General features: G+C 74.0%; 49 protein-coding genes and 1 pseudogene (2 of these 50 cut by a window edge). 33 read left to right on the forward strand and 17 right to left on the reverse strand.

All coding sequences use genetic code 11. From position 1 onward, the window contains the following. The 10 genes from ACQPZ4_RS20350 to ACQPZ4_RS20395 all read left to right on the forward strand — a co-directional run. On the forward strand, positions 1-344 hold the 3' portion of the coding sequence (locus tag ACQPZ4_RS20350; protein WP_433063347.1) for a hypothetical protein. 409 nt of this gene lie to the left of the window's left edge; the window shows 344 of its 753 coding nt (coding positions 410-753); its start codon lies beyond the left edge, outside the window; its stop codon occupies positions 342-344. 87 nt (positions 345-431) lie between these two features. Continuing rightward, positions 432-812, forward strand: coding sequence for a DUF2089 domain-containing protein (locus ACQPZ4_RS20355; protein WP_433063350.1), 381 nt, complete (start codon positions 432-434; stop codon positions 810-812). After that, complete coding sequence (locus tag ACQPZ4_RS20360; protein ID WP_433063352.1) at positions 809-1,069, forward strand: hypothetical protein; 261 nt, start codon at positions 809-811, stop codon at positions 1,067-1,069. Before ACQPZ4_RS20355 ends, ACQPZ4_RS20360 begins: the two co-directional genes overlap by 4 nt. A gap of 21 nt (positions 1,070-1,090) precedes the next feature. Continuing rightward, on the forward strand, positions 1,091-1,498 hold the full coding sequence (locus tag ACQPZ4_RS20365; protein WP_433063355.1) for an SHOCT-like domain-containing protein: 408 nt from the start codon (positions 1,091-1,093) through the stop codon (positions 1,496-1,498). 154 nt (positions 1,499-1,652) lie between these two features. Next, complete coding sequence (locus tag ACQPZ4_RS20370; RefSeq protein WP_433063358.1) at positions 1,653-1,988, forward strand: hypothetical protein; 336 nt, start codon at positions 1,653-1,655, stop codon at positions 1,986-1,988. Then, positions 1,967-2,599 carry an ABC transporter ATP-binding protein gene (locus ACQPZ4_RS20375; RefSeq protein ID WP_433063361.1) on the forward strand — a complete coding sequence of 211 codons (633 nt, stop codon included), beginning with the start codon at positions 1,967-1,969 and terminating at the stop codon, positions 2,597-2,599. Before ACQPZ4_RS20370 ends, ACQPZ4_RS20375 begins: the two co-directional genes overlap by 22 nt. Continuing rightward, positions 2,596-4,086 (forward strand): DUF6297 family protein, encoded by a 1,491-nt coding sequence (locus tag ACQPZ4_RS20380; RefSeq protein ID WP_433063363.1) that lies wholly within the window; start codon positions 2,596-2,598, stop codon positions 4,084-4,086. Before ACQPZ4_RS20375 ends, ACQPZ4_RS20380 begins: the two co-directional genes overlap by 4 nt. 89 nt (positions 4,087-4,175) lie before the next feature. Further along, positions 4,176-13,265, forward strand: coding sequence for a neuraminidase-like domain-containing protein (locus ACQPZ4_RS20385; RefSeq protein WP_433063366.1), 9,090 nt, complete (start codon positions 4,176-4,178; stop codon positions 13,263-13,265). After that, a complete protein-coding gene (locus ACQPZ4_RS20390) occupies positions 13,262-13,603 on the forward strand; it encodes a nucleotidyltransferase domain-containing protein (RefSeq protein WP_433063369.1) in 342 nt (113 codons plus the stop codon). Before ACQPZ4_RS20385 ends, ACQPZ4_RS20390 begins: the two co-directional genes overlap by 4 nt. Then, on the forward strand, positions 13,600-20,976 hold the full coding sequence (locus ACQPZ4_RS20395; protein WP_433063372.1) for a SpvB/TcaC N-terminal domain-containing protein: 7,377 nt from the start codon (positions 13,600-13,602) through the stop codon (positions 20,974-20,976). The genes ACQPZ4_RS20390 and ACQPZ4_RS20395 overlap by 4 nt, the downstream gene beginning before the upstream one ends. Before the next feature lie 6 nt (positions 20,977-20,982). Here ACQPZ4_RS20395 and ACQPZ4_RS20400 read toward each other — a convergent pair whose 3' ends face one another. Genes ACQPZ4_RS20400 through ACQPZ4_RS20410 form a run of 3 tightly spaced genes read right to left on the reverse strand, consistent with a single transcriptional unit; the run spans position 20,983 to position 24,465 of the window. Further along, the gene (locus ACQPZ4_RS20400) at positions 20,983-23,610 is read right to left on the reverse strand and encodes an ATP-binding protein (RefSeq protein WP_433063375.1); all 2,628 of its coding nucleotides are present in this window, start codon (positions 23,608-23,610) and stop codon (positions 20,983-20,985) included. A gap of 52 nt (positions 23,611-23,662) precedes the next feature. After that, positions 23,663-24,172 carry a tetratricopeptide repeat protein gene (locus ACQPZ4_RS20405; protein WP_433063377.1) on the reverse strand — a complete coding sequence of 170 codons (510 nt, stop codon included), beginning with the start codon at positions 24,170-24,172 and terminating at the stop codon, positions 23,663-23,665. A gap of 23 nt (positions 24,173-24,195) precedes the next feature. Beyond that, entirely contained in the window at positions 24,196-24,465 is a 270-nt protein-coding gene (locus ACQPZ4_RS20410; protein ID WP_433063380.1) for a hypothetical protein, read from the reverse strand. 243 nt (positions 24,466-24,708) lie between these two features. Here ACQPZ4_RS20410 and ACQPZ4_RS20415 point away from each other — a divergent pair, with 243 nt between their 5' ends. The 4 genes from ACQPZ4_RS20415 to ACQPZ4_RS20430 are packed head-to-tail and all read left to right on the forward strand — an operon-like array spanning position 24,709 to position 28,275. Then, entirely contained in the window at positions 24,709-25,272 is a 564-nt protein-coding gene (locus ACQPZ4_RS20415; protein WP_433063383.1) for a cupin domain-containing protein, read from the forward strand. An 11-nt stretch (positions 25,273-25,283) separates the two neighbouring features. Continuing rightward, positions 25,284-25,868 (forward strand): carboxymuconolactone decarboxylase family protein, encoded by a 585-nt coding sequence (locus tag ACQPZ4_RS20420; protein WP_433063386.1) that lies wholly within the window; start codon positions 25,284-25,286, stop codon positions 25,866-25,868. Positions 25,869-25,879: 11 nt separating this feature from the next. Then, entirely contained in the window at positions 25,880-27,070 is a 1,191-nt protein-coding gene (locus ACQPZ4_RS20425) for an MFS transporter (protein ID WP_433063389.1), read from the forward strand. Next, a complete protein-coding gene (locus ACQPZ4_RS20430; protein WP_433063392.1) occupies positions 27,070-28,275 on the forward strand; it encodes an ABC transporter permease in 1,206 nt (401 codons plus the stop codon). Before ACQPZ4_RS20425 ends, ACQPZ4_RS20430 begins: the two co-directional genes overlap by 1 nt. Here the strand turns inward: ACQPZ4_RS20430 and ACQPZ4_RS20435 are convergent. Further along, positions 28,272-29,549, reverse strand: a complete 1,278-nt coding sequence (locus ACQPZ4_RS20435; RefSeq protein WP_433063395.1) for a DUF1479 domain-containing protein — start codon at positions 29,547-29,549, stop codon at positions 28,272-28,274. The two genes, ACQPZ4_RS20430 and ACQPZ4_RS20435, sit on opposite strands and share 4 nt — an antisense overlap. Before the next feature lie 91 nt (positions 29,550-29,640). Here ACQPZ4_RS20435 and ACQPZ4_RS20440 point away from each other — a divergent pair, with 91 nt between their 5' ends. Then, complete coding sequence (locus tag ACQPZ4_RS20440; RefSeq protein ID WP_433063398.1) at positions 29,641-30,765, forward strand: ROK family transcriptional regulator; 1,125 nt, start codon at positions 29,641-29,643, stop codon at positions 30,763-30,765. On the opposite strand, the gene ACQPZ4_RS20445 is transcribed toward ACQPZ4_RS20440, so the two are convergent. Then, entirely contained in the window at positions 30,752-31,363 is a 612-nt protein-coding gene (locus ACQPZ4_RS20445) for a TetR/AcrR family transcriptional regulator (protein ID WP_433063400.1), read from the reverse strand. The genes ACQPZ4_RS20440 and ACQPZ4_RS20445 overlap by 14 nt on opposite strands. A 49-nt stretch (positions 31,364-31,412) precedes the next feature. On the opposite strand from ACQPZ4_RS20445, the pseudogene ACQPZ4_RS20450 reads away from it, so the two are divergent. Continuing rightward, positions 31,413-32,313: pseudogene (locus ACQPZ4_RS20450) on the forward strand (NADP-dependent oxidoreductase). Between the two features lie 40 nt (positions 32,314-32,353). Here the strand turns inward: ACQPZ4_RS20450 and ACQPZ4_RS20455 are convergent. Further along, positions 32,354-32,680 (reverse strand): hypothetical protein, encoded by a 327-nt coding sequence (locus tag ACQPZ4_RS20455; protein WP_433063403.1) that lies wholly within the window; start codon positions 32,678-32,680, stop codon positions 32,354-32,356. A gap of 372 nt (positions 32,681-33,052) precedes the next feature. Here ACQPZ4_RS20455 and ACQPZ4_RS20460 point away from each other — a divergent pair, with 372 nt between their 5' ends. Beyond that, on the forward strand, positions 33,053-33,742 hold the full coding sequence (locus ACQPZ4_RS20460; RefSeq protein ID WP_433063406.1) for an MIP/aquaporin family protein: 690 nt from the start codon (positions 33,053-33,055) through the stop codon (positions 33,740-33,742). A 35-nt stretch (positions 33,743-33,777) separates the two neighbouring features. Then, a complete protein-coding gene (locus tag ACQPZ4_RS20465) occupies positions 33,778-34,077 on the forward strand; it encodes a GlsB/YeaQ/YmgE family stress response membrane protein (RefSeq protein ID WP_433063408.1) in 300 nt (99 codons plus the stop codon). Here ACQPZ4_RS20465 and ACQPZ4_RS20470 read toward each other — a convergent pair. Beyond that, on the reverse strand, positions 34,042-36,351 hold the full coding sequence (locus ACQPZ4_RS20470) for an MMPL family transporter (RefSeq protein ID WP_433063411.1): 2,310 nt from the start codon (positions 36,349-36,351) through the stop codon (positions 34,042-34,044). The genes ACQPZ4_RS20465 and ACQPZ4_RS20470 overlap by 36 nt on opposite strands. A 44-nt stretch (positions 36,352-36,395) precedes the next feature. Here ACQPZ4_RS20470 and ACQPZ4_RS20475 point away from each other — a divergent pair, with 44 nt between their 5' ends. After that, positions 36,396-37,574 (forward strand): hypothetical protein, encoded by a 1,179-nt coding sequence (locus ACQPZ4_RS20475; RefSeq protein WP_433063413.1) that lies wholly within the window; start codon positions 36,396-36,398, stop codon positions 37,572-37,574. Positions 37,575-37,589: 15 nt separating this feature from the next. On the opposite strand, the gene yidD is transcribed toward ACQPZ4_RS20475, so the two are convergent. The 3 genes from yidD to ACQPZ4_RS20490 form a co-directional block, all read right to left on the reverse strand. Beyond that, positions 37,590-38,003: a membrane protein insertion efficiency factor YidD gene (gene yidD, locus ACQPZ4_RS20480; RefSeq protein WP_433063416.1), complete on the reverse strand. Its 414-nt coding sequence runs from the start codon at positions 38,001-38,003 to the stop codon at positions 37,590-37,592. 56 nt (positions 38,004-38,059) lie between these two features. Continuing rightward, on the reverse strand, positions 38,060-38,713 hold the full coding sequence (locus ACQPZ4_RS20485; RefSeq protein WP_433063419.1) for a hypothetical protein: 654 nt from the start codon (positions 38,711-38,713) through the stop codon (positions 38,060-38,062). A gap of 103 nt (positions 38,714-38,816) precedes the next feature. Further along, positions 38,817-39,530, reverse strand: coding sequence for a hypothetical protein (locus ACQPZ4_RS20490; RefSeq protein WP_433063421.1), 714 nt, complete (start codon positions 39,528-39,530; stop codon positions 38,817-38,819). 182 nt (positions 39,531-39,712) lie between these two features. Here ACQPZ4_RS20490 and ACQPZ4_RS20495 point away from each other — a divergent pair, with 182 nt between their 5' ends. Then, positions 39,713-40,453, forward strand: coding sequence for a VIT1/CCC1 transporter family protein (locus ACQPZ4_RS20495; protein ID WP_433063424.1), 741 nt, complete (start codon positions 39,713-39,715; stop codon positions 40,451-40,453). 182 nt (positions 40,454-40,635) lie between these two features. After that, positions 40,636-41,418 carry a hypothetical protein gene (locus ACQPZ4_RS20500; protein WP_433063426.1) on the forward strand — a complete coding sequence of 261 codons (783 nt, stop codon included), beginning with the start codon at positions 40,636-40,638 and terminating at the stop codon, positions 41,416-41,418. Here ACQPZ4_RS20500 and ACQPZ4_RS20505 read toward each other — a convergent pair. The 3 genes from ACQPZ4_RS20505 to ACQPZ4_RS20515 are packed head-to-tail and all read right to left on the reverse strand — an operon-like array spanning position 41,405 to position 44,576. Further along, a complete protein-coding gene (locus ACQPZ4_RS20505; RefSeq protein ID WP_433063429.1) occupies positions 41,405-41,815 on the reverse strand; it encodes a 2'-5' RNA ligase family protein in 411 nt (136 codons plus the stop codon). The genes ACQPZ4_RS20500 and ACQPZ4_RS20505 overlap by 14 nt on opposite strands. Before the next feature lie 20 nt (positions 41,816-41,835). After that, entirely contained in the window at positions 41,836-42,897 is a 1,062-nt protein-coding gene (locus ACQPZ4_RS20510; RefSeq protein ID WP_433063432.1) for a spore photoproduct lyase family protein, read from the reverse strand. A 14-nt stretch (positions 42,898-42,911) separates the two neighbouring features. After that, positions 42,912-44,576: an MOSC domain-containing protein gene (locus ACQPZ4_RS20515; protein ID WP_433063435.1), complete on the reverse strand. Its 1,665-nt coding sequence runs from the start codon at positions 44,574-44,576 to the stop codon at positions 42,912-42,914. A 172-nt stretch (positions 44,577-44,748) separates the two neighbouring features. Between ACQPZ4_RS20515 and ACQPZ4_RS20520 the strand changes: the two genes are divergently transcribed. After that, a complete protein-coding gene (locus ACQPZ4_RS20520) occupies positions 44,749-45,504 on the forward strand; it encodes a septum formation family protein (protein WP_433063438.1) in 756 nt (251 codons plus the stop codon). A gap of 299 nt (positions 45,505-45,803) precedes the next feature. On the opposite strand, the gene ACQPZ4_RS20525 is transcribed toward ACQPZ4_RS20520, so the two are convergent. After that, the gene (locus ACQPZ4_RS20525; protein WP_433063440.1) at positions 45,804-46,673 is read right to left on the reverse strand and encodes an alpha/beta fold hydrolase; all 870 of its coding nucleotides are present in this window, start codon (positions 46,671-46,673) and stop codon (positions 45,804-45,806) included. Positions 46,674-46,779: 106 nt separating this feature from the next. On the opposite strand from ACQPZ4_RS20525, the gene ACQPZ4_RS20530 reads away from it, so the two are divergent. Together ACQPZ4_RS20530 and ACQPZ4_RS20535 are read left to right on the forward strand one after the other, a co-directional pair. Continuing rightward, positions 46,780-47,664, forward strand: a complete 885-nt coding sequence (locus tag ACQPZ4_RS20530; protein ID WP_433063443.1) for an SDR family oxidoreductase — start codon at positions 46,780-46,782, stop codon at positions 47,662-47,664. Between the two features lie 143 nt (positions 47,665-47,807). Then, positions 47,808-48,452 (forward strand): TetR family transcriptional regulator, encoded by a 645-nt coding sequence (locus ACQPZ4_RS20535; protein WP_433063446.1) that lies wholly within the window; start codon positions 47,808-47,810, stop codon positions 48,450-48,452. Here the strand turns inward: ACQPZ4_RS20535 and ACQPZ4_RS20540 are convergent. Continuing rightward, a complete protein-coding gene (locus ACQPZ4_RS20540) occupies positions 48,442-48,993 on the reverse strand; it encodes a TetR family transcriptional regulator (RefSeq protein WP_433063449.1) in 552 nt (183 codons plus the stop codon). The two genes, ACQPZ4_RS20535 and ACQPZ4_RS20540, sit on opposite strands and share 11 nt — an antisense overlap. Positions 48,994-49,067: 74 nt before the next feature. Between ACQPZ4_RS20540 and ACQPZ4_RS20545 the strand changes: the two genes are divergently transcribed. The 9 genes from ACQPZ4_RS20545 (at position 49,068) to ACQPZ4_RS20585 (ending at position 55,460) form a co-directional block, all read left to right on the forward strand. Continuing rightward, positions 49,068-49,529: a cupin domain-containing protein gene (locus ACQPZ4_RS20545; RefSeq protein ID WP_433063452.1), complete on the forward strand. Its 462-nt coding sequence runs from the start codon at positions 49,068-49,070 to the stop codon at positions 49,527-49,529. After that, positions 49,526-49,870: a hypothetical protein gene (locus tag ACQPZ4_RS20550; RefSeq protein ID WP_433063455.1), complete on the forward strand. Its 345-nt coding sequence runs from the start codon at positions 49,526-49,528 to the stop codon at positions 49,868-49,870. The genes ACQPZ4_RS20545 and ACQPZ4_RS20550 overlap by 4 nt, the downstream gene beginning before the upstream one ends. Before the next feature lie 78 nt (positions 49,871-49,948). Then, positions 49,949-50,866 (forward strand): nuclear transport factor 2 family protein, encoded by a 918-nt coding sequence (locus ACQPZ4_RS20555; RefSeq protein WP_433063458.1) that lies wholly within the window; start codon positions 49,949-49,951, stop codon positions 50,864-50,866. After that, complete coding sequence (locus ACQPZ4_RS20560) at positions 50,863-51,585, forward strand: nitroreductase family protein (RefSeq protein WP_433063461.1); 723 nt, start codon at positions 50,863-50,865, stop codon at positions 51,583-51,585. The genes ACQPZ4_RS20555 and ACQPZ4_RS20560 overlap by 4 nt, the downstream gene beginning before the upstream one ends. Continuing rightward, positions 51,582-52,268: a nitroreductase family protein gene (locus ACQPZ4_RS20565; protein WP_433063463.1), complete on the forward strand. Its 687-nt coding sequence runs from the start codon at positions 51,582-51,584 to the stop codon at positions 52,266-52,268. The genes ACQPZ4_RS20560 and ACQPZ4_RS20565 overlap by 4 nt, the downstream gene beginning before the upstream one ends. Further along, a complete protein-coding gene (locus ACQPZ4_RS20570; RefSeq protein ID WP_433063466.1) occupies positions 52,250-53,221 on the forward strand; it encodes a zinc-binding dehydrogenase in 972 nt (323 codons plus the stop codon). Before ACQPZ4_RS20565 ends, ACQPZ4_RS20570 begins: the two co-directional genes overlap by 19 nt. Then, positions 53,218-53,937 carry an enoyl-CoA hydratase/isomerase family protein gene (locus ACQPZ4_RS20575; RefSeq protein WP_433063469.1) on the forward strand — a complete coding sequence of 240 codons (720 nt, stop codon included), beginning with the start codon at positions 53,218-53,220 and terminating at the stop codon, positions 53,935-53,937. Before ACQPZ4_RS20570 ends, ACQPZ4_RS20575 begins: the two co-directional genes overlap by 4 nt. After that, on the forward strand, positions 53,937-54,404 hold the full coding sequence (locus ACQPZ4_RS20580) for a MaoC family dehydratase (protein ID WP_433063472.1): 468 nt from the start codon (positions 53,937-53,939) through the stop codon (positions 54,402-54,404). The genes ACQPZ4_RS20575 and ACQPZ4_RS20580 overlap by 1 nt, the downstream gene beginning before the upstream one ends. Positions 54,405-54,422: 18 nt before the next feature. Then, positions 54,423-55,460, forward strand: coding sequence for a hypothetical protein (locus tag ACQPZ4_RS20585; protein ID WP_433063475.1), 1,038 nt, complete (start codon positions 54,423-54,425; stop codon positions 55,458-55,460). On the opposite strand, the gene ACQPZ4_RS20590 is transcribed toward ACQPZ4_RS20585, so the two are convergent. Continuing rightward, positions 55,442-57,079 carry an FAD-dependent oxidoreductase gene (locus ACQPZ4_RS20590; RefSeq protein ID WP_433063477.1) on the reverse strand — a complete coding sequence of 546 codons (1,638 nt, stop codon included), beginning with the start codon at positions 57,077-57,079 and terminating at the stop codon, positions 55,442-55,444. The genes ACQPZ4_RS20585 and ACQPZ4_RS20590 overlap by 19 nt on opposite strands. Before the next feature lie 2 nt (positions 57,080-57,081). After that, a protein-coding gene (locus ACQPZ4_RS20595; RefSeq protein ID WP_433063480.1) for an alpha/beta fold hydrolase crosses the window boundary here: on the reverse strand, positions 57,082-57,301 show its final stretch. It continues 563 nt past the right edge of the window; 220 of the gene's 783 nt are visible here — the last part of the coding sequence; the start codon falls outside the window, past its right edge; its stop codon occupies positions 57,082-57,084.

A 57,301-nucleotide genomic window follows, 5' to 3' on the forward strand; every position in this document is an offset into this window, starting at 1 on the left:
GGTACGCGGTGTCGATCGACGTGCCGGCCGCCGTGGCCATCGCGGCCGGGCTCGCCGTCGTCACCTCGGTGTCCGTGTTCCTGGCCACCGGCACGACGGTCCGCTGGCGGATGTCGGTCCCGATCATGGTGCTGGCGGCGTGCATGACGGCGGCGCAGTACCTCCTCGCGGGCCAGATCCGCACCGACCTGTCCGCGATCGTCGACAGCGAGATCGGCGTCGGGGCGATCGAGGTCATCTTCATCTCGGCGGCCACGTTCTTCGTGCGCACGCTCGGCCTGACCGTCGTGAGCATGACCGACGAGGGCCGGGTCGACCAGCCCGTCTCGCCCGACCTCTTCTGACCCCTGTCGCCACGATGTTCAGGTCGCCATCAAGAAAATCAAGGTTCTGGCATTGAATCCTTGAGATTCTGAAGGTACAAATGAATCGTGGAATGGCAGGAGCTGACGGATCTGACCCAGGGCAAGCCGTTCACGGTCGAACGGGTCCGCCTCGCCGGCAGCGGCGTGGCGATCGAGGGGCAGTTCGAGCCGCCGCAGCTGGCCCAGCTCGGGCTGGACGACCAGGTCTTCGTGGCCGCGTTCGTCCGCGCCCACGGCTCGATCAAGGAGATGGAGCGGATCTTCGGGGTCAGCTACCCGACGATCAAGGCGAGGCTGAACCGGATCGCCGAGCGCCTCGACTTCGCGGAGCACCTCGAGGTCGCGGAGCCCGCCGCGGCCCCGGCCGAGGCCGACGTCGTCGACCGGCTGCAGCGCGGCGAGATCAGCGTCGAGCAGGCGCTGGCCGAGCTGGAGCAGTCCCGGTGATCCCGCAGCTGGTCACGCTCCGGTACCGCCGGTCCGACCGCCGCTGGCGCCGGTTCTTCATCCCGGTGCTCCCGCTCGCCCTGCTGCTCTCGCCACTGCTGATCCTGGCCGTGGCCGGCGGCGTGATCGCCTGCCTGATCTTCAAGATCGACGCGCCGGCCGCCCTGCGCGGCGCCGGGCGGGTGCTCTGGGCCCTGCCCGGCAGCCGGTTCGACCTCGACGACGGTCGGATCGGCTTCGAGGTACACGTCAGATGAGCCAGATATGGGGGACCAACCGTGAACGAACAGCGCCGCCGCATCCTGGACATGCTCTCCGAAGGCAAGATCACCGCCGATGAGGCCGAGCGCCTCATGGACGCGCTGGAGAAGGAACAGCCCACCGCGCCGAAGGGCCGCCCGAAGTACCTCCGCGTCCTGGTCCACGCGGACGACGGCATCAGCGAAAGCCCCAGCCGCATCAACGTCCGGGTCCCGCTGCAGCTCCTGCGGGCCGGCGTGCGGCTCACCAGCCTCATCCCCCCGGTCGCGCTGCAGCGGGCCAACGCCGAGCTGGAGAAAAAGGGCGTCCCGATCGACCTCACCCAGCTCAAGCCGCAGCAGCTCGAGGAGCTCATCGACCAGCTCGACGAGGTCAGCATCGACGTCGACGACCCCACCTCCAAGGTGCAGGTCTTCTGTGAGTGAGCAGCCGCGATGCTGATCGCCAGACTCCGCCGGACCGCGATGACCTGGCGCACGGGCATCCTGATCGCGGCGCACGCCTGCACCGCCGCCGTCTACCGCCGCACGACAGTTTGAGCTTGCATCCGGTACCGCGGTACAGCCCTACCGTCGAGGCATGGACGCACCTGATGCCTGCACCCTGCCGACCGCTGAACAGCCCCTCCGGCTCGCCGAGTTCGACGCGTTGTTCGTGAACGCGCTGCGTGAAGTCGAAGTGTTCGGGGCGACCAGGGCCCGGATGGTGCTCGCCGGACCAGAAGGCCTGGAAGACACCGTCCGGGACCTGGCCGCCCGGGAGGCCGGATGCTGCTCGTTCTTCACGTTCACGGTGACGCCCCAGGAGGACGGCGTCGCGCTCGACATCGAGGTTACGCCGCGGTACGGCGACGTGCTCGAAGCGCTCGTCCAGCGGGGATCTACACTCGGCGGGTGCTCGAGCTTGACCGGTTGAAGATCGGCTACGGGGACCGGGTCGTGATCGAGGAGCTCAGTCTCGCCATCGGGGCCGGGGAGGGCGTCGCGCTGCGCGGGCCCAACGGGATCGGGAAGTCGACGGTACTGCGCTGCGTGGCCGGGCTCCTCGCGCCCGCCGAGGGGACCGTCACGATCGACGGGGAGCCGGCTGATGAGCGGAGTGCGAGCTTTCGCCGTACCGTTGCCGCGCTCTTGGAAGCCCCGGCCTGGTATCCCGGATTGTCCGCCCAGGAACATCTGACCCTGGTCCGGCTGGCCAACGCGCCGGTGAGGGCCGAGTGGTTCGCGGAGGGGGAGCTCGCCGCGCGGCTGGGGGTGGACGAGTTCGCCGACGCCACGCCGAGCAGTCTCTCGTCGGGGCAGCGGCAGCGGCTCGCGCTCGCGCTGGTGCTCGACCGGCCGAGCCGGCTGCTGCTGCTCGACGAGCCGGAGCGGCACCTCGACCAGGCGGGGCGGGCGACGGTGGCCACGCTCATCGACGAGTATCTCGCCAAGGGCGGCGCCGCGCTGCTCGCCTCCCACGATCCTACCGTCACCGGCGGGTGCGAGGTCATCGAGCTGGGGCACGACTGGGTCGAGGACGAGTGAGGGCCGGGCAGGTCCGCCGGTACATCCGCCGCCGCCAGCGGGCCGCCGGCGGGGGATCGGACCGCTTCGAGACCATCTACACGCTGGCGCTGCTGGTGGCGATGGTCGGGTACATGATCTGGGCGCAGCTGCAGTCCATCCTCAGTGGACAGACGACGGCGCCGCCGGGGGTGCGGGAGGGCGTCGTGCTCGCGGCCGGGCTCGCGTGGACCGCCGCGCTGCTCGCGATGGCGTCCGCGCTCGGGCCGATCTCGACCTCCGCGCCGGCGCTGCAGTGGCTGTTCACCGCGCCGCTGGACCGGCGGGCGCTGCTCACCCCGGGCGCCGCGCAGGTGCTCGGGATCGGGCTGCTCGCCGGGCTCGCCCAGGGCCTGCTCACGCTCACACTGTCCACAGTGGGCGCCGGCGCGGTCCTCGCCACCGCGGTCGCCGGCGGCGTGCTGGTGCTCGGGGCCGCCGCGCTCGTGCAGTCCGCGTCCAGGCGCCCCGCCCGCCGGCTCTCCGCCAGCGCGACGGTCGTGGCCGTCGCGGCCGCCGTCGTCGGCGTGCTGTCCGCGACGGGCACCCCGGTCGGCGCGATCGCCGCGACCGGCCCGTGGGGCTGGCCGTTGCTCGCGGGCCGGCACGAGTGGATCGCCATGCTCGTCGCGGTGGCCGCCCTTGGGATTCCCATCCCGCTCTGGTACCGCCTGCGCTCCCTCACCCTCGCCAACCTCACCGACGCCGCGCAGAGCAGCGGGGCCGCCACCGCCGTGTTCGTCACGCTGGACCCGGGCCTGGCCTCGCGGGCCGCCGAGGACCGCCGGTGGCGCGGCCGCCGGGTCGGCCCCGACAAGCTCCTCCGGCTGCCGGGCCGCTGGGCCGCGACGGGTCAGGACCTGCTGCTCGTGGCCCGCTCGCCGGTCCGGCTGCTGCTGGCCGCCGCCCTCACCACGGTGCCGGTCCTCGCCACCGGGCTGCCGGTGTCGCGCTGGGTGATCGCCGCGGCCTGGTTGCTGTGCGGGGTTTTCGGAGCCTCCGCCGGTACTGCCAATGCCCGCCGCGACCGCGATGACCCCTCCCTCGCGCGGTTGCTCGGCCTCACCGACGGCCAGCTGTTCACCGGCCGCGTCGCGGTGCCGGCGCTGCTGTGCACCGTATGGTCCACGATCGCCATGACCGCCGTCGGCGCCCAGAGCGGCGGCCCCCTCGGCACCTGGGCCCTGCTCGGCGTGTGCGCGGGCCCGGGCCTGGCCGCGGGCGCCCTGCGCTCGGCCCGCCGCCGCCAGGTCCGCCACGACACCGCCCCGGTCGTCTCGCCGATGGGCGGCATCATGCCCACGGGCATCTTCGTCTGGCTCGGCGCGGGCGTCGACGTGGCGCTCATCGCCCTGTGGCCGGCCCTGTTCGCGATCGTCACCAAGCACCCGGAAGCCGCGCTGACGACCCAGATCCTGCTCTCCGCCGGCACCCTGGGCGGCATGATCGTGGCCGGCCGCCGCAGCTAGGCAGTCCCGCGCAACATAGGCAGCCGCGGGGCTAAAGTGCGTGACCGTTACCGATGCCGCCGGCCGCGGGCGCCGCGTAGACAGGCACCATGACGACAGCCGACGGCCCGGTCACCGCCCACGACATCGCGCTGCTGCACGACGCCCTCGACGCCATCGGCATCGACGTCGACGAGGCGGAACGGGCCGGCGGGCAGGCCGGGCCGACCACCCGCGCGGCGGTGGCCCGGCTGCACGCCCTGCTGGGCCTGCCGGCCGGCGGCGACATCGACCCCACCACGATCGAGCTGGCCCGCGGCGCCCTCGCCCGGCTCGGCAACGGCGGCAACGGCCGCGCCGCGGACCCGGGGGAGAACCAGTCCGTGGTGGAGGGCTCGGTGCACGACGGCGACGGGGCGCCGATGGCCGGCGTCACCGTCGTGGCGTTGCGGCGCGGGCTGCGCGACACGGCCGAGCTCGGCCGGGCGGTCACGGACGGGCAGGGCCGGTACGCGATCGCCTACCAGACTCAGGCCGCCGTCGACCTGCAGCTCGACGTGCTCGACGCGGGCGGCACGCGGCTGTTCCGCTCGGAGGTCCGGCACCGGGCCGGCACCCGGGCCGAGATCACGCTGGCCCTCGGCGCGGACGGGCGCACCGAGCCGGCCGAGGCGGTGCGGGTCGCCGACGCCGTCCGGGGCCTGCTCGGCCCGCTGCGGCCCGAGGAGCTCGCCGAGAACGAGCAGCACCGCGACCTGAGCTTCCTGGCCGAGGCCACCGGGTTCGCCCGCGAGCACCTGGCCTTCTACACCGTCGCCGTCCGCCTCGCCGGGCTCACCGCGCTGCCGTACGAGCTGTTCTACGCCCTGCTGCGCCAGGACGTCCCGGCCGACGCCGAGGTGATCGTGCTCGCCGCGACGAGCGGCGGCGCGGACCTCGACCGCAACGCCGCCGCCCTGCTGCGGGCGGTCTACGCGGCCCGGCCGGAGGTGCGCGCGAGCGCCGTCGGGCACGCCGTGCGCAACGGCATCCTGGCCGCGGGCTACGCCAAGCGGGCCGAGGCCGACCTGGCCAAGCTCACCGCGCTCGCCGGGAAGGCGGCGCTGAGCGTGCCGCTGCGGACCAACAAGACGCCGATCGGCACGGTCCTGGACGCGGCCGGCATCCCGGTCGCGAAGCAGGAGCAGTTCCTCACCCTGTTCCGCGGCTCGAACGACCCGAGCGAGGAGTTCTGGGCCGACCTCGCCACCCGCCCCGAGTTCGGCGCGGCCGACGTCGCGACGCTGCGGTTCGTCACCACCGTCGGCGAGGCGACCAGGGGCCACCTGCCGCTCATCACCTACCTGCTCGGGCGCCGGCAGGCCGGGCAGTTCCCGCACACCCGGGACCTGGCCCGCCTCGACGCCGCCGGCTGGAAGGCGATCGTGCTGGGCACCGGCGGCGGCCCGGTGATCGGGGTGCCGCCGAACCTGACCGCGCAGGACCCGGGCCAGGCCGTGGAGGCCTACACCCGGGTGCTGGAGCGAACCTTCGAGCGGCTGCACCCGACCACCGCGTTCTCCGCCCGGCTGGCCGCCGACCCGGCCGCGCCGCTGCCGGCCAAGGCCCTCGTCACCGGGTTCCTCGACGCCCAGCCCGGCTTCAACCTGCTGCGCTCCGACGTGGACCGGTTCATCAAGGACAACCCCGCCGCGGTACGCCCGGCCGACCGCCCCGCCGTGCGCGAGGCCCTCCTGACCGGGCAGCGGGTCCTGAAGCTGACCGGCCGGTACGCCGCCGCCCGCGCCCTGCTCGCCGACGGGCTGCACTCGGCGCAGCGGGTCTACGCGATGGGCCCCGCGGCGTTCCGGCAGACCTACGGCGCCCGGCCGGAGATCGGCCCGGCCGAGGCCGACCGGATCTTCCGCGCCGCCGAGCAGACGTACGGGCTGGCCCTGACCGTCGCCATGAACTTCAACGGCCAGCTCGCCGGGGTCGGCCCGGCCGCCGCCCAGCAGCCCGCACCGGCGGTCGGCGAGGACTTCCCCAACGTGCAGACGCTGTTCGGCTCGCTCGACCTGTGCGCCTGCGAGCACTGCCGCTCGGTGCTCGGCCCGGCCGCCTACCTCGTCGACCTGCTGCACTTCCTCGGCCAGCGCAAGATCGCCGGTGGGTCGGTCAAGTCCGCGCTGCTGGCCCGCCGGCCCGACCTCGCCCAGATCGAGCTGAGCTGCGCCAACTCCGGGACCGTCCTGCCGTACCTGGACCTGGTCAACGAGCTGCTCGAGGATGCCGTCGCGCCGCCCGCGAACCCGGCCGCGGCCGCCCGGGCCCGGCAGACCACGCTGAGCACCGACGAGCTCAACGCCCACCCGGAACACGTCAACGACGCCGCCTACACCAAGCTGGCCGGGGCGGTCTTCCCCTGGGGGCTGCCGTTCGACCTGCCGCTGGCCGAGGCCCGCACGTACCTCGGCCTGCTCGACACCGACCGCCCGGCGCTGCGCCGGGTGCTCACCGCGCCGGCCGCGCCCGGGTCGCCGGCGTCGGTCACAACCGCCGCCGAGATGCTCGGGATGTCCGCGGTCGAGGCCGACATCATCGTCGCCGGCCCGCTCGTGGCCGGGCGCAAGCCGTGGGACCACTGGGGCCTGGCCGAGACCGGCAACGCCGTGCGCGACCCCGTGCAGACCGCGACCGTGGTGACCGGCGGCTGGCTCGAGGTGCTGGCCCGCGTCCGGATCCTGCTGCACCGGGCCGGGCTGACCTACCGCGAGCTGACCCGGCTGCTCAACACGACCTTCGTCAACCCGGGCAAGGCGGTGACGATCACCGTCAACCCGCCGGACTCCTACGATCTCGGCGACATGCGGCTCGCCGGCCTGACCCCGGACTTCCTGGCCCGGCTCAACCGGTTCGTGCGCCTGCAGCGGCGGCTCGGCTGGGACGCCTACGACACCGACGCCGCGATCGCCGCGCTGCAGCCCGCGGCCCCGGCCGGCCTGCCGCGGCTCAACCCGCTCCTGCTGCGCCAGCTCGCCGCGGTGACCACCGCCGCCCGCCGGTTCGGCATCCGGCCGCTCGCCGCGGTTGCGCTGTTCGGCCGGATCGACACCCGGGACGTGCCCGCGATCCCCGGCGAACCCGCGGCGCGCCCCAGCCTGTACCGGCGGCTGTTCGCCAACCCGGCCGTCACCAACCCGGTCGACCCGGTGTTCACGCTCGACGCCAACGGCACCGAGATCGCCGGTATCGCGTCGAACCCGCAGCTGGCCGACCACCGCCCGCCGCTGCTGGCCGCGCTGGAGCTCGCCGACGACGAGCTGATGACCGCGGTCGGGGCGTTCACCGACGGCCGGCTCACCGTCGCCGGGCTGTCCGCGCTGCACCGCCACGCCGTCCTGGCCCGCGGCCTCGGCCTGTCCATGGCCGAGCTCGCCACGATGCGGGCGCTGGCCGAGCGGACGGCCGGCAGCACCCCGCAGCCGATCGACCCGTTCGACCCGGCCCGGCCCGAGGCCCTGGAGGAGTTCGCGGCCGAGGTCGACCGGGTCCGCCGCAGCGGCTTCGGCATCGGCGGGCTCGACCGGCTGCTGCGCGGTACCGCGGGACCCGGCGCCCCCGGCACACCGGACGACGTCACGATCGGCACGCTGCTGCGCTCGGTGCGGGCCAAGCTGGCCAAGCTGCGCACCGAGGCCGCACCGGGCGACGACCCGCGCGGCGAGCACGTCCGCCGGGTCCTCGGCGGGCTGGTGGCCGAGGCATCGGTGACCGAGCTGCTGCGCCTGCTGGCCGGCGAGTCGCCACTGCCGGAGGACGCCCAGCGGCAGCTCATCGCGAGCGCCCTCGGGCCGTTCGTCGACGTCCCGGTCGTGCAGGCCGCCCTCGTCGGCAGCGGGGCGCTGCGGCCCGGCACGGAGCGGTACGAGTACGTGCTGGCCCGCCTGGAGCAGCACACCGTGCGCGAGCAGGGCACCAGCGTGGTGACCCAGGAGCTCGCCGACGCCCTCGGCCTGCCCACCGCCGTCGTCGCGACCCTGGTCGGCGACTGGTTCCGGGCGTTCGGCGACAAGGCCGGGACGCTGCTCAGCGAGCTGCTGGCGCTGCCGGACCTCGCCCGGGAGCCGGCGGCCGAGGAGCAACCGGTGACGCGGGCCGAGCCCGGCTTCGCCCCGTACTTCGACGCCTACCGCCGCCTCGCCAAGGTGGCCCTGGTCGTGGCCGGATTCAGGCTCACCGCGGCGGAGGTGACCTGGCTGCACCCCAACGGGGTGGGCCTCGGCTGGCTCGACCCGGCGGCGCTGCCCATCACGCCGGTGGCGGCGCCCGAGGGCCGGTACGCGGGCTGGCGCCGGCTCGCCGAGGCCACCGAGCTGCGCCCGCTGCTCGGGCCCGGCGGCGCCGTGACGGACCTGCTCGACCTCGCCCGCGACGGCGCCCCGAAGGCGCAGTACCTCGCCGTGCTCGCCGAGCGGACCGGCTGGCCGGCCGAGAGCCTGCGGGTGCTGACCGGCGACCCGGCCAAGCCCGACGACACCGGGCTGCTGAACCTGGCGTACCCGGCGCAGTACCGCAGCGAGGTCGCGTTGGCCCGGCTCGCCCCGGCGCTGGCCGCGCTCGACCGGCTCGGGGTCGCGGCCGGCCAGGTCGGCGGCTGGCTCGGCGCGACGGTGACGGCGGCCCAGGCCACCTCGATCCGGCAGGCGGCCAAGGCCCGCTACCCCGCACAGCAGTGGCCGGAGGTCGCCAAGCCGCCCCGCGACGTGCTCCGCGAGCGCCAGCGCGACGCGCTGCTGGGCTGGCTGCTGGCCAACCCGCCGGCCGGGGTGTCGCGGTGGTACGACGAGAACGACGTCTACGCCCGCTTCCTGATCGACGTCGCCATGAGCGCCAAGCCGGCCACCTCCCGCATCGTGCAGGCCTCGGCGTCGGTCCAGCTGTTCGTGCAGCGCTGCGTGCTCAACCTGGAGCCCGGCGTGCCGGTCGACGCCGGGGCCGACGGCGACTGGCTGCAGTGGCAGTGGATGAGCCGCTACCGGGTCTGGGAGTCCAACCGGAAGGTCTTCCTGTACCCCGAGAACTGGATCGAGCCTGCACTGCGCCGCGACAAGTCCCCGTTCTTCGCCGACCTGGAGAGCGACCTGCTGCAGGGCGAGGTCACCAGCGGCACGGCCGAGGACGCGTTCCGCGGCTACCTGGAGCAGCTGCGCGCGGTGGCCCGGCTGAACGTCGTCGGCTACTACCACGAGCCCGGCAGCCCGCCGCGGATGCACGTCGTGGCCCGCAAGCCCGGGGCGCCGGCCACCTACTACCACCGGATGTGGCTCGACTCGGCCCGCTGGACCGCCTGGACCAAGATCGACCTCGACGTCACCGGCGACCACGTCCTGCCGCAGGTCTGGCGCGGCCGGCTGCACCTGTTCTGGGCGGTGATCAACCGCAAGCCCGACCACGTCCAGCCCACGGCGCCGATGTCCCTGTCCGGCCAGGAGCCGCCGAGCACCCGGGAGCACTACGAGATCAAGCTGTCCTACAGCGAGCTCAAGGACGGCCGCTGGTCGCCGACCGAGACCGTGCCCCAGGCCTACGTGCGCCAGTCGACCGCGATCAGCTCGACGCACGTGGCGCTGCGCACCGCCGAGTACTTCGACCAGCTGCACCTCAACGTGTTCATCAACGGCATGCACCGGGCCCAGTTCGTGTTCCAGGGCGTCGGCAACCCCGTCGAGGTGTACAGCACCGACTCGCCGGACACGCTGGCCGAGATCGACCCCGACACCGACGACATCGGGCCGCTGCCCGCCGAGCGGGTGCTCAGCACGATCAAGCGCCCGACCAACAGCCTGCGCCACGGCATGGGATTCGTCCCGAGCCTGCTCGCCCCGGCCGCCGCCAACCGCCCCCGCGTCGCGCCGATGACCGCGCTGAGCCGCAACGAGGGCGTGCTCGACAGCATCCAGGTGATGGCCAAGGCGGACAAGTACCGGCTGGTCGTGCCGCACCAGTTCCACCAGTTCGACTCCGCGCTGCCGTTCTTCTACCGCGACCCGAACCGGCAGTACTTCCTCGTGCCGATCTACTACTACCCGCTCGGCCACGGCTCCTACACCACGTCGCCGCCGCCCTCCGGGTACAGCTACTACTCCTTCATCCGGTACCACGCGTTCCCGTTCTACCACGCGTTCGTGCCGCTGTTCCTGCGCGAGCTCAACGCCGGCGGCGTCGACCGGCTCTTCGACCGCCGCCTGCAGCTCGACCCGGCCGGCGTCGCGAAGACCACGCCGTTCAACTTCCTGTCGTACTACGTGCCGAACATGATCATCGGGTACATGCCGGCCGAGGGCGTCGACTTCGACAGCAACGCCGGCTACGCGATCTACAACTGGGAGCTGTTCTTCCACGCGCCGTTCCAGATCGGCCGGGCCCTGTCGCGCAACCAGCGGTTCGCGGAGGCGAAGCGGTGGTACGAGTACATCTTCAACCCGGCCGGCACCTCCGGCGGCCCGGCGCCCCAGCGGTACTGGGTGACCAAACCGTTCCACCTCGCGCACGCCGCCGACTACCAGAACCAGCAGATCGCGCACCTGCTCCAGCTCATCCACGACCGCGACCCGCAGGTCGAGCAGCAGGTGGCGGTCTGGCGGGCCAACCCGTTCGACCCGCACGCGATCGCCGCCCTGCGACCGGTCGCCTACCAGCGGGCCATCGTCATGCGGTACATCGACAACCTCATCGACTGGGGCGACCAGCTGTTCCGGCAGGACACCCTGGAGGCCGTCAACGAGGCGACGCAGCTGTACGTCCTCGCCGCCGACCTGCTCGGCCCGCGCCCTGAGCTGCTGCCGCCCCGCGAGGACGCGCCGGCCAAGACGTACGCCGAGATCGAGTCCACCCTCGACGACTTCAGCAACGCCGTCACCGCGGCCGAGAACCTGGTGGCGCCGAGCCAGGCCCTCACGCCGGTCCCCGCCGGCACGCCGAACCTGCCGATCTTCCGCGGCGGGTACTTCGCGATCCCGCCGAACGAGGACCTCCTGCGCTACTGGGACGTCGTCGCCGACCGGCTGTTCAAGGTCCGCAACGGGCTGAACCTCGACGGGGTCAGCCGGCCGCTCGCCCTGCTGGCCCCGCCGATCGACCCGGCGCTGCTGGTCCAGGCCCAGGCGGCCGGGCTGGACCTGAGCAGCGTGGCCGGCGAGACCGGCGGATCGCTGCCGCCGTACCGGTTCCGGGTCATCCTGCGCGAGGCGATCGAGCTGGCCGAGTACGTGCGCACGCTCGGCCAGGAACTGCTCGGCGCGCTGGAGAAGCGCGACGCCGACGGCCTCGACCGGCTGCGCGCCGGCGCCGAGGCCGACCTGCAGCGGCGGATGACCGTGCTGCAGGACTACGCGGTCGACGAGGCCCAGCACCAGATCGACGCGCTGGTGCGCACCCGCGCCGTGCTGGACACCCGGCAGGCGTTCTACCGCGACCGGATGGACACCACGACCAACGACGCCGAGGCGGCCGCGCAGACGCTCAACACCGCGGGCCTGGTGTCGCAGGCGCTGGCGGGCGCGCTCGACATCACCGCCGGCGTGGCCCACACCCTGCCGATGTTCCAGTTCGGCGCGTCCGGCGTGGGCGGCACCCCGCACGCCACCGCGAAGTTCGGCGGCGAGAACGTCGGCCGGGCCGCGAACTCGTGGTCCGCGGTGGCCAAGACCGCCGCCGCCGTGCTGCAGGCCAAGGCCGGCATGACCGCCACCGGCGCGCAGTACGCCCGGCGCCAGGACGACTGGCGGCTGCAGTACGACCTGGCCACCGCCGAGCTCGCCCAGCTCGACAGCCAGGACCTGGCCGCGAAGGTCCGCCACGACATCGCGCGGCGCACCCGGGAGAACCACGACACCGTCATCGGCAACGCCAAGGCCGTCGACGAGTACCTGCACACCCGCTACAGCAACGGCGAGCTGTACGAGTGGATGATCGGCCAGACCAGCACCACGTACTTCCAGGCCTACCAGCTGGCCTACACCGTGGCCCGGCGGGCGGAGCGGGCGATGCGCCACGAGCTCGGGCTCGCGCAGTCCTCGTTCGTGCAGTTCGGCTACTGGGACAGCCTCAAGAAGGGGCTGCTCGCCGGCGACCGGCTGCTGCACGACCTGCGCCGGATGGAGGCCGCCTTCCACACCGACCACGTCCGCGAGCTGGAGCTGACCAAGCACGTGTCGCTCGTGCGGCTCGACCCGCACGCCCTGGTCCGGCTGCGCGCCACCGGCGAGTGCCTGGTCGACCTGCCGGAGCTGCTGTTCGACCTGGACAACCCCGGCCACTACCAGCGGCGGCTCAAGAGCGTCGCGGTGAGCGTGCCGTGCGTGGCCGGGCCGTACGCCGCGGTCCCGCTCACCCTGACCCTGCTCGGCAACCACGTGCGGGTCAGCACCGGCACCTCGCCGCAGTACGCCCGGACGTCGGCCGAGGACCCGCGCTTCGCCGACGACCTGGGCGGCGTGGACACCGTCGTCACCAGCGGCGGGCAGAGCGACAGCGGCATGTTCGAGACCCGGCTCGACGACGAGCGCTACCTGCCGTTCGAACGCGCCGGCGCGATCAGCACCTGGCGGGTGCGGCTCAATCCGGTCTTCCCGCAGTTCGACCCGGCCACGATCAGCGATGTGGTACTGCACGTGCGCTACACGGCCCGCGACGCCGGCGAGACCCTGGCCGGCCCGGCCCGGCAGACGGTGCGGACCCAGCTCAACGAGATCGCGCTGGCCGCCGGCCACGCCGGGCTCTACCAGCTGATCAGCGTGCGGCAGCAGCACGGCGGCGCCTGGCACCGGTTCCTGTACCCGGGCGAGCGCACCGACCAGGTCCTCGAACTGCCGGTCCGCGCCGACGACTTCCCGATCTTCACCCGCGGGCTGGACCTCACCGCCACCGGCCTCGACGTGTTCGGCTCGCTCACCGGCGGCAGCTACGACCTCGTGCTGACCCGGCCCGGCGGCCCCGAGCTCACCCTGACCCTGCGGGCCGACCCGGCGCTCGGCGGCCTGCACCACGCCGGCACCGCGCTCGCCCCGGCCGTGCCGATCGGGCGCGCCCCCACCCCCGAACCGTATCCACTGTGGACGGTGAAGGTGCGCCGGACCGGCGCCCCGGACTTCCGCTCGCTGGACCCGGCCGAGGTCGACGACCTGGTGCTCGTGGTCAGGTACGAGGTGGCGCCGTGATCGACGACCGCGACCTCGCCTACGTGGTCGGCCGGGTGACGGCCCTCTACGACCCCGACCGCATCTACCTGTTCGGCTCCTACGCCAAGGGCACCGCCACGGACGCGAGCGACCTCGACCTCATCGTGGTCCGCGCCGACGACCTGCCCCGGCGGCTGCGCGGCCGGGACGTCGTCGACGGGCTGTCCGGCCTCGCCATCGGCATCGACCTGCTGTTCCTCACCCCGGCCGAGGTAGCGGCGGAACTCGCCGACCCGTACTCGATCTGCTCCACCATCATGCCGACCGCCCGCACCGTCTACGAGCGACCGGCCGCCGGCGGCCGGGGCGTACGGTGAGCGCCGCACCGGCCCTGTCGCTGCCCAAGGGCGGCGGCGCGGTCCGCGGGATCGGCGAGACGTTCGCCACCAACCCGGTCACCGGCACCGGGAAGGTGACCCTGCCGCTGCCCGTCACCCCCGGCCGGGGCGGCTTCGGCCCCGGGCACTCCCTCGGGTACGACTCCGGGGCCGGGACGGGACCGTTCGGGCTCGGCTGGTCCCTCGGGCTGCCGGCCGTGACCCGGCGCACCGACCGCGGGGTGCCGGTCTACGCCGACGCCACCGGCAGCGACGTCTTCCTGCTGGCCGGGGCCGAGGACCTGGTGCCCGAGCTGGTGTGGGACGAGGCGAGCGGCGAGTGGCGGCCGGTGCGCCTGACCGGGCCGGAGTTTCTCATCGAGCGGTTCCGGCCGCGCACCGAGGGCGCGTTCGCCCGGATCGAGCGCTGGACCCGGGTCAGCGACGGCGACACCCACTGGCGGGCGACGAGCCGCGAGAACATCACGACCGTGTACGGCGCCGGCCCCGGCTCGCGGATCGCCGACCCGAACGACCCGGCCCGGGTGTACTCCTGGCTGCTGTGCTCCAGCCACGACGACCGCGGCAACGCCATCGCGTACGAGTACAAGGCCGAGGACCTGGCCGGCGTGGACCGCAGCCACCCGGCCGAGGCGCACCGCACCGCCGCCGGCGTGGCCGCGAACCGGTACCTCAAGCGCATCCGCTACGGCAACCGGGTGTCGCGCCTGCTCGACCCGGACCTCACCGCGCCCGACTGGGCCTTCGAGGTGGTCCTCGACTACGGCGAGCACGACACCGGCGCCCCCACCCCGGCCGAGGACCGGCCGTGGACCTGCCGGGCCGACCCGTCGTCGGCCCACCGGTCCGGCTTCGAGATCCGCACGTACCGGCTGTGCCGGCGGGTGCTGATGTTCCATCACTTCCCGGACGAGCCCGGGGTCGGCGCCGGCTGCCTGGTCGGCTCGCTGGAGCTCGGCTACGCCGAGTCGCCGGTGCTGACCCTGCTGACCTCGGCCACCCGGCGCGGGCACCGGCGCTCCGGCGACGGCTACCTGTCCCGCGCGATGCCACCGGTCGAGTTCGGTTACCAGGCCTTGGAGCCGGCCGCCACCGTCGTGGAGCTGGACCCCGCCTCCCTGGCCGCCCTGCCCGGCCCCGGCCAGCCCGGCGCCCAATGGGTCGACCTCGACGGCGACGGCGTGCCCGGGCTGCTCGTCGAGCAGGCCGCGTCCTGGCACTTCCATCCCAACCTCGGCGGCGGGCGGTTCGCGCCCGCCCAGCCGGTGCCGGCGCTGCCCTCCGCGCTGGGCCTGGCCGACGGCCGGGCCCGCCTCGTCGACCTGGCCGGGGACGGCCGCCTCGACCTGGTCTCGTTCGCCGCCGGTGCGGCCGGGTTCGCCGAGCGCGACGGGGCCGGCGGCTGGGGCCCGTTCACGCCGTTCGCCGCCCTGCCCGCCGTCGACTTCGGCGACCCGAACGTGCGCCTGGCCGACCTCGACGGCGACGGCCGGGCCGACGTCCTGGTCACCGAGCAGGACGCGGTCACCTGGTACCCGTCGCTGGGCGAGGACGGCTTCGGCCCGCCCAACCGGCTGCCGGCCCACCCGGCGCACCTCCTCGACGACCGCGAGCAGTCTGTCCACCTCGCCGACATGACCGGCGACGGGCTGGCCGACCTGGTCCTGGTCCGCTCCGGCGAGGTCTGCTACTGGCCGGGCCTGGGCCACGGGCGGTTCGGGGCCCGGGTCGCGATGGCCGCCCCGCCGGTGCTCGCGGCGCCGGCCGAGTTCGACCCGGGCCGCGTGCGCCTCGCCGACGTCGACGGCTCGGGCCCGGCCGACCTGCTGTACCTCGACGGCGACGGGGTCCGGATATGGCGCAACGAGGCCGGCAACGGCTTCGACGGCGGGCGGCGGCTGGCCGGGTTCCCGCGCCTCGACGCCGGCAGCTCCGCCACCGTCACCGACCTGCTCGGCATCGGTACGGCGCAGCTGGTCTGGTCGACGCCGCTGCCGGGCGACGCCGGGCACCACGTCCGCTACGCCGACCTGACCGGCGGCGTCAAGCCGCACCTGCTCACCTCGGTCCGCAACAACTTCGGCGGCGAGACCCGCATCGGCTACGCCCCCTCGACGGCCTTCCTGCTCGCCGACCGGGCCGCCGGCCGGCCGTGGGCGACCAGCCTGCCGTTCCCGGTGCACGTGGTCGAGCGGTTCGAGATCGTCGACCACGTCGCCCGCAGCCGGTTCGTGACCCGCTACGCGTACCACCACGGGCACTTCGACGGCGCCGAGCGCGAGTTCCGCGGTTTCGGGATGGTCGAGCAGTGGGACATCGAGCATCTCGACGCGGTCGCGCCCCCGGCCGGACCCGAGGCGGCGGTGGTGCCGACGGCGCCGCCCGTGCTGACCCGCACCTGGTTCCACACCGGGGCCGAGGACCCGGACGGGCGGCTCTCCCGCCGGTACGCCGCCGAGTACTGGACGCCGCCGGGCACCGATCCGGCCGGGCCGGCCGGGCTGCTCGACGACGCCGTCCTGCCGCCCGGCCTCGGCGCCGACGAGCGCCGGGAGGCCTGCCGGGCGCTGCGGGGCACGCCGCTGCGCCGGGAGGTGTACGCGCTGGACGGCACCGATCGCGCGGGGCTGCCGTACACCGTCTCCGAGACGACCGCGACGGTCCGGCTGATCCAGCCCCGGGCGGCGGGCAACCGCCACGCCGTCGTGCTCGTCCACGGCCGGGAGACGCTCGACCTGCACCACGAGCGCGTCGCCGCCGATCCCCGGGTCGCGCACACGCTGACCCTCGCCGTCGACGAGTACGGCAACGTCCTGCGCTCGGCCAGCGTCGCCTACGGGCGCGCCGCCGCCGACCCGGAGCTCACCGCGGCCGACCGGTTCGAGCAGACCCGCATCCGCATCACCGTGTCCGAGCAGCGGTTCACCGGCCCGATCCTGGCCCCGGCGGCCTACCGCACCCCGCTGCCGGCCGAGTCGAGCGCCTACGAGCTGCTGGGCGTGCCGGGGCCGGGCGCTTCCGGGCGGTACACCTTCGACGAGCTGCGCCGCCACGCCGACACCGCCGCCGAGCACGACCTGCCGTTCGAGCACCCGCACGACGCGGACCCGCCGGCACCCGGACCGCACCGGCGCATCCTCAGCCGGAGCATCATCCGGTACCGTCGCGACGATCTTGAAGGCCCGCTGCCCGAGGGCACCGCCGGATCGCTCGCCCTGCCCTACGACACCCGGCAGCTCGCGTTCACGCCCGGACTGCTCGCCCGGGCCTACGGCGACGTCGACGGGCCGCCGGTCGACGAGGCCATGCTCACCGCCGCCGGCTACGTGCCCGGCGGCGGGGCCTGGTGGGTGCCGTCCGGCCGGACCGGCTACGGCCCGCCGGGCATCGCGCCGGCCGACGAGCTGGCGCTGGCCCGCCGGCACTTCTTCACCCAGCGCAGCTTCACCGACCCGTTCGGCAACACCACCACTGTCGAGCCCGACCGCTACGACCTGACCACGCTGGAGGTCCGCGACCCGCTCGGCAACACCACCACAGCCGGGGTCGACTACCGGCTGATCCGCCCGGCGGTGCTGACCCACCCGAACGGCAACCGGACCGCGGTCGCCTACGACGCGCTCGGCCTGGTCGTCGCCACCGCGCTGCTGGGCCGGCCCGGCGAGCCGGTCGGCGACACCCTCGACGGGATCGCCGCCGACCTGCCCGAGGCGGCGATCGCGGCCGACCTCGCCGACCCGCTCGCCGACCCCGAGCCGCTGCTGGGCGCGGCCACCACCCGCGTGGTCTACGACCTCGGCGCGTACCTGCGCTCCCGGGAGAGCCCGGAGCCGCAGGGCGCGGCCGTGCACACCCTGGCCCGCCGCACGCACGCCGCCGACCTCGGGCCGGGGGAGCGCACGGAGATCGAGCACGCCCTGACGTACACCGACGGGCTCGGCCGCGACCTGCAGCGCAAGGCCCTCGTGGCGCCCGGCCCGCTCGCCCCCGGCGGCCCGCTCGCCCCGGTGCGCTGGGTGGGCACCGGCTGGACGGTCCGCGACGGCAAGGACCGGCCGGTCCGCTCGTACGAGCCGTTCTTCACCGCCACCCACCGGCTGGAGTTCGCCCGCACGGTGGGCGTCAGCCCGATCGCCTGCCTCGACCCGCTCGGCCGGTCGGTCGCCGTCCTGCGCCCCGACCACACCTACGACCGGGCGGTCTTCGACCCGTGGCGGCAGGAGCGGTGGGACGGCAACGACACGGTGCTGCTCGACCCGGCCACGGACCCGGTCGTCCGCGGCTTCACCGCACAGCTCCCGCCGGCCGACTACCTGCCGACCTGGCACGCCCAGCGGGCCGGGGGAGCGCTCGGCCCGGCCGAGGCGGCGGCCGCGGCGAAGGCGGCCGCGCACGCCGGCACCCCGTCGGTGGCCCACCTGGACAGCCTCGGCCGCACCTTCCGCACCGACGGGCGCCTCGCGAACGGCGAGCTGCTGACCTCCCGGGCGCTCCTCGACGTCACCGGCCGCCGCATCGCGCTCGTCGACGCCCGCGGCCGGACCCTGGAGCGCGAGACCTTCAGCGTGCACGGCCAGAGCCTGCGCAAGGCGACGATGGACGCCGGCGTGCGCTGGGTCCTGCCCGACGTCGGCGGGGCGCCCTGCCACTCGTGGGACAGCCTTGGCCGGCACACCGCCATCGGCTACGACGCCCTGCGCCGCCCCACCGACGTGCGGCTCGCCGAGCACGGCGGGCCCGAGACCGTCGTCGGCCGCACCGTCTACGGCGAGGATCTGCCCGACGCGGCCGAGCGCAACCTGCGCGGCGCCGTGTACCGCACGTACGACGGGGCCGGGGCGACCACCACCGTCCGGCGCGACTTCAAGGGCAACGCGATCGAGACCCGCCGGGCGTTCACCGCCGGTTACCGCGACACCCCGGACTGGTCGGCGGCCGTGACGATGGAGCCGGCCGAGTACACGACGCTCACCCGCCACGACGCGCTGAACCGGGTGACCCAGCTGGTCGCACCGCACGCCGGCGACGTGGCCGACGTCGTGCAGCCCGGCTACGACGAGGGCGGGCAGCTCGACCGGGTCGACGTGTGGTCCCGGCGGCCCGTGCCGGCCGGGCCGCTGCCGGCCGCGTCGGCCGACCTGCCGGCGGTGACCCGCATCGAGTACGACGCGCGGGGCCGCCGGGCCCTGACCGAGTGCGGCAACGGCGCGGTCACCCGGTTCGAGTTCGACCCGCTCACGTTCCGGCCGCGCGGCCTCACCACCCACCGCAACGCCGAGGCCCTGCAGGACCTGCGCTACACCTACGACCCGGCCGGCAACGTGACCCGGATCGCCGACCTCGCCCAGCAGACCCTCTTCTTCCGCAACCAGGCCGTCGAGGCGACCGCCGACTACACCTACGACGCGCTGTACCGCCTGGTCGAGGCGACCGGCCGCGAGCAGGTCGGCGCCGGCGGGCCGCAACCGGCCGGGCCCGACGACCCGGCCGGGGCGGGGATCGGGCGGTACACCGAGCGCTACACCCACGACCCGGCCGGCAACCTGCTGGAACTGGTGCACGCGGCCGCGAACGGGGCGGACGGCTGGACCCGGCGGTACGAGTACGACGATCCCAGCGGCCTCGAACCGGGGGTCGCCGGCAACCGGTTGACCCGCACGGTGACCGGCGGCGGCCCCGGCGCGACGTACACCCACGACGCCCACGGGAACATCACCGCGATGCCGCACCTGTCGCTGCTCGCCTACGACCACGCCGGCCGGATGCGGGCCACGGCCCGGCAGGTCGTGACGGCCGGCACCCCGGAGACGACGTACTACACCTACGACAACGCCGGGCAGCGGGCCCGCAAGGTCACCGACCGCTCGGCGGCGCCGGCCGGCCCGCCGCCCACCCGGGCGTCGGAGCGGCTGTACCTCGGCGGCTTTGAGATCTACCGCGAGTACGCGGGCGACGGGGTGACCGTCGTGCTGGAGCGCGAGACGCTGCACGTGCCCGGCGGCTCGGCCAGGCTGGCGCTGGTCGAGACCCGCACGGCCGGCAGCGATGCGGGGGCGACGCGGCTGGTGCGGTACCAGTACGGCAACCACCTCGGCTCGGCGGTGCTGGAGCTCGACGAGGCCGCCCAGGTCATCTCCTACGAGGAGTACCACCCGTACGGCAGCACCGCGTACCGGGCCGCCCGCAGCGCGCTGGAGGCGCCGAAGCGGTACCGGTTCACCGGCCGCGAGCGCGACGCGGAGACCGGGCTGTCGTACCACGGCGCCCGCTACTACGCGCCCTGGCTCGGCCGGTGGACCACGCCCGACCCGATCGGCACCGGCGACGGGCCCAACCTGTACTGCTACGTCGGCGGCGCCCCGACCACCCGGACCGACACCACCGGCACCACCGCGGACACGCCAGATACGGATCCTCCGCCTTCGTTCCTGTCCAAGCTCCGCGACGTCGTCGAGACGCTGCTCAGCGAGGAGGTCATGGGCAAGATGGTCGAGGAGTACAAGGCCCGGCTGCGGTGGGAGAAGGCGGACCGCATGATCGCCGCCGCCGAGGTGCTCCAGGCCCGCGACGACGGGCTGGTCGCGCTCGGCGGTGACGTCGTCAAGAACGGGAAGGTGGTGAAGGAGGGCATCGTCAGCCAGCAGTTGCGGGAGATCGCCACCGCGCCCGACGACAAGGACATCGGCGAGCTGCTCCAGCTCGGCACGGCGCACATCCTGCTGCGGATGGTGGAGCGGGCCCGGGAACGGCGGGCCCAGACCGTTGCCGACCGGCCGGACGCGCCGATGGCGGTCGACATCACCATCTACAGCCTCAACCGCAAGCCCGAGAAGCCGGACTCGACGTCACCGCACCGCAACGGTTCCGCGCTCGACATCGGCCGGTACGCAGGGTACGGCGTGCATTTCAGCGCGCCCCAGTCGTCGATGGCGGCGACGTCGCAGTTCTACGCCGACATGCTCGGCGACGGCAGCGACTCCGGGCCGGTCGCCGCGAAGCTGGGGCTGGGCCTGGTCCGGCTGCCCAAGATGGACCCGGCCGGCGCGGCGAAGGAACAGGGCGACGCGTTCAAGCGCCCGTACTACACCTGGGAACAGCGGATCACGCCGAAGCTCGAGTCGACCGTGCACTACATCCTCAAGCCGGAGTGGGCCAAGTTCGGGCCGTTCTTCCTGCCCCGCGAGGCGAAGATCGGCGGCGACACCCCGGACGTGGGCAACGTGATCGGCCGGTTCGTCGACCCGGGCGTGCGGTCCACGTTCGAGCGGCTGCGGGCGAGCGATCCCACGGACATGCTCAAGTACGTGTTCGCCGACGGCTGGGACCACTTCCACGTCGACGTGCAGCGCTGAGCGTGCTCACCCACAGGGGGCGAGGTCGGCGATCGCGGCCGGCACGTCGCGGCGGGAGCGGACACCGAGCTTGTCCAGCACCGCCGCGACGTGGTGGTCGACGGTCCGCACCGACAGCACCAGCCGGTCGGCGATCTCGGCGTTGGTCAGCCCGTCGCCGAGCAGGCACAGCACGGACAGCTGCCGGTCGGTCAGCCCGGCCGGGTTGGCCCGGGTCCGCGGGCGGGGGCCGCGCGGCACCCGGTCGCCGGCTTCGCGCAGGCGGGCCCGCATCCGGTCGGCCGCCGCGGTCGCGCCCAGGTCGTCCAGGAGCCGCAGCCCCTCGGCCACCGCGTCCGGGTCGCCGGTGCGGGCCAGGTCCAGCGCGCGCTCGTACGGGTCGCCGTAGGTCTGCCAGGCCTCGGCTCCGGCCGCGAAGTCGCCGCGCAGCCCGGCCGCGTAGGGCTCGGGGCCGCCGGGGAACGCCTCGGCGTCGGCCCCGGCCAGGGCCAGGTACCGCAGCACCTCGGCCCGGAACGGCGCGCTGCCCGGCCGGCGCAGGTGCGGCAGCAGCTCCGCGGCGACCCGTGCGGCCAGCGCCGGGTCGTCGTCCAGCCACGCCTGCTCCACGTACGCGGTGCCGACGTAGGCCAGGCCGATCAGCAGCCGCTGCCGCCGCGCCCGCTCCCAGGCCCTGGCCAGCGCCGGTCCCGCCGCGCCGTCGCCGCGCCGGGCCCGCAGCCGCAGCAGCCACGGCTCGCTGTACGCGAACAGCATGCCCGGATCGGCCACCCCCTCGACGAGGGCGTGCAGCTCCCGTTCGGCCCCGTCCCAGTCTCCCTGCCGCAGCAGCCGCAGGCACCGGTGGACCTCCAGGTTGTACGCGTGCGACCAGAATCCCCGCTCCCGGGCGAACGACAGTCCATCGTGGACACAGGCGTCGAGCTCGGCCAGCCGCCCCTCCCGGTACAACAGCTCGGCGAGGTTGGTCCAGCCCCGCGCGGCATACTCGTAGTGCGCGCCGGCCACCGCGTCGACGATGCTGGCCCGCACCTGGTCCGCGCCGTCCGGGTCGCCGCGCTCGGCCCGGACGCCGCCCAGGTAATTGCGGCACAGCGCGGCCAGCCCGCCGGCGCCGTGCGTGTCGGCGAGCCGGTGGGCCTGCTCCAACAGCGGCGCCGCGTCCTCGGCCCGGCCGGTCAGGGCGAGCACGACCCCGGAATACAGGCAGGCGTGGGCCAGGGCGGTCTCCCGGCGGCCGGCGTCGACGTCCCGCGCCGCCGGCCCGTCGAGGGTCGCGATCGCCTGGCGGGCGGTGCGCTCGGCCTCGTCGACATCGCCGGCCATGAACCGGTGCCGGGAGAGCCGGACCAGGCACAGGGCGTGCGCGACCGGGTCGCCGAGCCCCGCATAGAGCCGGGCGGCCTGGCTTCCGGCCCGCACCGCCTCGGCGAAGCGGTGGGCGTTGTAGAGCTCCCAGCCGTACTCGTCGAGCAGCCGGGCCTGCTCCGCCGGCGCGAACCGGCCGGCGTGCGGCAGGACCGCCGCGAAGCAGATGAGCGCCTGGCGGTGCGCCCCGGCCGCGGCGGCCTCCCGGGCGGCGGCCGGACCGGCGAGGATCAGGGTGCCGACGTCGCCCGCCTGCACGGCGTGGTGGATCAGCCGCGACCGCTCCGGCCGGTCCTCGGCCCGCAGCACCGCGACGACGGCCTGGTTCAGCCGCCGCCGGCGCAGCGCCGGCAGGTGCTGCTCGACGACCCGGCGGGTCAGCTCGTGCCGGAACGCCAGCCCCTCCGGGCGCACCTCGATCAGCCCGGCCAGCTCGGCCTCGGCGAGCACGTCGAGATCCGGCCCCAGCAGCGCGGCGGCCCGGTCGTGCCGCAGCAGCGACGGCACCACCGACACCTGGTCCAGCGCCGAGCGGCAGGCCGTACCGAGCCGCCGGTACCGCCCCAGCACCGCCTCGATGATGCTGGCCGGCAGGCCGTCGGGTCCGGTGCCGGCCGCGAGCGACTCGGTGACGAAGAACGGGTTCCCGCCGGTGGTGGCATGGATCGCCGCGCCGTCCCGGCCCGTGCCGGCGGCCAGCGTGGCCACGGCCGCCGGGGAGAGCGGTGCGAGCGGCAGGCGATGGACCGGGCAGCCGGTGAGCGCGCCGAGCAGCCGGTGCAGCGGCCCACTGGCCTCGTCCGCGGTGTCGCGGTACGTCAGCACCAGCACCACGGCGAGCCGCTCGACCCGGCGGGCGGCGTACAGGAGCAGGTCGAGGGTGGCGTCGTCGGCCCAGTGCACGTCCTCGACGACCAGGACCGCCGGCGCGCACCGGGTCAGCTCGTCGATGAGCGCCGGGAAGACCTGATCGGGCGGGGCGTCGTCGGCCAGCGCGGCGCTCAGCGGCCCGTCGCCGCCCTGGGCCAGGTCCCGCAGCGGCCCGAGGGTGCGCGGCGCCATCAGGTCGTCGCAGCCGGCCACCAGCACCCGGGCCGCCGGGGCGTCCCCGTGCACCCGGCGGACGAACGCGCGGGCCAGGCTGGTCTTGCCGATGCCGGCCTCACCGGTGAGCAGCACGACCGAGCCCCGCCCCGCAGCGGCGTCCCCGACCGCACCGAGCAGGACGCGCAGCTCGCGCTCCCGTTCGAGCAGGCCGTCCCCCATAGGAGTTCATGTCAGTCGATCCGGTCGCCGAGCGCAGTCGCCAATGGGACAGTCACGGCTGGATGAGCAGGCGGGCGTAGTTGGCCATGGACCGCTGGTACCGCGGCAGATGCGGCGCCAGCGCGGCCACGGCGACCGACACCGCCTCCCGCTCGCGCCCGCTGTCGGCCAGGCACAGCGCGAGGGTGGCGCTGATCGCGTCCCCGAGCCCGCGGGTGGCCTCGTCGAGCGTCGCCGGGTCGACCGCCCGCTCGGCCTCCAGCAGCCCGACGGCCCGCTCGACCTGCCCGATGTTGCGCAGCGAGCTGGACATCTGCACCACGGCCCGCCGCCGGCGGTACCCGGCAAGCCCGTGCTCGAGGGCCTGCTCGTACAGCGGCACCGCCCGGTCGGAATGCCCGGTCGAGTCCCAGGCGCAGGCCCGCTCGAACGCCGCGACCGGATCGCCCTCGGGCCGCTCCGCCGCCAGCCCGTCGATCAGCGCGCGGAACTCGTCCTCGCGGCCGTCGTACTCGTCGATCGCCGCCCACGCCGCCCCGACCCGCTGCTCCCAGTCACTCATGTGATCAAGACTGCCGGATACGCTCACGCGACCGACGACGGGGGCGGGCACCGGTGTTCAGGCCGGCGCCGGCGCAGCAGACCGGCCAGCATCGCCCCGGCCGCGGCCGCCGCGAGCAGGTTCACCGTCTCCGCCTCCCGATCGCGGTACGGCATCGGTACGACCACCGTGCGGGTGGGCGCGACCGAACCCTCCGGCTGCGGCAGCGCGGCGGCCGCCGGGCCGGTCGAGATCAGCAGGGCGGCGGCCGCGGTGGCGGTGCCGCACAGGGTGCGGTGGACAAGGCTGGCCATCGGGGGCGCTCCTCAACGACGGTTGGCGATACCGTCCAAGCGTCGCGGCGGAGGCCGTCCCCCGGCATCGGGAACGGCCTCCCCTGTTTCCGCGCGGAGCCCCCAGGTTTCGCCGACGCAACTTGACGGACAGTGAATCGCCCGCCCCCGCCGATCCAGTGCGCGTCAAGTGCGGCGCGACAGTCTCTCGATGTCGGCATCACCTCTCGATGCCGGCACCAGCCGAGAGACGCAGGAGTCGCAGTGAGCGAGACGCAACCGTTCCGCAGGATCGTGACCGGCCATGACCCCGCCGGCCGGGCGGTGATCACCCAGGACGCGCCGCCGACCCGCGCGGTCGAGATCGGCGGCCCGGGTGGCGCCATGTTCTACGAGGTGTGGCACACCGGCGAGACGCCGGCCCGCATCGACCGGGACTCGGGCGAGCCGGCGGAGGACGGCCTGGTGCTCGCGCCGCCCGCGCGGGGCACCCGCCTCCGCGTGATCGACTTCCCTCCGGAGGACGACCGGATCCGCAACCTGTCGGGGGCCGAGGCGGCGGGGACCTTCGCGCAGATGGGCGGGGCCGGCGCCGCTCGCGCCGGGGCCGGTGCGCCGCACCCGCTGATGCACCGCACGCAGACCGTCGACTACGGGATCGTCATCGACGGCGAGCTGACGCTCGTGCTCGAGGCCGGCGAGACCGTCCTGCACGCCGGGGACATCGTGATCCAGCGCGGCACCAGCCACGCGTGGGCGAACCGGTCGGCGAAGCCCTGCCGGGTCGCGTTCGTGCTCATCGACGGCCAGTACACCGACGGACTGTGAGGCGGACCGCCATGCGTATCCGACCCATCCCGCCGGACGAGCTCGGCCCGCAGCTGCGCGAGGTGCACGACGGCATCGCGAGCCTGGTCAAGGCGGAGCAGGACCGCGTCGTCATCCTTGACGACGACGGCGCGCTCGTCGGGCCGTTCGCCGCGATGCTGCACTTCCCGACGTTCGGGGTGCCCGCGCTGATGCTGCAGCGAGCGGTCGCGGCCGAGGCGCGCCTCGACCCGGTCGTCCGCGAGGTCGCCATCCTCACCGTCGGCGCCGCCTACGGCGCCCGCTACGTGCTGTACGCCCACGAGCAGACGGCCGACCAGGTCGGCCTCGCACCGGAGCACGTCGCGACCCTGGCGGCCGGCGGCCGTCCGCCGGGCCTGACCGCCGAGCAGGCCGTCGCCCACGACGTGGCGGCGGCGCTGACCGGCGGGCGGATTCTGCCCGGCTCGACGTACGAGCGCGCCGTCCGGCTGCTGGGCCACGACGGCGTCGGCGAGCTGGCGTTCCTGATCGGCAGCTACTGCCTCATCGCGGTGGCGGTCAACTGCTTCGACGTGCCGGTGCCCGACCGCGCGCCGAGCCACCCCTCCGGCTGAGAAGGACGACCGTGCATCAGCGTGCCCTCGAACGACCGCGCGTCACCGCGCCCATCCGCAGACCGTCGCTCGCGCTGCTCGCCCTCGCGCTGGGCACGTTCGCGATCGGGTCCGGCGAGTTCGGCAGCAACGGCATCATCCAGCTGTTCGCCGCGGATCTCGGCGTGCCGGTACCGGTCGCCACCTACGCCATCACCGCGTACGCGCTCGGGGTGGTCGTCGGTTCGCCGGCGATCACCCTGCTCGCCGCCCGGGTCAACCGGCGCACCCTGCTGCTCGGCCTGGTCGCGCTGTTCCTGACCGGCAACGGGCTGTCCGCGGTGGCACCCGGCATCGCCCAGCTGGTCGTGTTCCGGTTCCTCGCCGGCAGCGTCCAGGGCGCGTTCTTCGGCGCCGGGGCGGTCGTCGCCGCGTACGTGTACGGCCCCGGCCGGGGCGGCAAGGCGTTCGCCACCGTGATGAGCGGCCTGACCGTCGCCACCATCGTCGGGTCGCCGCTGGGGACGTTCGTCGGCCAGCACGCCGGCTGGCGCGCCATGTACTGGACCGTGGTCACGCTGGGCCTGCTGGCCGGCCTCGCCCTCGTCGCCTGGCTGCCGCGGACCGAGGACCTGCACGGCAGCTCCATCGCCGACGAGCTCGGGGCGCTGCGCCGGGGCAGCGTCTGGCTGATGTTCGCCGTCGCCGCGCTCGGCATCTCCAGCATCTTCGCCGTGTACACGTTCATCGGCCCGTTCGTCACCGACGCCGCGCGCCGGGACGCCGCCCTCATCCCGGTCGCCCTGGCCGTCTTCGGCATCGGGATGGCGGCCGGCAACCAGCTCGGCGGCCGGCTGGCCGACCGGTACGCGCACCGGGGCCTCGCCGGCGGCTATGCCGGGGTGCTGGTGCTCCTGGTCCTGATCGGCGTCGCCGGCGACGACCTGCTGGTCCTGCTGCCCTGCCTCTTCGGCGTCGGGGCGACCATGATGGCCGCGATCCCCACCATCCAGGTCCGGCTGACCGCGCTGGCGCCGGACGCCCCGACGCTGATGGGCGCCCTCAACCTCGCCGCCCTCAACCTCGCCAACGCCCTCGGCGCGATCGGCGGCGCGCTCACCATCGACGCGGGCTGGGGGCCCCTGTCCACCGTCTGGGCGGGCTTCGCCCTGACCGCCGGCGGCCTGCTGCTGTACACCGCAACCTTCTCGAGGAGACCGTGATGGGCACCGAGGACGCACCCAGGCCGGCGCGCGCGTTCCGGAGCCCGGCCGTGTGGCGGCTGCCGGTCATCATGATCGTGCTGCTCAGCGGGGCCCTGCCGGCGTGCTACCTCAGCGGCATCGCCGATCCGCAGGCGAACCTGCGCCGGCTGCCCGTCGCGCTGGTCGTCGAGCCGCAGCAGGCCTGCGCCGCCGGCACCGCCGCGCTCGACGGGGCCGCGGACTCGGTGGCCGCCACCGTGCGGGCCGGAACCGACGCCGAGCGGATCCGGATCATCGACATGGCTCCCGCCGAGATGTCCGAGGCGTTCCGCAACAACAGGATCTATGGCGCCGTCGTCATCCCCGCCGACTTCGACCGCACCCTGGGCACGTCCTGGCCGGCGGTGACGATCGTGAGCAACGCCGCCGCCGGGAACCTCGCGGCGAGCCTGGTCACCAGCGCCATGGCCCCGGTGCTCGCCACCGCGCAACGCAGCCTGGCGCAACGCACGCCCGCGATGCGGGAGCTCTTCAAGGTGCGCACCGCCCCGGACCGCGCCCTGCCGCCCAACTCGGGTGGCGGCCTGACCCCGTTCTATCTCGCCCTGCTGGCGATCCTGATCGGCTTCATCGGCGCGTCCACCATCCACCCCTCGCTCGACGCCGCGATCGGCTTCGCCCCCAGCGAGCTCGGGCCGCTGACCAGCCGCCGCCCGTACCGCCGGGCCGCCCGTACCACCACCCTGCTGGCCAAGGCGGCGGTCCTGCTGGCGGTCGCTCCCGTCGCGGCCGGGGTCCTGCAGCTGACCGCGGCCGTCGCGGTCGGCGTGCCGATCACCCACCCGCTCGGCATGTGGCTGCTGCTGACCGCCGCGATCGCCGCCGTCGGCGTCAGCGCGCTGTCGGTGTTCGCGGCCCTCGGCGGCCCGGGCGCACTGGTCAACACGTTCTTCTTCGTCGCGCTGTCGCTGGCCGCCGGACCGGCGATCCCGCCCGAGGCGCTGCCGGCCTGGCTGCGCACCGTCACCTCGATCACCGCGATGCCGCCGCTCCTCGACGGCGTGCGGGCCCTGATGTTCTTCGACGGCCGGGGCGCCGCCGGTCTCACCCGCGCCTGGCTGCACCTCGGCGCCGGCGCGGCGATCGGCCTCGGGCTGGGCGTGGCGGCCACCTGGTACTACGACCGCACGCCCCGCTTCTCCCGCCACCCCGAGGAGGGTTAGTCGGTGATCCCGAGCCCCCGCCGCCCGATCTCGTTCAGCTCCGACGGCTGGAACCGGTTCGCCCAGTCGCGCTCGTAGTGCTCGGCCGGGAAGTCGCTCGGGCTCTCGCCCTGCTCGAACGCCGAGCGCACCGACGCCGCGTAGACCTCGTTGCGGGGGCACCAGGGGGCGGCCGGGATGTACATGACGTTGCCCCAGCCCTTCTGGGCCTCGACCGGCGCCACGCTGTGGATCATGTCGCAGTGCCACCAGACGGAGTCGCCCGCCCTGACGTCGGGAATGCCGGACAGCGCCTCCATGAGCGGGGCGTGCCACTTGTGGCCGGCGGGGAAGACCTGGTTGACGGTCACGCCGCACATGTCGTCGTCGGGGACGTCGGTGAGCAGGGGGCGCAGCATGAGGTACGCCATCGCCTCGGGAATCGGCACGGTGTGCAGGACGCCCTGGTCGTGGTCCATGTCCGACAGCGCCGTCCAGCCCTGGAACGTGCGGAACGCCGAGCACATCGTCGAGCCCGGGTACTGCGGCCCGGACGTGCGGAAACTCGCGTCCCACGGGTCGTACTGCTCGACGCTGCCGTCGAACAGGTGCCGGAACGCCTGCTGGTAGGCCTGGGTCATCCACAGGTCGAGGGTGCCGGGGTCGAGGTGGGTGCCGAGGCCGGCCGAGTCGGCGCCCTCGGGCCGGCGGCGGATCCGGTCCGGGTACAGCGAGTCGCGATTCGGGTCGAACCACTGCGTGCCGTCCGACTCGTGCTTCCACCGGCCGTTGAGGAACGCCTGCACCCGGGCCATCCGCTCGCTCTGGCGGGCCTGCATCTGGGCCGGCGACCAGTAGATCGGGTAGATCTCGGGCTTGGAGCCGACGCTGCCGAAGAAGTCGTCGCCCGGGCCGCGGTACTGCTCGAAGAACTGGTTGCTCTCCACGTAGTCGACGATGTCGCGGTCCCACTGCAGGGCCTGATCGCGCTCGAAGTGCCCGCGCACGACGAGGCAGCCGCGGCGCTTGAGCAGGTCGAGCTGCTCCGCGGTCACCGTCCCGTTGGCGATGTCGGCGTAGTCGATCACCGGCCAGACCGGCTCGCCCCGGCGCCGCGCGGCCACGATGTCGTCGACGGCGGCCTGCACGCGCGCCTCGACAACCGCGAAAACCTCGTCGACGGTACGGCCTGAAGCCGCGATCCGTCCCCGCAGCGCCGCCTTGATCTCGCGGGTCGCGGCCTTGAGATCGGTGGGGGTCTGCTCCCAGTGTGGCAGCACCGTCGACACGGACACGGTGGAGGTCCTTTCTAGTCAGCTACCTTTACTTGTACTCAGACTAGGGTGGCCCCGCTTTCAAGGCAACCCCCTTGACTAGAATTGGCACATGGACCCCGACAAGCCGTTCCTGTCCCCGCTCGACCTGGTCCGCGCGGCGACCGACGAGCACGTCCTGCGCGCCCTGATGCGCCACCGCCGGCTCACCCGCGCCGAGCTGGCCACCGAGGCCGGCATCTCCAAGCCGACCGCGGGGGAGAGCGTCCGCCGCCTGACCGAGCGCGGCCTGGTCGCGGACACCGGCGAACGCACCCCGGGCGGCCGCGGCCGGGGCCGGGTCGGCTCGTACTACGCCCTGTCACCCACCGTCGGCACCGCCCTCGCGGTGGTGATCGCCCCGGAGGGCATCGTCGCCGAACGCGTGGACATCTACGGCGACACCGTGGCCCGTGCCGCCCGCCCGATCGATCGCCCGGCGAACCCGGCCCAGGTGGCGGCCGCGGTGAGCGAGGCGGCCAAGGAGTCCGCGGATCCCGGCCTGCCCCCCGTACGCCTGGCCATCGTCAGCGCCGCCGACCCCGTCGACCGCCGCACCGGCCGCCTGATCCAGCTTCCGGACTCCCCGTTCCTGGTCGGCGAGCTGGACCCGGTCGCCGTCCTGGCCCCCTTCACCGACGGCCAGGTGATCGTCGACAACGACGTGAACTGGGCCGCGCGAGCCGAACGCGCCCACACCGACCACCTGGACAACTTCGCCTACCTGTACCTCGGCGAGGGCCTGGGCTGCGCCATCGTCAGCGACGGCGAGGTCCGCCGCGGCGGCACCGGCCTCACCGGCGAGATCGCCCACCTGCTCACCGAGGGCCCCGACGGCCGCGCCACCCACCTCATCGACGTGTTCGGGAGCCTGGGCCTGCGCCGCCCCGGCTCGACCGCGATCGACGTCGACCGCCTCCTGGCCCGCCCGGAGGACCACGAGACCCTCGCCACGGCGGTGTGCGGCGCGATCGCGGCCGTGGTGGCACTCGCCGACCCGCAGGAGATCGTCATCGGCGGCTCCTGGGGCCCGGCCCTGACCGCCCCGATCCGCACCGCCGCCGCCCGCCTGCCCCGCACCGTGCCGATCCGCCCGGCGGCCCTCACCGACCAGCCGATCCACACCGGCGTACGCCACGAGGCCCTCACCCGCCTCCGCGCCCTCGTGACGACCCCGGCCTCCGTCAGCGGGCGGTGAGCGGCAGGCGCGCCGGCGGCGGCAGCTTCGCCGGTGCCGGCGTGGCCCGGAACGACTGCAGCATCAACGCCGCCAGCCGCCGCGACGCCGCCGCCCGGGCCGCCTCCGAATCGGCGCGGATCCCGTCGTTGGCCATGAGCGCCAGCACCACATCCTCGAACACGAAGTCCCGCCGCAGATCCCCGGAGCGCTTGGCGCGCCGGATGAGGTGGAGCAGCAGCCGTACCGTGCGATCCCGATCCGCCGCGAAATAGTCCTGCCCGCGCGAGGTGAACGCCCGCGCAAAGCCCCGATCCCGCGCGTGCAGCGCCATCAGCTTCTCGATCACCAGCCGGAAACCGTCCCACGGATCGGCGGCCGCCAGCCCCTCCTCGACGATCGACGAGCACAGCGCCATCGGCTCGGCGAACGCGGTGGCGAGCAGCGCCTCCTTGGTCGGGAAGTGCCGGTACACCGTCGCCGGCCCCACCCCCGCCCGCCGCGCCAGCTCGCGCATCGGCACCTCGAGCCCCTCGGCGGCGAACGCGGCCCGCGCCACGGCCAGGATGCGCGCCCGGTTGTCGCGCGCGTCGGAGCGCTGCCTCGGTTCGCCCGTCACCGCTCTCACTTTAGCCAACCGGACGGGGTGTTCCGTTACGTTGCGAACCATGCGAGCACTGCAGTTCACCGAGTTCGACACGGCCGGCCGGCGTCATGCACGTCGCTGACGTCCCCGAGCCGCACGCCGGCCCCGGCGAGATCCGCATCGCCGTGCGAGCCTCGGGCCTCTCGGCCGGCGAAACGCTGATCCGGTCCGGCGCTCTCAAGAACCAGATCCAGATCCCGCTGCCGTACCGCACGGGCTTCGACGCCGCCGGCACCGTCGACGAGCTGGGTCCCGGCGTCAGCGGCGTTGACATCGGCGATGACGTCTTCGGCTGGGTGGCGATGAGCCGCCGCGGCGCCAACGCGGACTTCGCGGTGCTCGTGGCCTGGGCCCCCAAGCCGGCCGCGTGGAGCTGGCCCGAGGCGGGCGGCGCCGCCGGTACCGTCGAAACGGGCACCCGCGTGCTCGACCGCCTCGCGCTCGAAGCGGGCCGGACCGTCCTCGTCAACGGCGCGTCCGGCGGCGTCGGCACGGTCGCCGTCCAGCTCGCCGTCGCCCGCGGCCTCAACGTCATCGCCACGGCGAGCGAGCGCAACCACGACCTGCTGCGCTCGCTGGGCGCCACCCCGACCACGTACGGCCCGGGCCTGCCCGACCGCGTGAGCGGCGTCGACGCCGTGTTCGACTGCGCCGGCGGGACGCTGCCCGACCTGATCGCCATCGCCGGCGACCCGTCCCGCGTGGTCACCATCGCCGACCTCACCGCGGCCCGGCACGGCGTCCACCTTTCGAGCGGCCTCGGCGACGCACTGGCGGTACGAGCGCTGGGTCTGGCGGTTGAGCTGGCGGACCAGGGCCGGCTGCGGGTGCCGGTTGAGGCCGTTTTCCCGCTTTCGGAGGCGCCCGCCGCCCACGCCTTGAGCGAGTCGCGCCGGGCCCGCGGAAAGATCGTGTTCGTCTAGGCCCTGTTCGGCCGCCCGGTCGCCGGCTCCTGCGCCCGGCCTAGGACTGCGCGAGGGCGCAGACGACGGCGCCGGCGACGAGCCAGGTCGAAAGCGCCGCGACGGTACCGGCAACGAGTCCATTGTGGACACGCCGTGCGACGAGCGCGGTGACCGGGACGGCAATGAAGAACGAGGCCACCATCGCGGGGATGACGAACGCGAAGCCGAGCATCGTCGCCGTACCGCGGGGACTGGAGCAGCCGAACCCCGCGCACTCGGCGGGGTACACATCGGACAGCGTCTGCAGGTAGATCACGAACGCGGCGACGAGCAGCGCGTGCCACCCGGCCACCCCGAGCACCCCACGCCCGAACGCGTCCGCCATGGATCGACGATACTCAGGATCTTCGCCCCTGTGTGCCCCGCACGGCGGCGGGGAGGTCGGAAGCATGGCCCGCTCGACCTGGCCGGCGCGCGCCGGCGAATCGCGGACCGGCGCGACGCGGCGCCGAGGTTGCGGCAGCGGATCGCGGCCGGCCGATGGGTGGACGACACCGGGTTCCGGATCGAGCGACACGTGACGGCGGCGGCGGTCGATGCGCCCGGCGCCGGTTGTCAGGGTGCCGTGGGTGCAGGTGCCGGTCGGCTCCGGGAGGGATGGCGGGTCCAGGGCGGCGATGGTGGACGGGAGCTCCAAACGAGGCCGGGAATGGCACGAGGAGTAATAACACCCGGGATCGGGGGAAGGGCAGGGGCTATGCACAGGTACGCGGCGTACGTGACCGAGCTCATCGGAGCGTTCTTCCTGATGTTCACCGTCGGCCTGAGCGTGCTGACCGGCTCGTCCCTCGCCCCGTTGGCGATCGGGGCGGTGCTCATGGTGATGGTGTACGCGGGCGCCCACGTGTCCGGCGGGCACTACAACCCGTCGCTCACGCTGGCCGTGCTCGTGCGGCACAAGCTGGGGCGGCCCGATGCCATTGCCTACTGGGTGGCGCAGATCGTCGGGGGCATCCTCGGGGCGCTGGTCGCGCAGTGGGTGGCGAACCCGGGGGCGGTGGCGGCGTTCGAGCCGGACGGCCGCCGGCTCGTGTCCGCGCTGGTGGTGGAGCTGTTGTTCACGTTCGCGCTGGCGTACGTGATGCTCAACGTGGCCACCAGCCGCAGCAACCCCAACAACTCGTTCTACGGCCTGGCGATCGGGTTCACCGTGGTCGCCGGGGCGGTCGTGGCCGGGAGCATCTCCGGGGCGGCGTTCAACCCCGCGGTGACGCTGGGGCTGACCGCGATCGGAGCGCTGCCGTGGTACCTCGCGGCGCTGTACCTCATCGTGCAGCTCGTCGCCGGTTTCGCGGCGGCCGCGGCATTCCTGGCGCTCAACCCCGACGAGGCGCCGGTGCGGCAGGAGGAGCGGGAAACGGTGCGGGCGGACAGTTCCGCGCCGTAGTGCAGTGGAAGTAGCAACAGCACGAGGAGGACGACATGATCGGGACACTCCTGTGGGCGGTCATCGGTGGCGCCATTCTCGGCGTCCTCGCCCGGCTGATTCTGCCCGGGAAGCAGAACATCTCCGTGGTGGCCACCGTCGTGGTCGGCATCATCGCCGCGCTGATCGGCGGCCTGATCGCCACCTGGCTCGGGGTCGGCAAGACGAACGGCATCGACTGGATCCGCCACGCGATCCAGATCGTGCTGGCCGTCATCGGGGTCTGGGCCGCGGCCGAGATCACCAGCCGGCACGGGCGTTCACACGGCACCGGTACCGGCACCCCGGCCAGATAGCGGCACCTCCGCCGGCGCGGAATCCAACGAGGGCGAGGGCTCGGCGACCGGTTCCGGCGCGACCGTCGAGCCCAGCACGCTCAGCAGCGCCGGGGCGAGCAGCGAGCGCACCACGAACGCGTCGATGAGCACGCCCACCGACAGCGCGAACGCGAGCTCCCGGAACGGGCGCAGCGGCACGATGAGCAGCAGCCCGAAGCTCACCGCGAGGGTGAACGCCGCGGTGCGGATGGCCCGCGCCGAGTGCGGCAGCGTCAGCGCGAGGGCCTCGCGCAACGGGCGGGTGCGGGCCTCGCGCCAGGCCGGTCCGATGCCGAAGATGTTGTAGTCGGATCCGAGGGCGACCAGCAGTACCGCCGCGGCAAACGGCACGTAGAACGTGAGCCCGTCGGCGCCGAGGCGGTCCTGGAACAGCCACGTGGTCAGCCCGAGCGTCGCCCCGATGGCCAGCACGCTGCACACCAGCAGGCCGATCGGCGCGACGAGGGCCCGCAGGAACAGCATCAGGAACAGCAGGTTGGCCAGCAGCGCGGCGATGGCGATGCGGCCGAGGTCGTGGGTGGTCTGCTCGACGATGACCCGGGCCACCGCGGTGTCGCCGCCGAGGCTGGCCTGGGTGCCGTCGAGGCCGGCCGCCGACAGCAGGCCCGGCAGGTCGTCGTGCAGGCGGTCGAGGGTCTGCACCGCGGTCGCGCCGAGCGGCTCGTCGCTGAGGATGAGCAGGTACCTGGCGGCCGTACCGTCGGAGGAACGGAACACGTCGTAACCCTCCGGCAGGCCCTGGGTCGTCGGGCCGAGGACCGCGGCGACACCCGGCCGGTGGGCGAGCGCCTCCTGCAGCTTCGTCAGCTCGGCCTGCCGCCCGGCGACCGCATTGCCCTCCAGGAGCAATTCCGTCGGCGAGAGGATTCCGTCGGCGAACCCGGTCTCGGCGGCGGTGGCGGCGGCCCGCGCCGGGCGGTCGGGCGGCAGGGCCTCGACGAACGAGACGCCGAGCTTGATGTGCTGCAGGGGCAGCGCGGCCACGATTAATCCAGCGGTACACACGAGGAGCACCGGCAGGGCGAACCAGCGCCGGGTCAGCAGTCGCGCCCACCACCGCCCGCCGGCCGGCGCGCTGACCGGTGTCTGCTCGGCCACCCGGCGGCGCAACGGCGACCAGAACGCGGCCGCGCCGAGAATTCCCAACAGGGCGGGGACGAGCGTGACGGCGACCAGCACGCCGATGAGGATCGCGAGGGCCATGCCGGGGCCGAACGCGCGGAACGCGGGGGAGCCGGCCACGATCAGCGCCCCGGTGCCGGCGGCCGCGGTCAGCCCGGCGGTGAGGATGATCGGGGTGAACCGGGCGGTGGCGTGCCGGGCCGCGTCGAGCCGCGAGTCGCCGGCGGCCAGGGACCGTCTGACCGCGGACAAATAGAACACCACATAGTCGGTGACCACGCCGAGCAACAGCGCGACGAGCAGCGGCTGTGTCTCCTGCGGCACCGGTACCCCGAGCTTCAGCGCTAACGCCCCGCCCACGTGCAGGGTCAGCAGGGTGGCGACGCCGGCCACGACGAGCGCGACCAGCGGGGCGATGAACGAGCGGAACGCGAAGGCGACGATCAGGAACACGGCGGCCACGGTGATGATCTCCAGCCGCGACACCGACGAGGTGACGATCCGCGCCTGTTCGACCCTGGCCGGCACCGAGCCGGTGATGCCCACGACGGCGTCGCCCTCGCCGTAGTGCGCGGCGACGAACCGCTCGGCCGCCTTGACCTGCCCCGCGAACGTGACGTCGGGGTCGGTGAACAGCAGCGTGACGATCGTCGTGCCGTCCTCGGCCGAGCCCGGGAACAGCCCGAGGGTGTTCATCACCGGGACGGCCGCGCGGATCGGGCCGGTGTCGCCGTAGGTCCCGTCGCTCACGTCCTGCGCCCGCCGCACGGCCTCCTCCTGCGTGGCACGGGAGAGTCCGTTCGGGTCGCGCTGGACCACGGCGACCCGGCTGAGCAGCGGAAACCCGAACTTGTCGAACGAGCGCAACTCACTGCGGACGGCGGGGTTGTCGGCGGAGACGAGCTGCTCGAGGTCGCTGCCGCCCTGGCCGACCGCCGGGAGGTACACGACGGAGGCGATCGCGGCCGCGGCCCACCCGGCGACGACGATCCAGCGCAGGCCCACGACGAGGGCGGCGTACGCGCGCGGCAACAGACTCGGCCGCCACCTGCTGCTCGTTTCCATGCCCGGCGTGATGCCCAGCTCCGGGTACCGGAAAACGAACGTCACTCTGTTGCCTTGACGTCCATCGATATCGATGATTGTCTCACGGCATGGTCACCACCAGAACGATGCTCGTCTCCGCGTTCGCCGCCCTGCTCCTCGGGCTCACGGCGGCGCCGGCGGCGGCCGCACCGGGGCCGGACAACACCTGGCCCGCCAACCTGTCGATCCTGTCCGACGACGACGTCAACGTCACCTGGACGGGCGGGGCGCTGCGCATCGCCGACCCGTCCGAGGTACCCGACGGGCAGCGCGCCCCGATCGTGTCCGGCATGCTGCTGCTCGCCCCGCACACCCTCGCCACGCCGGCCAACCTGGTGCGCGCGTTCACGACGAGCGCGACGACGGGGGTGGACGTCGAGTACCGGGGTCAGGGCCCGGACGGCACGTGGACGGAGTGGACCCCGGCCGGCACCGCGCTCGCCGCCGACGTCCCGGCCGTGCAGGCCCGGATCGTGCTCACCGGCGCTTCGGCCGCAATCAGCGCCGTCGTCCTGGTCGCCTCCGCGGGCCCGGCGGCACCGGCCCGGCTCGCGGCGGTCGGCAACGTGTACCGGGTGTATGCGACGCGGGAGGGGCTTGTCGGCGGTACCACGGCGAACGGACACGTCATCGTGAGCCGGGACCACTTCGTCGCGCTGCCGTCGCGCCGCGGCCTGGCGCCCAAGGGGACCGGGGACTACACCGTGCGGGTCTGCACGACGAGCGGGTCGCGGTGCGAGTTCGCGCCGGTGTGGGACGTCGGGCCGTGGAACACCACCGACGACTACTGGAACCCGGCCGCGACCCGGCAGTCGTGGAAGGATCTGCCGCAGGGCCGGCCGGAGGCGCAGGCGGCCTACCAGAGCGGGTACAACGGCGGGAAGGACCAGTTCGGGCGGGCCGTCGGCAACCCCGCGGGCATCGACCTCGGCGACGGCGTCTTCTGGGACGGGCTGCTGCTGACCGACAACTCGTGGGTCGACGTGGCGTACCTGTGGACGGGCAGCGGCGTGCGCGGTGTCGTCGGCAGCGGGCCGCTGAACATCCGGGCCGGCGCGGGGACGTCCTTCGCCAGCAAGGGCTTCGCGGCGACCTACGCGCAGGTGCCGATCGAGTGCTGGGTGACCGGGCAATCGGTTGCCGGGCCGTACGGGACGACGACGCGGTGGGATCGGATCGGCAGCGGGCAGTACATCAGCCACAGCTACGTCTCGAAGACCACCGGCGGGACCGCGCCCGCCTGCTGAGGTTTTCGCTGGTCGCTACGGCACCGGGTCGTGCGTTCCGCGGGGCGTCGAGGCGTTGCAGCGCTTGATGCGGGCGGCGGTCAGGCGCGAACCCACGACCAGGCCGTAGCGGCGGACGGCTTCCAGCCCGTAGTTGCTGCACGATGGCGTCTGCCGGCAACGCGTCGGCAAATGCGGGGAAAGCCAGCGTTGGTACCCCCTGATCGCCGCCATCCCCGCCCGCCCCGGGCCACTCGCGTCGCGGCGCGGGGCCCGGGACGGAGCGGCGATCGCCATCAGGCCGAGCAGCGAGCCCAGCATGAACGGATTGCAGTCACAGCCGTCGCAGCCGTCGCACCCGATGTCACAGCCCGGATCGCAGCCGCTGAACCAGTCCAGGTCGGACCACCAGCGCCGCCGGTTCCCCGGGGCGGCCTCCTCCGCATCCACGCCCGCCATTGTGCGGAGGGGCCGCAACGTTGATCAAGACTGTTGTCGGTCTTTCGTCACGCGGTTGCCGGTTCGCTACGAGCGTTGCCTTCGTTTTCCGGGACCGCGAAGCCCTGGCTCCCCGGCGTCCTGGCGGCGTGGAGCAGACCGGCCGCGCCGAGCAGGAACAGCAGACCGGCGGCGAGATAGGCCACGAGCGCGGCCTGCCCGGCCTTGGCCCCGAACTCGCTGAACCCGTACGAGGTCAGCAGCAGCCCGCGCAGCGTCTCGCCCTTGAACACCGTCTCCCGCGCGGTGTTGGTGTCCGTGAGCTGCTTCTGCAGGTCGGCGACGGCGGCGGTGTCGTTGCTCTTCTGCGCGTCGGCGAGCTTGGTCTTGAGCTCGGTCTGCACGTCGCCGAGCTGCGCGTAGGTCTTGCCGCCGGCGATCGACTTGAGGTGCAGCCCGATGAACTCGTTGGCGTAGCACTCGGCCTGCTTGCCGGAGTTGAGCGGCTTCCCGGCGTACTCGACCAGGCACGCGGACTCCTTCTCCTCCGCCGTCAGCGTGTCGGCGGTCTTGAAGGTGATCTGCTGCTGCCCGAGCTGGTCCTTGACATAGTCGTTGGCAAAGTTGGCGTTGCTGGTCAGCACGATGCCGGCGACGAGCAACAGCCCGGCCAGCAGCACGAGGCCGGCTCCGACGATGAGGTCGAGCGTCTTGCGTCTCATGGTTGCCCTCCCTGGGGCTGGGGGTTCGCCTCCAGGTTGCGTCCCGCGCGGGGCCGCCTTGCAGAGTCGGAGAACCCGCGTCGGGAGGACCTCCGGCCCGGGTCTATCGGGACGCGACACCGAATCGGACGACGGCGGCGGGATGGCCGGCCCCACGCGGCAGGCGGCGGACCAGCGCCGGCGGCACAGTCGCTGAGCGTTCGGTGACGGCGTCGGTGACCAGCCCTTCGGCGGCCGCGTGCAGGAGTACCGCCGAGATCGCCTCGCCGGTGGCCAGCCAGTTGCGGGGACCGGTGCCGGCCGTCGTGATGACCGCCCATCCCTCCGGCCGCGGACGCCGTGCGCCCGGATGCACCGCGAGCGGAAACAGCCCGGCCCCGGCGGCCGCTGCCGCTCGCCGGAGGAGGCGAAGCTGCTCCTCCGGGACCGGGTCGCGGCCGATCGGCCGGCGATCGCTGCCGCGCACCGCGATGGCTCGGCCCAGCCGCTGTGCGTGCTCGTCCAGCGGGATTTCGCCCGTGTGGCGCAGGCGGGCGAGCCGGGAAGGGCCGCCTGGTAGGCGTACCACCTCGATCCCCACCCCCGCGGCGGCCAGCGCCACGGTCGCATGGTGCAGCGCCGCCCCGCAGCTGATGGTCAGCAACCGACCGTCGGGATCGGGGTCGGCCAGCAGGTCGGCCCACCCCTCCTCGATGCGCCAGCGCCACGGTTGGGGGTCGAGCACCGACGGGGCGGCGAGCGCGGCGAGGGCGGCCCGGGTCAGCGTCCGGCCCGTCCGTGCGGCGCCGGCGCGGTCGACGAGGTGGATGGCGGGCATGGCGGGCTCCTCGGGGCGAGTTTCGCTGGCGATCCTTCGACGTTGCCGCACGGCGTACCGTCGCGATCAGAGCCTTTGGTCCCGCCTCGCCGGGCCGTGCGGCATCGACCAAGCCCAGCCTTGCCTTCGTTGCGGGAAAGGCTTTCGCGGTCGTACCGTCGCTGGTGGGCAGGTGATTCGCAATGACCAACGTGGTGCCGCTCGGGCCCGTGGCCACCCCGCATCCGGGCGAGCCGCACACCGCCGGTGGCCTCTCCGGCCGCCTCAACCAGCTGCGCGCCGGCGTCCTCGGCGCGAACGACGGCATCGTGTCGACGGCCGCCCTCGTCGTCGGTGTGGCCGCGACCACAGCGTCGACGGGAGCCATCCTCGCCGCGGGCATGGCCGGCGCGGTGGCGGGCGCGGTGTCGATGGCGCTGGGCGAGTACGTGTCGGTCAGCACCCAGCGCGACACCGAGCGCTCGCTGCTGGCCTACGAGCGCCTGGAGCTCGAACAGTTCCCGGAGCGCGAGCTGGAGGAGCTCACCGCCCTGTACGAGGCGAAGGGGCTCACCCCCCGCACCGCCCGCCAGGTCGCGCTGGAGCTCACCGCCAAGGACGCCTTCGCCGCCCACGCCGACGCCGAGCTGCACATCGACCCCGACGCCCTGACCAGCCCCTGGCAGGCCGCGGTGGCCTCGGCCATCTCGTTCGCCCTGGGCGCCGCGCTGCCGTTGCTCGCGATCCTGCTGCCCCCGCCGGGCACCCGCATCCCGATCGCCTTCGTGGCCGTGGTCCTGGCCCTGACGGTCACGGGCGCGGTGAGTGCCCGCCTCGGCTCAGCGGGCGTCGTACGCGCCGTCTCCCGCCTCGTCGCCGGTGGCGCCCTGGCGATGGCGGTCACGTTCGGCATCGGCCAACTCGTGTCCACGCTCGCCGGCTGACCGGTGTGTGACAGCGGGCTGCGATCGTGGGACCGTGGCTTTCGACGACGGCGGTGACCTGAGGTGGACGCGGCCTCGTCGCCGGTGGCGCCCTGGCGATGGCGGTCACGTTCGGCATCGGTCAGGTCGTGTCCACGCTTGTCGGCTGACCGGTGCGTGACAGCGGCTGCGATCGTGGGACCGTGGCTTTCGACGACGCCGGTGACCTGAAGTGGACGCGGCCGCTCACCTACAGCGTGGCGGCCCTGTCCATGCTGGTCGGCGCCGCGGCCGTGCTGCTGCGTCACGAGCTCGGGCCCGACGCCGCGATGAGGGTCGGCGTGCTGGGCGCGGTCGGGCTGTTCGTCGCCACGTCGGGGCGGCTGATCACGCTGTACCGCGCCCGCTGGCACACCATCACGGCGCCGCCCGCCGTGAGCGTCCGGGTGCGCCGCGGGCGGGTCGTCATCCGGCGGTGGCCCGCCGACACGCTGCTGGCGTTCGCCGCGGTCGCGCCGTTCGCTCCGCTCGCGTTGTGGTTGGGCGTGCCGCCGCTGTTCTGGGCCTTCTTCGGGCCGATCCTCGTCGCGTTCGGGCTGCCGAGTTTCGCCTCGCGTGTCGTCGTCGGGCCCACGGAGGTCGTGGTGGCGTCGACGTTCGCGGTGACCGTGGTCCCGCGCGGTCTCGTCGAGGGCGTGACCGGGACCGGGCGCGGCCGGCTCAAGCTGCAGCTCGCCGGGCACCCGCCGGTCGAGATCGGGGTCGGCGTGCACGGCATGGCGATGCGCAGCTGGGACTACCGCGGTGCGGAATTGAAGACCGCCGGCCGCATCTGGTCCGCGCTCGACTCGGTGCCGGCCGTGCCGTCATCCGTCGCCGCGGTGCGCAAACGCCGGCGGTGGTTGCTCGTCGCGGTGTGCGTGCTCGCGGCGGCCGACTTCCTCACGCTCGCCGTGCTCGTCATGGCCGGCGTCATAGGGCAGTGACGGTGCGGGTCTCCGTGTCGTAGCTGCGCGCCGCGACGAACTGGCCGTGCGCGTCCGGCACGTCCGCCAGCAACGCCAGGGCCGCGGCACGCACGGGCGGCGGAACGTTCAGGGCGAGCGAGATGTGCGGCACCCAGTCGCCGCCGGGCCGCAGCGCCAGCAGCTCCGCCGTCGGCGTGACCGATCGGACCAACGCCCGCCCCAGGAGCCGGACCGGGCCCAGGTGGGCCGCGACCGGCAGGGTCAGCGGCGGCAGCGAAGCGAGCGTGGGCAGGGTGTGCAGCGTCAGATGCGGCCGGTTCGTCGGGTGGCGGTGCGTGGCCAGGCTCGGCAGCCCCGCCGCCAGCAGCCGGTCCCACAGCGCCCGGATCCCGGAATCCAACACGGGATCCGGCAACAGTTCGACGGTGTGCATTGTTAGAACGCGTAACGGATTCTGCAGTACGGGATGTGCTTGGCGATCAGATCCCGCAAGGCCGACACGTAGCCGCCCTTGGCGCCGGTTCGGTAGCGGACGTTCCAGAAGCCGTTCTCCGAGCGCTTCGCCTGTTGCAGGTCCGGGCGCCACAGCAGGTCCTCGGCCTTCGGGTGCCAGCCGAGGTTCACCTGGTGCAGGTCGCGGTTGTGGGTCAGGAAGATGACTTCGGCGGCCAGCTGGGACTTGGCGGCGGGGCCGAGGCCGGCGTCCAGTTGGTCCAGCAGCTCGGCCCAATCCAACAGCCAGCCGTCGCGGACCACGACGGGGCTGAAGTTGACGTGTACCTCATACCCGGCCGCGACGAAGTCGTCGATGGCCGCGATGCGCGAAGCGATCGGGGAGGTGCGGATGTCGAGGAGCTTCGCGTCGGCGGCGGGCATGAGGGAGAACCGGATGCGGGTGTGGCCGCGCGGGTTCCAGGTCAGCAGGTCGCGGTTGACGTGCTTGGTGGCGAACGAGGCCTTCGCGTTGGGCAGGGTGCCGAACAGGTCGACCAGGTCCTGGACGTTGTCGCTGACGCGGGCGTCGAGGCTGCAGTCCGAATTCTCGCCGATGTCGTAGACCCAGAGGTCGGGGTCGCACTCGTTCGGGGCCGGCTTGGGGCCCTGGCGGCCAGCGTGGCGGCGGACGTAGCCGGCGATCTTGTCGATGTTCGCGAAGACCGTGATCGGGTTGCTGTACCCCTTGTGGCGGGGCACGTAGCAGTAGGCACACGCCATCGCGCAGCCGTTGGCGGCCGAGGGGGCGATGAAGTCCGCCGAGCGGCCGTTCGGGCGGGCGGTCAGCGACTTCTTGACGCCGAGGACGAGGGCGCCGCGCTTGATGCGGACCCAGCGGGCGACGTTGGTCTCGTCGCCGTACAACTCGGGGATGCGGTTGTGGCTCTCGACCTCGACCCGTTCGGCGTCGGGGAAGCGGTCCAGCACCGCCCGCCCCCGGGGCAGGTCGGCCGCCGCGGGTTCCACGTAGATGCGGCGGATGTCGAGCAGCGCGGAGTCCATGAGCGAGGACCAGCCTACATGTCGAGCACCACGTCGGCCTGCGGGCGCGCGCAGCAGATCAGGACGGTACCCACGGTGGGCTCCTCCAACGGCTGCGGCGAATATCCAACGCGACCGGACAGCAACGGGGTCACGCACGTGTGGCAGACGCCCGTGCGGCAGCTCCAGCGGGTCGGCACGTCGCAGGCGTCGGCGAGGTCCAGGATGCTGCCGGAGCCGGGGATCGGGGCGGCGATGCCGCTGCGCGCGAACGTGACCAGCGGGCCGGAACCTGGCTCGCCTGGAGGCGGGTGCGGCGGGCGGGACGGGACGTGGGTCAGGCCGGGGTTGATGGCCGCGTGGGCGGCGAAGAGTTCGGTGCGGACCCGGCTCACGCCGGCCGCGGCGAGGGCGGTCCGCATGTCGGCCATGAACGCGTCCGGGCCGCAGACGTACGCGGTCGCGTCGGCGGGCAGCCGTAAATCCGTCAGCCGTTGGGCGGTGAGGCGGCCGGTCGAGGCGCTGTAGAAAATGTGCTCGTGCGCGTCGGGCAGCCCGGCCAGCAGCGCGCGGGCCTCGGCGGCGAGCGGGTGCTCGGCCGGCGTGCGGGCGCCGTGAATCCACCACACCGGGCGCGCGCTGCGGCGGGCGGCGAGCTGGTGCAGCATCGCCAGGACCGGGGTCAGGCCGATGCCTGCGGAAAGCAACAACACCGCCGTCGTACCGTCCTCGAGCACGAACTCCCCGCGCGGCGCGGCGGTGTCCAGCTCGGCGCCGGGGCGCAGGGCCGTCGTCAGGAACCCGCTCGCGGCGCCGTGCGGCTCGTGCTTGACGGTGATCCGGTACGTGTCCTCGCCGGGCGTCGCCGACAGGGAGTAGCTGCGCACCGGGCCGGCGTCGGGGAGGCGGAGCGTGAGGTACTGGCCGGGCAGCGCGGCCGGGAGCGCCTTGCCGGACGGGTCGGCGAGGCGGATCGAGGCGACCGTCGCCGTCTCCGGCGTCACGTCGACCACGCGCAGCGGCTGGAATCCGTCCCAGGCCGGGCCGGGCGCGCTCGCCGCGGCCAGCATGTCGCGGAACGAGCCCTGCCAGCCGGGGCTCAGCGCGGGAATATCCAACGCGACCCGGAGGCGGGCCGGGTCGTGGCCCGGCAAATACAACAGCGCATCGGTCTCGGCCACCGACAGCGCGCCCGGCCCCTGCCGGGTGCGCACGATCGGGTCGCCCGCGCGCACGCGGCCCTCGCGCACGACGCGCATGTAGAAGCCGGGGCGGTGGTGGGCGACGAGCAGCGCCGGCAGCTCGGGCACGCCCATCCGCAGCCCGACCCGGTAGCACGTGACGCGGGGCTGGGTGACCTCGAACTCGGCCTCGCCGATGCGGTACCGGTCGCCGATGCACACCTCGTCGTCGGGCAGCCCGTCGACGGTGAGGTTCTCGCCGAACTGGCCGTGCTCGCCGGGCCCGGCGCGGCCGAGGTGCCGCTGCCAATAGCGATAGGAATCCAACTGGTACACAAGGACGGCGCGCTGCTCGCCGCCGTGCCCGGCCAGGTCGCCCTGCCCGTCGCCGTCGAGGTTGAGGTGGCGCGCCATGACCGGGCCGGAGACCGGGCGCTTCCACACGCCCGTGTACACGGTCCGCCCCTGCCACGCCACCTCCTTCGGCCGCCCGACGTTGACGGAGACGAGAGACGGCATGGCCGAAGCATCCCATCGCCGCGGGCGCCTGTCGTCATCCCTTTCCGGTGAGGGTCGCGCTTTCCGGGGAGGGTCGCGCTGCCCGGCGAGAATGAACGCCGGACATCGGTTCGGACAGCACCCGGTTCCGGGCGGGGCCCGGCGCCCGGCAGTGGATCTACCATCCTGGCTCATGGGGGAGCCGCCGGTATTCGACGAGAACTGGGTGAAGGCCGCGCAGTACACGGAGACGGACCGCCGCCCGCGCCCGGTCGGACCGCAGCCGTGGCGGAACTGGACCCCGCCGCCGCCCCCGCGCCCGCGCCGGATGCCCGCGGCGCTGGCCATCCTCGGCGTGCTCGCGCTCCTCGTGCTGGTCTCGTTCGAACTGCGCAACAGCCGATCAACGCCTGAGGCCGCGCCGCCGTCGGCGTCCGCTTCAGGACCGGTGGCTTCCGACTCCGGGCCGGTGGTCGCCGAGCCGGCGCAGGCGGCCTCGAATCCAACGCCGGTTGAGGCGCCGACGGCGGCCGGGCAAACGCTTTCCTGGAAGCCGGCCACCGAGATGCCCGATGGTCCGGACCCGAACGATCCCAAGGTCTTCGCGTCGCTCAAGGTCGGCACGTGCATCGCGCAGGCCGCGAACCTGCGCACGGCCGCGGTCGTACCGTGCTCAGGCCCCCACACCGACGAGGTCGACCTCGTCCGCGACCTGACGGCGGAGTTCCCGACCACGCCGGACTACCGCCAGATCGACCGGCTCAACACCGCGCTCTGCCCCGGGGCGGTGCGCGACTGGACGGGTGGCCGCGACGGGCGGTACACCTCGGGCTATCTCTGGCAGTTCCAGAACGGCGTCCCCGGGCAGGCGGTGCGCGGGTTCGTGTGCACCGCCCAGCTCTCCGGGCACGGCCCCTTCACGGGCACCCTGCACCACGCCGCCGCCTGAAACGGGCCGTGTCACCGCGCTGCGTGAAACGGGCCGTGTCACCGCGCTGCGTGAAGCGGGCCGTGTCACCGCGCCGCCGCGTGAAGCGGTCGTCTCACCGCGCCGCCGCGTGAAGCGGTCGTCTCACCGCGCCGCCGTGTGAAGCGGTCGTCTCACCGCGCCGCCGTGTGAAGCGGTCGTCTCACCGCGCCGCCGTGTGAAGCGGTCGTCTCACCACGCCGCCGCGTGAAGCGGTCGTCTCACCACGCCGCCGCGTGAAGCAGGTCGTGTCACCGCGCCGCTGCGTGAAGCGGGCCGTGTCACCAAGCCGCCGCGTGAAGCAGGTCGTCGAAGATCGAAGCCGCCGCCTGTACCAGTGACAGGTGGCCCTCCTCCGCCAGCAGCCGCGCCCGCGCGCCCGGGATGTGGGCCGCGAGCCAGGCGCCGTGCGCGGGCGGGACCATGCGATCCTGGCCGCCCTGCCACACGTCGACCGGCACGGTGATCGAGGACACGTCGAAGCCCCAGGGCCGGACCATCGCGAGGTCGTCGTCGCGCCAGCCGGCGGTACCGGTGGAGACGGCCGAGCGGAAGCCCGCCGCCACGGCCTCCGCGAACTCGCCGGTGAGCGCCGCCACGTCGACCGGCGGGACGAGGCCGCCCAGCGCCGCCGCCACCTCGGTGCCGGTCACCGCGGCGAGCTCGGTGGCCGCGCCGGCGAGCCACGGGGCGAGCGCCTCCGGCCCGGCGACGGCCGCGCCGAACTCCTCCACGTTCTCCGGTCCCATGCCGGCCAGCCAGTCCAGTCCCTCGGCGTCGAACGGCGCCACCCCGGCCAGGCTCGCGGCCGCCGCGCACCGCTCGGGCAGCAGCGCGGCGCAGGCGAGGGCGTGCGGGCCGCCGCCGGACTGCCCGAGCGTGACGAACCGGTCGTAGCCGAGCCGGTCGAGCACGGCGGCCACGTCCCCGGCGACGTCGCCCACGGTCCGCCCGGGCCGCGGCGTGGAGTTCGCATAGCCGGGGCGGCCGCAGATCAACGTCCGCAGTCCGCGCGCTGCCGCGGGTCTTGTCAGCGTCGGTACGTCGTGCGGCCCCGACGGCGTCCCCAGGTGCAGCACCAGGGGTCGCCCGTCCTCCGGCCCGACCGTCAGCACTTCGAGTTCGCGCCCGTCCGCCAGTGCGATCAGCATGCGCACATGGTCCTGCGTCACACTCGCCGCGTCCATGTCACTTGATGACATCACCGTGCTAACGTGGGTCATGTCATCAAGTGACATCGTCTGCAAGGGGACTGCCATGCGCATCTTCGTCACCGGCGCCAGCGGCTGGATCGGGTCCGCCGTGACCGCCGAGCTCATCGAGGCCGGCCATCGGGTCGTCGGGCTCGCCCGCTCCGAGGAGTCCGCCGCCAAGATCGCCGCGCTGGGGGCCGAGGTGCGCCGGGGCCACCTCGACGACCTCGACGCCCTTCGTGCGGGGGCGGACGATTCCGACGGCGTGGTACACCTGGCCTACAACCACGACTTCTCCCGCATGGCCGACGCCGCGCAGACCGACGCCGCCGCGATCGCCGCCATCGGCGACGCCCTGGCCGGGACCGGCCGCCCGTTCTTCATCGCCTCCGGCGTGGCCGGGCTGCCGGGTTCGCCGGCGACCGAGGAGACCGCGGGCCCGGACTTCCTGCCGCGGATGGCGAACGCGAACGCGACCCTGGCCCTGGCCGAGCGCGGCGTGCGCAGCGGCGTGCTCCGCTTCGCGCCGACCGTGCACGGCGAGGGGGACCACGGCTTCATCGCCGTGCTGGCCGGAATCGCCCGCGAGAAGGGCGTGGCCGCGTACGTCGGCGACGGCGCGGGCCGCTGGCCGGCCGTGCACGTGCTCGACGCCGCGCGGCTGGTCCGGCTCGCGGTGGAGCAGGCGGCGCCGGGCACGATCGTGCACGCGGTGGCCGAGGAGGGGGTCCCCACGCGCGAGATCGCCGAGGCGATCGGGCGCGGACTGGACGTACCGGCGAAATCCATTCCGGCGGAGGAGGCCGCGGCGCACTTCGGCTGGATCGGCCCGTTCTTCGGCATGGACTCGCACGTGTCGAGCGAGCTGACGCGCAAGAACCTCGGCTGGACCCCGGCCGAGCAGGGTCTGATCGCGGACCTCGACGCGGGCTTCTACGCGAAGTCCTGAGCGCGCAACGCACGCCCCCCGCGGGGTAGAGGCATCGGCTATCGTGAACGTCGGCCGCCCGCGGGGGTTGCGCGCCGCGGCCCTGACGATATCCTTCCGACCGGACGGTACGCTGTGTCGGCAGGGGAGATGGGAGGCCGCAGATGGCCCGTACGACATCCGCGCGGCCGGAGACCACCCGGCGCCGGCAGCGGTGGCCGGGCGGCTACGACCCGGAGAACACCCGCCGGTCGCTGATCGACAGCGCCCTGGAACTGTTCGAGCGGCAGGGCTTCGACCGCACCTCGGTGCAGGAGATCGCCGACCGCGCCCAGCTCACCAAGGGCGCGTTCTACCACCACTTCGAGAGCAAGGACGACCTCCTGCGCACCATCCAGGAGGAGTACCTCGAGGCCCAGCTCGCCGCGATCAAGAAGATCGAGTCGGGCAGCGACGACCCGAAGACCCGCATCGCCGAGCTGATCCGTTTCAGCCTGACCTCCGTGGCCGAGTACCGGGGCCACGTGACGATCTTCTACCAGGAGCGCCGCTACCTCACCGGGGACCTCTTCGCCGAGGTCACCCGCAAGCGCGACCTGGTCGAGGCCGCCTTCGCCGGCATGGTCGCCGACGGCGTGCAGCGCGGCGCCTTCCGGGCCGACGTCGACGCGCGCATCGCCACCTTCGGCCTCGTCGGCATGTGCGCCTGGGCCTACCAGTGGCTCAACGTCAGCGGCCCGCTGAGCGTCGACGAGGTCGCCCGGCAGTTCTCCGCGATGGTCCTGCAGGGCCTGGAGGCTACGGCGTAACCGCCGCTTCGGCGATCCTCCGGGCGGTCGACACCAGACTGGCGACCGCCTCCTCGGGTTCGAGGCCGCACAGATCCAGCAGCGTGAACAGGGACTCCGCGCTGATGACGACGGCCAGGTCCCGTACCAGCTGAGCCTTGTGCGGTTGGTTCCACGGCTCCAGCGCGTGCTCGATCAGCGCGAACCGCTGGACCGGCCGCTCCCTCGCGATCGCCGGCTTCGCGATGCTCGCCGCGACGATCACCCGGACCGCGCCCTGGCGTCGCAGGACCGCGCGGGCGAGCACCTCCGCCGCCTGGCCGACCCGCTCGACCGGGTCGTCGCCGGTGGCCAGGGCGCGCAGGGTGGCGAGCTGGTCGTCGGTCGTGACGGCGGCGCGCAGCAGGGACACCAGGTCCGGAAAGTGCCGGTACGCGGTCGCCTCGGACACCTTCGCCGCGGCCGCGACGGCCGACATCGTGACCTCCGCGCCGCTGTCGGCGAGCTCGCGCGCGGCCGCGATGATCGCCGCCCTGGTCCGTTCGAGCTGGTTGGTGCGCACTGGCAACTCCCGTCTTGAGATCCCGCTCTCTTCGTGAGAGTCTACTCTCACGAAGCCGGTTACGGGAGGTCAGCATGGTCGCGGTGTCGATCGTCGGTCCGGGCGAGGGCGAGCTCATCGTCAACGGCCCGGCAAAGATTCGCATTCTCGAGGACGGCGGCAACACGAGCCACCGGCTGGGGCTGGCGGAGATCATCCTGCCCCCGCGCGCGCCGGGCCCGCCGCAGCACCGCCACGCCCAGCACGACGAGGGCTTCTACGTGCTGACCGGCCGGGTCCGTTTCACCGTCGGCACGGACGACCACGACGCCGGGCCGGGCACCTGGGTGCTGGTGCCACCGGGCGCCCCGCACACCTTCGCCAACCTGGGCGACGAGCCGGCGGTCATGCTCAACACCTTCACGCCGGACCTGTACGTGCAGTACTTCCGCGACCTGCGGGACATGGTCGCGGCGGGGCAGCAGCTGACGCCGGCCGCGGTGGCGGAGGTCTGGACGAAGTACGGGACCGAGCCGTCCACCGAGTTCGCGTCGTGACCGCCCTGCTGGTGGCCAACACGATCGCGGCGCTCGCGAGCATCGCCTTCGCGGTGATCGGCGGCGTGCACCCGGCGGCGCTGAGCGACAGCGGCACACCGACCGGCGGCGAGCGCTTCTACGGCTGGATGTACGCGGTCCGCGGCGTCCCGCTCGGCGTCGCCGCCGGCGTCGTGCCGCTGTGGTGGGCCGGTCCGGCGGGCACCGTGGTACTGCTCGCGGCGGCCGCGGCACAGGCCGGTGACGCGGCGATCGGCGTCGTCCGTCGCAAGTGGACGATGATCGCGGGCGCGGCGCTGCTGACGCTGATCCACGCCGTGGCGGCGCTCGCCGTCGCCTAGGGGCCTTGCGCCGGTCCGGGCGCCATGGTAGATACCTTCCAGTCGGTATGAACGGCATACCGGCTGGAAGGGGGCGCGATGACGCGCGCGGTCAGAGCGGGGATGGCGTTCATCGGCGCGCTCGACCAGGGCGCCATCGGAGGGCTGCAGCGGCTCTGCGCGCCCGGGGCCACCTGGTGGGTCGACACCGGGCCCGATCGCCGCGCCGGGGTTGCGCCTGAAGGCAGCGGGCGGTTTCCGTTGCACGGGCTGATGGCGATGGACGCCAAGCTCGGGCTCATGCGCGAGCTCGGGCCCGGCGCGTTTCCGGCCGGGTGCCGGCAGATTCCGCGCCGCGTTGTCGTCGGTGACGACTGGTGCGTGATCGAGGTCGACGGGGACGGGCTGCACGCGAGCGGCAAGCAGTACGCCAACCGGTACGGGTTCGTCTTCGACGTCGACGCGCTCGGCGCGATCACCTCGGTGCGCGAGTACCTCGACACGTGGCACGCGCAGGACGTCATCGGTGGCGGCGCGACCGTTCCCCGCACTGCGCTCGACAGCGTGCCGGAACAAGGCGAACCCCTGCCCGCGCCGGTCGGGGACATGTGGCCCGCCCTGGCTCGCGGCGACATTGCCGGGTTTTCGGGACTGTTCACCGAGGACGCCACCTGGTGGACCGACACCGGGCCGGACCGCGCACGAGGGCGCCACCACGGGCGGGGGGACGTTCACGCCAACGGGCCGTTTCACGGGAACGTGGCCATGGCGGACAAGCTTGCGCAGATGCGCCGGCGCATTGCCGACGGGGCCTACCGCACGCCCGCCGTCACCGTCACGCCGCACCGTTGGATTCAGGACGACACGCTGATCGCGATCGAGGCCAGCGGGGACGCGGTGCTGGCCGGGGATCGGCGGTACCAGAACCGGTATCTCTGGATCGTCGAGATTCGGGGGCACCGGATCGCCGCCGTCCGGGAGTACTGCGACACGGCCCACCTCAAGGATCTGCTGTGAATTCCAACGACCTGCGGTATGTGCTCACCACGACGCGTTCGGTGCGCAAGCGGTTGGATTACGACCGGCCCGTTGACCTCGGCGTCGTGGGGGAGTGCCTGGAGCTCGCCCTGCAGGCGCCGACCGGTGGCGGGGCCGAGGACTGGCGGTGGGTCGTCGTCGGGGCTCCGGAGGTCAAGCAGGCGCTGGCCGCGATGTACCTCGAGGCCTACCTCGAGTACGTCCACAAGCCGTTGCACAGCGCCGAAGGGACCGGGCACGGGACGGTGAAGGGCCGGCTCGGGGGCGTGGGCGCGGACGGCGGGGTCGAGCCGAAAATCCAACGGATGTTGGACGGGGCCGAGCACCTGGCGCACAACATCGGGCGGGCGCCGTACCTCGTCATTCCCTGCGCCACCCGGCCCAACCCGGCGCACGGCGGGGCCGGGACGCACTCGGCCGTGTACGGGTCGCTGTATCCGGCCATCTGGCAGTTCAATCTCGCGCTGCGGGCCCGGGGACTCGGGACCTGCATCACCACGCTGCACCTGCACCACGCCGAGCGGGCGGCGGCGCTGCTCGGGATTCCGGCCGAGGCGGTGCAGATCACGATGCTGCCGGTCGCGTACACCGTCGGGACCGACTTCCGGCCCGCGCGCCGCCGGCCCGTCAGCGAGGTCGCCTACCTCGACCGGTGGGGCGCGGCACTGCCATTCGACGAGCCAGGAGCGCAAGCATGAGTGAACCCGTCATCCGCGACATCGACGAGGTGCTGACGACCACGCGGGCCGTGCGGCACCGGATGGATTTCGAGCGGCCCGTCAGCCGCGAGGTGGTGGAGGAGTGCCTGCGGCTGGCCCAGCAGGCGCCGATGGGCTCCAACCTGGAGGACTGGCGGATCGTCGCGGTCGACGACCCGGCGCTCAAGGAGCAGCTGTCGCGGCTGTACACCGAAGTCTGGTACCAGACCGTCGAGGAACCCCTGAAGACGGGCGAGGCCGCGACCGTCACGCGCCTGTCGCCGTCCGTGCGGGCCGACCCGGTCGCGGCGGCGCGGCAGCAGCGGGTGCTCGCCGCCGTCAAGTACCTCGTCGACCACCTCGCCGAGGTGCCGGTGCTCGTGATCCTGTGCAGCACCAAGCCGATCCCCGAGCGGGCCGTCGGCGGGGCCGCGTCCGGGTACTACGGCTCCGTCTTCCCGTTCGCCTGGTCCTTCCAGCTCGCCCTGCGCTCGCGCGGCCTCGGCTCGGTGATGGCCACGGCGATGGCGCACAAGGCCCGCCGGGTCCAGGAGGTGCTCGGCCTGCCCGACGACTGGCGGCCGATCACCCTGCTGCCCGTCGCGTACACCAAGGGCCTCGACTTCCGCCCCGCCGCCCGCGCCGACCTGAAGGATGTGGCATCGTGGAACGGCCCCAAATGAAGGCCGCCTTCGTGGCGCAACCGTCCACTGAGGACCCGGCCGGCGCCGTCGGGGTGGGCGAGCTCCCCGTTCCGGAGGCCCCGGACGGGTGGGTCGAGGCCGAGGTGCGGGCCGGCGCGCTCAACATGCACGACGTGTTCACCCTGCGCGGCATCGCCAAACCCGCCGGCGCCGGCCCGCACGTCATCGGCAGCGACGCGGCCGTCGTCCACAATGGACAACCCTTCGTCGTGTACCCGGTGCTGCCCGCCGACACCGCCGGCCGCACGGTCGCGCACGCCACCCTGCTGCCCGACGCCGGGCACGGCATGCTCGCCGAGCGCGTGGTGGTGCCGGAGGCGCACCTGGTCCCGAAGCCGGAGGCGCTGTCCTGGGAGGAGGCCGCCTGCCTGCCGACCGCGTGGCTCACCGCCTGGCGGATGCTGTTCACCAAGGCCCAGGCCGGTCCCGGCAAGCTCGTGCTCGTGCAGGGGGCCGGCGGTGGGGTCGCCACCGCCGCCACCGCGCTCGCCGTCGCCGCCGGAGCCACCGTCGTCGTCACCTCCCGCTCGGCCGGGAAGCGCGAGCGGTCGCTGGCCCTCGGCGCCGCCGCCGCGCTGGAGAGCGGGGCGCGCCTGCCGCAGCTCGCCGACATCGTGGTCGAGACCGTCGGGCCGGCCACGTTCGAGCACTCGATGCTGTCCACCCGCGCCGGCGGCACCATCGTCGTCTGCGGCGGCTCCACCGGGTTCACCGCGCCGCTGCACCTGGCCCGGCTCTTCGCCCGCGAGGTCACCGTGTGCGGCTCGACCATGGGGACCCTGGAGGAGTTCCGGGACCTGGTCGCGTTCGTGGACGCGCACGGGATCCGGCCCACCGTCGACAGCACCGCCGACCTCGCCGACGCCGGCAAGCAGGTCGGGCGGATGCTCGCCGGGGACGCGTTCGGCAAACTCTGCGTGCGCGTCGCATGAGCGGCCCCGTCGAGGTGACGCTGCGCGGGGCGGCGTTGTGGGCGCGGATCGACCGTACCGATGCGGCCAATGCGTGCGGATCGGCCGTCATGGCGGGCCTGGAGGCGTGGCTGGCCCGCGCGAGCGAACCGGGCGTGCGGGTGCTGGTGCTCACCGGGACCGGGCGGCACTTCTGCGCCGGGGCCGACATGACCGAGGGGACCGCGCTGCTCGGGGACCAACCGGCGCTGCGCGCGTTCCTGGACCGGGGCCGGCAGCTGGTGCGGGCCGTGCGCGCGAGCCCGGTGCCGACCATCGCCGCGGTCAACGGGGTCGCGTTCGGCGGCGGGCTGGAGCTGCTGCTCGCGTGCGACATCGCGGTCGCGGCCGACACCGCCCGCATCGGCGACCGGCACATCGCCGCCGCCCAGGTGCCCGGCTGGGGCTCCAGCGTGATGCTGCCGCAGGCGATCGGCCCGGCCGCGGCCCGGCGCCTGCTGCTCACCGGCGAGACCTGGACCGGCCTGGAGGCGATGGCCCACGGCCTGGTCAGCGAGTGCGTCCCGGCCGACGCCCTGCGGGACCGGGTCACCGCGCTGGCCGAGCACCTGGCCGCCCTGGACCCCGCCGCCATCGCCCGCATGCTGCGCGTGGCCCGCCCCGCAGTCGACGAGACCGCGTGGGACCGCGAGTGGCAGACCCTCACCGAACACCTCGCGTCCCAGGAGAAGCGTTGATGCGTACCCCGAGCAAGACCACCGTCGCCGCGCCCGACGGCCTGCTGCCGCTCGTCGGCAAGGACCTCGGCGCCAGCGGCACCCGCACCATCAGCCAGGAGCAGGTGAACACGTTCGCCGATGTGACCGGCGACCACCAGTGGATCCACGTCGACGTCGAGCGCGCCCGCTCCGGCCCGTTCGGCTCCACCATCGTGCACGGGTTCTTCACCCTCGCCCTCGTCCCGCTGCTGCTCGCCGACATCCTCGAGGTCGAGTCGTACAGCATGGGCGTCAACTACGGCCTCGACCGCGTCCGGTTCGTCAAGCCCCTCCCGCCCGGCACCGAGATCCAGGCCACCGCCACCCTGGCCGCCGCCACCCGCATCGACGGCGGAGTCCAGGCCAAGGCCGCGGTCGTCATCGAGTTCGCCGCGGACGGCCAGACCTGCTGCGCCGCCGAATCGGTGTTCCGCTACTACGCCTGAGGCTGCGATCCTTGCCGGGTGCCCACCGACGACACCCTCGCCCTGGCCGAAACGACGCTCGGCGCTCCGCTGGACGATCCCCGCGACCTCGGCGGCTCCAGCCGATCGCGGGTCCTGCGGTGCCGGACCGCGGACCGCACCGTCATCGTCAAGCACTACCTGGCCGACGAGGGCGGGCACGAGCGCGAGGCGGTCGGGCTGGACCTGCTCGACCGCACCGCCGACCTGCTGGCCCGCTCCGGCGACGGGCGGCTGCTCGTCATGTCCGACCTCGGCCCGCACCCCACCCTCGCCGACCTGCTGCTCGGCGCCGATCGCGAGGCGGCCTGGGCGGGCGCCCGCGGCTGGGCCCGCGAGCTCGGCGCGATGCTGGCCCGCTCCCGGAGCACCGTCGCCGAGGCGCGCCGCCGCCTGCCGCACGGCCCGGCCGGCGAGGCCCCGTTCCCGGTGCTGGAGCGGGGCCTGGCCAACCTGGCCCGCGTCCTGCCCGGCCTCGACCTGGCGGCGATCGGCGCCGAGTTCGCCGGGGCCGCCGCGCTGCTGGAGCCCGGCCCGGCCGACGTGCTCTGGCCCGACGACACGTGCCCCGACAACGCCATGCTGATCGACGGCCGGTGGTGGTTCCTCGACCTGGAGGGCGCCGACGTCGCCCACCCGGCCCTCGCCGCCGCCTTCATGGTGCTGCCGTTCGCCTCCTGCTGGTGCGTGTTCGACCCGCCGCCCGGCCTGACCGAGGACCTCCTCGCCGCGTTCACCGACGGCCTCGGCACCGTGGGCCCGAACTGGCGGCGGGAGGTGATCGACGCCTGCGCGGCGTACACAATGATCAACACCGGCTGGTTCGCGGACCGCGCCATCGACGGCGTGCCCCACGTCGGCCCGGTCGGCCGCGGGCCCTCCTATCGGCAGCTGCTCACCGCCCGCTGGCGCTGGGGCGCCCTCAACCTGCGCGACGACTACCCGGTCCTGTCGGCGGCCCTGCGCGACGCGGGCGCGTGGGCGACGGACACCTGGGGCCTGGACGCGGAGCCCACCGGCTATCCCGCCTTCCGCTGAAACGCGCCGTTGACGTCGCCGTACGTCTCGGCGGTCGCGACCACCTCGGCCCCGGCCGGCTGGGCGAGGATCGCGTGCACGGAGGCGACCGCGCTCGCCCCGTCGCCGGCCGCCGCCGCCACCCGCTTGATCGAGCCCGCCCGCAGGTCGCCGACCGCGAACACCCGCGCGGCGCTCGTCTGGAACGGCAGCGGGCCGTCGGCGCGCACGAAGCCGTCGTCGTCGGTCGCCACCCCGGTCAGCCAGCCCGAGCCCGGATCGGCGCCGATGAAGCAGAACAGCGCCCGGCTCTCGAAGCGCTGCCGGTGCCCGCCCGCGTTCTCGGTCACGATCGACGTGAGCGTGGCGTCCCCGGCGAGCTCGCGGACGGTACTGCCGGGACACACCCGGATCCGCGGATGCGCCCGCACCCGGTCGACCAGGTACGCCGACATGCGGGACTCCAGCCGCGCGCCCCGGATGACCAGGTGCACGCCCGCCCCCTGCGCCGCGAGCGACAGCGCCGCCTGCCCCGCCGAGTTCGCCCCGCCGAGCACGGTCACCGGCCGGTCGGCGAAGTCGCGGACGTCGAGCTCCGACGCCGCGTACCGGATGCAGCCCGCCCGCTCGAACGCCGCCCACCGCGGCAGGTCCAGCCGCCGGTAGTCGGCCCCGGTCGCGGCGATCACGGCCCGGCACGGGATGCGCTCGCCGTGCTCCAGCACGACGACCGGCCGGTGCTCGTCGGCGAGGTCGAGGCCGGTCACCGCGCACGGCGCGGAGAGCTTCACGCCGAACTTGAGCGCCTGCAGCATCGCCAGCCGGGTGAGGTCCGCGCCGCTGACGCCGTCCGGGAAGCCGAGGTAGTTCTCGATCCGGGCGCTCTTCGCCGCCTGCCCGCCGACCCCGGCCCGGTCCAGCAGCACCGTGTTCAGGCCCTCGGACGCCCCGTACACGGCGGCGGCCAGCCCGGCCGGGCCCGCGCCGACCACGACCAGGTCGACCGGGCGCCCGTCGGCCCGGTAGGTGAGCCCGAGCGCCTCCGCCACCACCCCCGGCGTGGCCCGGCGCAGCACCGCGCCGCCGGACACGGCGGCCGGGAGGTCGGCGTCGCCGAGCCCGGACAGCGCCATGAGCGCCCGCCCGGTCGCGGAGGAAGCGTCGAGCCACGTGTGCGGCAGCACGAACTGGGCCAGATAGGTCCGCAGCGCCAGGGTCTCCGCCGTCTCCCCGCGGCCGAGGATGTGCAGCGGGCCCCCGGGGGCGGCGCGGATCACCTCGCGCCGCTCCCGGAACGCCGCCATCAGCAGGTCGGCGAGGTCGGCCTGGTCGGCGAGGGCCTGCCGCAGCCGCGCGGCGCCGATGCGCACCACCGCGCCGGCCGCGACGACCCGCGCCGAGAGGTACACCTGCTGCCCCGTCAGCAGGCTCAGCTCGCCGAGGACGTCGCCCGGCCCGGCCCGGAACAGCAGCCGCTCCGGCTCGAGCGCGGTCGCGTCCCGCACGATGTCCACGGCGGCGGTGCGCAGGAGGAAGCAGTCGTACGAGCGCTCGCCCGACGTGAACAGGGCCCGGCCGGCCTCGGCGTGCTCCGGCTCACCATAGGCGGCGAGCCGGCGGAACTGCTCCTCGTCCAGCATGGTTAGCGGCCGGCTTCCTGGATGAGGTCCGCGGTCGCCGCCGGCTGCGCGATCATCGCCACGTGCGACGCCTTGACCTCGCGGGTCCGGGACCCCGCCCGCTGGGCCATGAACCGCTGCGCGGCGGGCGGCAGCACCTTGTCCTCGCGGGCCACGAGGTACCACGACGGGATGCTCTTCCAGGCGGGTGCGCCGGACGGCTCGCCCAGCGCCCGCACGTCG

Origin of the sequence: Dactylosporangium sp. CS-033363, from assembly GCF_050942475.1 — a bacterium.
Classification (GTDB): Bacteria; Actinomycetota; Actinomycetes; order Mycobacteriales; family Micromonosporaceae; genus Dactylosporangium.

Excerpts from the sequence above, each read along its gene's own strand:
- ACQPZ4_RS20565 (WP_433063463.1), top strand. The coding sequence starts at position 51,582 with ATGAGTGAACCCGTCATCCGCGACATCGACGAGGTGCTGACGACCACG.
- ACQPZ4_RS20525 (WP_433063440.1), bottom strand. The coding sequence starts at position 46,673 with ATGCTGATCGCACTGGCGGACGGGCGCGAACTCGAAGTGCTGACGGTC.
- ACQPZ4_RS20580 (WP_433063472.1), top strand. The coding sequence starts at position 53,937 with ATGCGTACCCCGAGCAAGACCACCGTCGCCGCGCCCGACGGCCTGCTG.
- ACQPZ4_RS20455 (WP_433063403.1), bottom strand. The coding sequence starts at position 32,680 with ATGGCGGACGCGTTCGGGCGTGGGGTGCTCGGGGTGGCCGGGTGGCAC.
- ACQPZ4_RS20535 (WP_433063446.1), top strand. The coding sequence starts at position 47,808 with ATGGCCCGTACGACATCCGCGCGGCCGGAGACCACCCGGCGCCGGCAG.
- ACQPZ4_RS20370 (WP_433063358.1), top strand. The coding sequence starts at position 1,653 with ATGGACGCACCTGATGCCTGCACCCTGCCGACCGCTGAACAGCCCCTC.
- ACQPZ4_RS20555 (WP_433063458.1), top strand. The coding sequence starts at position 49,949 with ATGACGCGCGCGGTCAGAGCGGGGATGGCGTTCATCGGCGCGCTCGAC.
- ACQPZ4_RS20510 (WP_433063432.1), bottom strand. The coding sequence starts at position 42,897 with ATGGACTCCGCGCTGCTCGACATCCGCCGCATCTACGTGGAACCCGCG.
- ACQPZ4_RS20400 (WP_433063375.1), bottom strand. The coding sequence starts at position 23,610 with ATGGGGGACGGCCTGCTCGAACGGGAGCGCGAGCTGCGCGTCCTGCTC.
- ACQPZ4_RS20475 (WP_433063413.1), top strand. The coding sequence starts at position 36,396 with ATGGTCACCACCAGAACGATGCTCGTCTCCGCGTTCGCCGCCCTGCTC.
- ACQPZ4_RS20495 (WP_433063424.1), top strand. The coding sequence starts at position 39,713 with ATGACCAACGTGGTGCCGCTCGGGCCCGTGGCCACCCCGCATCCGGGC.
- ACQPZ4_RS20460 (WP_433063406.1), top strand. The coding sequence starts at position 33,053 with ATGCACAGGTACGCGGCGTACGTGACCGAGCTCATCGGAGCGTTCTTC.
- ACQPZ4_RS20410 (WP_433063380.1), bottom strand. The coding sequence starts at position 24,465 with ATGGCCAGCCTTGTCCACCGCACCCTGTGCGGCACCGCCACCGCGGCC.
- ACQPZ4_RS20420 (WP_433063386.1), top strand. The coding sequence starts at position 25,284 with ATGCGTATCCGACCCATCCCGCCGGACGAGCTCGGCCCGCAGCTGCGC.
- ACQPZ4_RS20590 (WP_433063477.1), bottom strand. The coding sequence starts at position 57,079 with ATGCTGGACGAGGAGCAGTTCCGCCGGCTCGCCGCCTATGGTGAGCCG.
- ACQPZ4_RS20575 (WP_433063469.1), top strand. The coding sequence starts at position 53,218 with ATGAGCGGCCCCGTCGAGGTGACGCTGCGCGGGGCGGCGTTGTGGGCG.
- ACQPZ4_RS20530 (WP_433063443.1), top strand. The coding sequence starts at position 46,780 with ATGCGCATCTTCGTCACCGGCGCCAGCGGCTGGATCGGGTCCGCCGTG.
- ACQPZ4_RS20545 (WP_433063452.1), top strand. The coding sequence starts at position 49,068 with ATGGTCGCGGTGTCGATCGTCGGTCCGGGCGAGGGCGAGCTCATCGTC.
- ACQPZ4_RS20515 (WP_433063435.1), bottom strand. The coding sequence starts at position 44,576 with ATGCCGTCTCTCGTCTCCGTCAACGTCGGGCGGCCGAAGGAGGTGGCG.
- ACQPZ4_RS20465 (WP_433063408.1), top strand. The coding sequence starts at position 33,778 with ATGATCGGGACACTCCTGTGGGCGGTCATCGGTGGCGCCATTCTCGGC.
- ACQPZ4_RS20485 (WP_433063419.1), bottom strand. The coding sequence starts at position 38,713 with ATGAGACGCAAGACGCTCGACCTCATCGTCGGAGCCGGCCTCGTGCTG.
- ACQPZ4_RS20520 (WP_433063438.1), top strand. The coding sequence starts at position 44,749 with ATGGGGGAGCCGCCGGTATTCGACGAGAACTGGGTGAAGGCCGCGCAG.
- ACQPZ4_RS20490 (WP_433063421.1), bottom strand. The coding sequence starts at position 39,530 with ATGCCCGCCATCCACCTCGTCGACCGCGCCGGCGCCGCACGGACGGGC.
- ACQPZ4_RS20430 (WP_433063392.1), top strand. The coding sequence starts at position 27,070 with ATGGGCACCGAGGACGCACCCAGGCCGGCGCGCGCGTTCCGGAGCCCG.
- ACQPZ4_RS20440 (WP_433063398.1), top strand. The coding sequence starts at position 29,641 with ATGGACCCCGACAAGCCGTTCCTGTCCCCGCTCGACCTGGTCCGCGCG.
- ACQPZ4_RS20385 (WP_433063366.1), top strand. The coding sequence starts at position 4,176 with ATGACGACAGCCGACGGCCCGGTCACCGCCCACGACATCGCGCTGCTG.
- ACQPZ4_RS20405 (WP_433063377.1), bottom strand. The coding sequence starts at position 24,172 with ATGAGTGACTGGGAGCAGCGGGTCGGGGCGGCGTGGGCGGCGATCGAC.